The organism is Sneathiella sp. (assembly GCF_036844445.1).
Classification (GTDB): domain Bacteria; phylum Pseudomonadota; class Alphaproteobacteria; order Sneathiellales; family Sneathiellaceae; genus Sneathiella.
The window spans coordinates 1-54,696 of the sequence record NZ_DAIUFV010000009.1 but is presented as its reverse complement, the minus strand read 5'-3'; the positions used below and the strand labels follow the sequence as shown (position 1 = coordinate 54,696).

Genomic DNA, 54,696 nt, shown 5'->3' with positions numbered 1-54,696 from the left:
GCCGGAAAAGGCAATGCAGATCGAAGTTGTGGACACGCCGGCGCTCGACAGTCACGACGTGCTGATTCTGGTTATGGCGGCGGGCGTGAACTACAACGGCGTCTGGGCGGCTCTCGGTGAGCCGATCTCGGTTTTTGATGTGCACAAGCAGCCCTATCACATCGCCGGTTCCGACGCGTCCGGCATTGTCTATGCCGTCGGCAACAAGGTGAAGCGCTTCAAGGTCGGCGATGAAGTTGTCGTTCACTGCAACCAGGATGACGGCGACGATGAGGAGTGTAACGGCGGCGATCCGATGTTCTCTCCCTCGCAGCGGATCTGGGGCTATGAGACGCCGGACGGGTCTTTCGCGCAGTTCGCCCGGGTTCAGGACCGGCAGCTTATGCCGCGCCCGAAACATCTGACGTGGGAGGAAAGCGCCTGCTACACCCTGACGCTTGCAACCGCCTACCGGATGCTGTTCGGTCATCGCCCGCATATCCTGCGGCCGGGTCACAACGTGCTGATCTGGGGCGCCTCGGGTGGCCTCGGCTCCATGGCCATTCAGATCTGCGCGGCCGCCGGCGCCAACGCGATCGGCGTCATTTCCGATGAAAGCAAGCGCGACTTCGTGATGTCTCTTGGCGCGAAGGGCGTTCTCAACCGCAAGGATTTTGACTGCTGGGGTCAGCTTCCCAAGGTCAACGGCGAAGGCTTTGCGGAATATATGAAGAAGACCCGCGAGTTCGGCAAGGCGATCTGGGAGATCACGGGCAAGGGCAATGACGTCGACTTCGTGTTCGAGCATCCCGGTGAGCAGACCTTCCCGGTCTCCTGCAACGTCGTCAAGCGCGGCGGCATGGTCGTTTTCTGCGCCGGCACAACCGGCTTTAACTTGACAATGGACGCGCGTTTTGTCTGGATGCGCCAGAAGCGTATTCAGGGTAGTCATTTCGCCAATCTGAAACAGGCAGCACAGGCCAACAACATGGTGCTGGAGCGGCGGATTGATCCCTGCATGTCGGAAGTCTTCTCCTGGGACGATATTCCGCGCGCGCACACGAAAATGATGAACAACGAACATAAGCCGGGCAATATGGCCGTGCTGGTTTCCGCTAAATATCCGGGTCTGCGGACGTTTGAGGATGCGATTGAGGCCGGTAACGAATAAACGACCATATCCCATAAGGAAGAATAAGAATGAAAACATCTGAACTGGTTGCGACGCCGGGCGCCTTACTTCTCGACGGGCTCGACGGTCTTTGTGAAAAGGCGCTTGCGGCGGCCGAAACTTTCAAGCAGCAGGCGATCATGTCGGTCGCGGATATCACCCGAGACGAGAAGGGCCGGATCAGCGCCGCGCTCGTGGACGCCAATCAGTATGCGACGCATGGTCTCGCCTGGCTTGCAACCTATGTCGAAGCGATGCGCGAAACGCTCAACTGGGCCCGCCACCTTGCGAGCGAAGGCAATTTCGGCGAGCTGGAGCAGTTCATCCTGCAGGCCGGCTTCAGCGAATATCTTGCGCAGATTGCGGGCGGCATTCCGATGTCGCTCGGCGAGATCATTCGCCCGGCCGATCTCGGCCTCGATGACGCGGCGATTGCCAAGTTCAAGACCGCCGAAGTCCGCACGCTGATCGAGGACGGTTATACATCAGCCGTGAAGGACCGTATTGCTGTCCTCGTTGCCGAAGGCATGGATACCGATCACTTCGGCAATCCGGGTCTCGACGAGACCTTCTCGATGATTCGCGACCAGTTCCGCCGCTTCGCTAACGAAGAGGTGATGCCCTATGCCCATGAATGGCATCTGAAGGACGAGCTGATCCCGATGCCGGTGATTCGGAAAATGTCGGAACTCGGCGTTTTCGGGCTGACCGTTCCGGAAAAATATGAAGGCCTCGGACTTGGCAAGATGTCCATGTGCGTCGTTTCCGAAGAACTGTCGCGCGGCTATATCGGCGTCGGCTCGCTCGGCACCCGCTCGGAGATTGCCGCGGAGCTGATCCTTGCCAACGGGACCGAGGAACAGAAGGACAAGTGGCTGGGTCCGATTGCGACGGGCAAGATCTTGCCGACGGCTGTCTTCACCGAACCGAATACCGGCTCCGATCTTGCCTCGCTCCGCACCCGTGCGGTCCGCGACGGTGACGTCTATAAGGTGACCGGTAACAAGACCTGGATCACGCATGCGGCCCGTGCCGACGTGATGACCATGCTGGTCCGCACCAATCCGAACGAGCCGGGCTACAAAGGCCTCTCCATGCTGCTCGCCGAAAAGCCACATATGACGGAAACGGAAGATTTTCCAGCCGAAGGCATGACCGGCGGCGAGATCGAGGTGCTCGGCTATCGCGGTATGAAGGAATATGAGCTCGGCTTCGATAATTTCGAGGTGAAGGCGGAAAACCTGCTCGGCGGCGAGGAGGGTAATGGCTTCAAGCAGCTCATGCAGACCTTCGAGAGCGCCCGCATCCAGACGGCGGCCCGCGCGCTCGGCGTTGCGCAGAATGCGATGGAGCTCGGCCTGCGTTATGCGCTGGACCGTATCCAGTTCTCCCGGCCGATCATCGAATTTCCGCGCGTTGCCGGCAAGCTCGCCTGGATGGCGGTGGAGATCATGATGGCGCGCCAGCTCACCTACGCGTCGGCCCGGGCCAAGGACGAAGGGCGTCGCTGCGACCTTGAAGCCGGTATGGCGAAGCTGCTTGGCGCCCGCGTCGCCTGGAGCACGGCGGACAACGCGCTGCAGATCCATGGCGGCAACGGCTTTGCGCTCGAATATCCGATCAGCCGTGTGCTGTGCGATGCGCGTATCCTCAACATTTTTGAGGGCGCCGGTGAAATCCAGGCGCAGGTCATCGCCCGCCGTCTGCTCGAAGGGGCCAACTGACGGGGGTTATCATGGAACAGAGGCTGTCGCTCATAACGCTCGGGGTTCGCGACCTTGGGCGGAGCACGGCCTTCTATGAAGCACTCGGCTGGAAGCGATCCCTGAGGGACGCTTCCGGCGTTTCCTTCTTCCAATGCGGCGGCATTGTCTTTTCGCTGTTTCCGCGCACCGAGCTTGCAAAAGATGCAGGCGTTGCGGAGGAGGGGAGCGGCTTCACGGGCATCGCCCTTGCCTACAACACGCGGAGCAGGGACGAGGTCGATGCGCTTCTGATGGACGTTCGCGGGCTAGGTGCGGAGATTGTCAAGCTGGCGGCGGAGACCTTCTGGGGCGGCTATGCCGGTTATTTTCGCGACCTTGACGGTCATCTTTGGGAAGTTGCCTGGAACCCCGGGTTCGAGATAACGGCGGACGGCGCGATAATCCTGCCGGACGGCTAGGCCGCTTCGCGCTTTTCCATCTTCCCCGTATATTCAAATCCGAGCACGGCCGCGATGGACGCGCCGAACAGCACGATGCCCCAGCTGACATAAAGCCAGATGAGAAATAGCGGGAACGCCGCCATCGCGCCGTAGATCACCTCGTATGAGGGGAAATACTGCAGGTAAAGTTTGAACAGCGTTTTCCCGAGCAGGAAAAGCACCGTTGCCGTCCCTGCGCCGATAAAGGCGTGCAGCCATTTCACCTCGCATGCCGGCACAATCCGGTAGAGGAGGAACAGGATGAGGAACGGCAGCAATATCGGCATGGTGAAGCTGACGAATTCCAGCGCCCCCGACAGGCGAAAGCCGGTCGCCTCCTCGCTGATCGCGATCAGCCAGTTGACGAGGGTAAGACTGCTGCCGAGCGCGATGGGGCCGATCAGCGTGATGACGATATAGGTCATGAGCCGGCGGAGCGGATTGCGCGTCGCGGCGACCTTCCATATCTGCGCAAAAATCTCCTCGATGCTCGCCATCAGCATCAGCGCGGTGATCGCGATACCGGCGAGGCCGAAATAGGTGAGCTGACCGGCATTGAGCGTAAAGCTGTGCATGGCGGCGTCGATTGCCTCGAATTTGGACGGCAGCAGATTGTCGACCAGCAGCCGCGTCAGCTTTTCCCGCAGATGGTGAAACGCCGGGATAGCCGTGAAAAAGGCGAAGGCGATGGCGGCGATCGGGACGATTGCAAGCAGTGTCTGATAACTGAGTGCCGTCGCCATGCGCAGGCAGTTCTGCTCCTTGAAATGGCGCCAGATCCGGACGAGAAAATTGATCAGAAATATGTCCTGCACCTGAAAGTCCTGTTACTTTCTCCCGTCCGGAAATTTGCGGCTGGCGAGGTCGCCGCCGAGGCCCCAGTCCTCTTTCGCGACATTCTGGATAATCACGTTGACGCTTGCTTCACTGCAGCCCGTGATCTCAACCATCGCATCGGTGATCCTGCGCACCAGCCGCTGCTTGGTCTCTGCATCGCGCCCTTCAAACATCTCAACCCGAACAATCGGCATTTCAGATCCTTCCCTGCATTCAGACAATATTACGCTCTTTCAGCGCGTTTCCAGTCACCAGCCGTTCAAAGCCGAGCCGCGAGAGGTCAAGGCTGCGAAATTCCCCGTGGATTATCAGCTCGGCAATGGCCCGCCCGACCGCCGGAGACTGCTGCAGCCCGTGGCCGGAAAATCCGTTGGCGAAATAAAAATTGCCGATCTCCGGATGGGCGCCGAGAACGGCGTTCTGATCGAGCAAATTATAGGCATAATGTCCGGCCCAGGCGCGTTCCATGCGGATTGCCTCGAAAGCGGGAACGCGATGGGCGAGGATCGGCCAGATATGCTCTTCGAACCAGCCGTAGTCGATCTCGAAATCGGTGCAATCCGGATCATCCTCGGCCGCGGGCGAACAGCCGGCGATAAACTGCCTGCCTTCGGGGCGGAAGTGGACGCCGCTCGGATCAATGACCAGCGGACAGCCGCTGATCGGTTCGCGGCAGCTGAAGGAATAGGCGTAGCGCTTGCGTGGCCGCACCGGGAGATCGACGCCGATCCAGCCGGCGACCGTCGCCGCGTCCGGACCCGCGGCGTTGACGACGCGCCCCGCAGCAATCGCCGAGCCATCGCCAAGGCGGACCGATGTTACGCTGTTGCCGTCCCGCTCAAGGCCGATGGCGGCAACCGCGCGATATTCCGCGCCGAGAGAGATTGCCTTTTTGCGAAACGCCTGATTGAGGCTGTAGGCGTCGAGCCAGCCTTCTCCGCTGAGACCGAGCGAGCCGCCGGCAAGATCGCTGACATTGAGCCACGGATATCCGCGTGCAAGATCGTCGGTATCGAGCAGGGCGACATTCACGCCAAGCCCACGCTGGATTGCATTGTTCGCGTAAAGTGTCGGAATATGTGGCTCCTGGGCGAGGAAAAGATACCCGCGCTCCTCGAAATTGACGCTCACCGGATCGCCGTCGACGCCGAGATAGCGTGTGATATCGGCAAGAAATTCCTCGGTGAATTTCGAGATCAGGATATTCTCCGGCGTCGAGAATTGCTGGCGGACGCCGCCCCATGAGCGGGCAGTCGAGCCGAATTCATAGGTCGGATCTTTTTCCAGCACCGTCACGCTGCCCGTGAAGCCCGGAGAGGCTTTCAGGAAATAGGCGATAGAGGAGCCGATGACGCCGCCGCCAATTATTACAATATCGCGGGTTGCTTCCATGAATTTTCCTGTCCATATAAGCTAGGGGATATAGCGTTGTCTGCCATATCCTTATATGCTAGATCGGACAGGTTATGATCAACTATTTCATTCTTGCGGCTCTTATCGCGACAGCGGCCGTTCTCCTCTTTGGAGTTCTGACCATGGCGCGCGGGGGCGAGTTTAACCGCCGTCATAGCAACAAGCTGATGCGGCTGCGCATCCTGATGCAGGCGATTTGCGTCGCGTTGATCATGCTCGGCTTCTGGCTGGCCGGCGCCTTTGACTAGTCGGGTCACATCCGGAATTTGAAAACGCATGGTAAAAATCGACAAAATTTATACGCGCGGCGGTGACAAGGGGCTGACGTCGCTCGGCGACGGCGCGCGCGTCAGCAAGACAGCCCCGCGGGTCGAGGCCTATGGCGACGTCGATGAAGTCAACGCAGTGATCGGCCTGGTGCGGCTGCATGTGGACGCCGCTGGCGACGTGCTGCTCTCGCGTATCCAGAATGATCTTTTTGATCTCGGGGCGGATCTTTGCACGCCGGAGAAGGAAAATCCGAAATATCCGCCGCTCCGCATCGTCCAGGAACAGGTCGACCGGCTGGAGCAGGAGATTGATCGCCTGAATGCGGAGCTTTCTCCGCTGAAGTCCTTTATCCTGCCCGGCGGCTCGGCGGCGTCCGCATATCTCCATCTTGCGCGTACCGTTTGCCGGCGCGCGGAGCGACGGATGATTGCGCTCGCCGATTCGGAGCCTGTTAATCCGGTTGCAATTGCCTATATCAACCGATTATCGGATTTTCTGTTTGTTTTGGGACGTTTTCTCAACAATAAGGGCAAGGAAGATATTTTATGGGTTCCCGGGGCAAACAGATAGGATACTTGCGAGCGCTTTAGGGTTGAAAAACGCGGCCCGGCTTGCGACAAGATGTACCAATTCGGCGAATTGACAGATAGTCGTTACCTATTTATTGTGCACTGCCGAATTTAAATATTTTACGTTCACAATTTCACGCTGCCGGGAAACGGGTTTCCGTCGGGTGTGAAAATATGACTCCGGGAGTAAACCGACCTATGAAAGTTCTCGTCGCTGTTAAACGTGTCGTGGACTACAACGTTAAGATCCGTGTGAAAGCGGACAAGACAGGTGTAGACCTCGCTAACGTCAAAATGTCCATGAACCCTTTCGACGAAATCGCTGTTGAAGAGGCGCTGCGCCTCCGCGAAGCAGGTGTGGCCACCGAAGTCGTCGCTGTCTCCGTCGGCCCGCAGGCCGCGCAGGAAACCCTGCGGACGGCGCTGGCAATGGGCGCCGATCGCGGGATTCTCGTGAAGACTGACGAAATCGTGGAGCCGCTCGGGGTTGCAAAGCTGATGAAGGCGATTGCCGAAGAAGAAAAGCCGGACCTCATCATCGTCGGCAAGCAGGCAATTGACGACGATTCGAACCAGACCGGCCAGATGCTGGCGGCGCTGCTGGGTTGGGCGCAGGGCACCTTCGCCTCGAAAGTCAGCCTTGAGAATGGCACGGCGCGCGTCACCCGTGAAATTGACGGTGGCCTGCAGACGATCGAACTCAAAATGCCGGCGGTTGTCACGACGGACCTGCGCCTCAACGAGCCGCGCTATGCGTCCCTGCCGAACATCATGAAGGCGAAGAAAAAGCCGATCGATGAGAAGACCCCGGCTGACCTCGGTGTCGATATCGCGCCGCGTCTTAAAACGCTGAAAGTGGAAGAGCCGGCAAAACGCGAAGCCGGTGTGAAAGTGGAATCTGTCGCCGAACTGGTCGACAAGCTGAAAAATGAAGCGGGGGTTATCTGATGACTGTTCTTGTTTTTGCCGATCATGATAATGCTGCGCTTGGCGGCGCAACGCTGAATGCGGTAACGGCTGCAACCAAACTCGGCGGCGATGTACATGTGCTTGTCGCAGGCAGCGGCTGCGCGGCAGTAGCGGATGAAGCGGCGAAGGTCGCGGGCGTCGCCAAGGTTCTGCTGGCCGACGATGCGCTCTATGCGAACAGCCTTGCCGAAAACACGGCCGCACTGATCGTTTCTCTCGCCGGCAGCTATGATGCGATCGTCGCGGCGGCCACTACGGCGGGCAAGAATATCCTGCCGCGCGTTGCCGCGCTTCTCGATGTCGCACAGATTTCCGAAATCACGCAGGTTGTCTCTGCGGACACCTTCGTGCGGCCGATCTATGCCGGTAACGCCATGGCGACCGTGCAGTCGAGCGATGCAAAGAAGGTGATCACCGTGCGCGGGACCAACTTCCCGGCCGCCGACGCGACGGGCGGCTCGGCCACCGTTGAAGCGGTTTCGGCCGCAGCCGATAGCGGTCTTTCCACCTTTGTCGGCGCAGAGCTTTCGAAATCCGAGCGGCCTGAGCTCACCGCCGCCAAAATTGTCATCTCCGGCGGCCGCGGCATGCAGTCGGGCGAGAATTTCGTCCTGCTGGAGCGGGTTGCCGACAAGCTCGGCGCTGCCGTCGGTGCAAGCCGCGCCGCCGTCGATGCGGGCTTCGTTCCCAACGACTACCAGGTCGGTCAGACCGGCAAGGTTGTCGCCCCGCAGCTCTATATCGCGGTCGGTATTTCCGGCGCGATCCAGCATCTGGCCGGCATGAAGGACAGCAAGGTGATCGTCGCGATCAACAAGGACGAGGAAGCGCCAATCTTCCAGATTGCCGACTATGGTCTCGTTGCCGATCTGTTCAAGGTACTGCCCGAGTTGGAAGCAGCCCTGTAATGCAGGTACGGGTCAGGTTTTGGCGGTATGATCGCGCTCACCTTTATGGCTGGAAATAGGCAATGATAAAAAAAGTAAGTGTGATTGGCGCAGGACGCATGGGCAACGGAATTGCCCATGTCATGGCGCTCGCAGATATCGACGTTTACCTGAACGATATCTCCGAGGAGCAGCTCAAAACTGCGATGGAGACGATCGAATACAACCTCAAGCGTCAGGTCGGTCGCGGCGCCCTGACCGAGGCGGACGTTGCCAAGGCCCTGACCCGTATCAACCCTGTTCAGGACGACACGCATCTTGGTGAAGTGGACCTGGTCATTGAGGCGGCGACCGAGAATGAGGAGATCAAGAAACAGATCCTCTCCAATCTCGGTCAAAAGCTGAAACCGGAAGCGATTATCGCGACCAACACCTCGTCCATTTCGGTCACCCGCCTTGCGGCGGTAACCGATCGGCCCGAAAAATTCATCGGGATGCATTTCATGAACCCGGTGCCGGTGATGCAGCTTGTCGAGCTGATCCGCGGCATCGCGACGAACGAAGAGACGTTCGAGACCATCCGCGAGCTGACCCTTCGGCTCAACAAGACACCGACCCCGGCGGAAGACTTCCCCGCCTTTATCGTCAACCGCATTCTCCTCCCGATGATCAACGAAGCGATCTACACGCTCTATGAGGGCGTCGGATCGGTGCGCGCGATCGATACGGCGATGCGGCTTGGCGCCAATCATCCGATGGGTCCGCTGCAGCTTGCCGACTTTATCGGGCTCGATGTCTGTCTCGCTATCATGCAGGTGCTCTATGAGGGTCTGGCCGATACGAAATACCGTCCCTGTCCGCTCCTCGTCAAATATGTCGAGGCCGGCTGGCTCGGGCAGAAATCGGGACGCGGCTTTTATGACTACACCGGCGATGAGCCGATACCGACACGGTAAGATCGTGATTTTGAGAAAAGGCCCGATTTTCCGGGTCTTTTTTTATGCCTTTTTCATGAGGCCAAAAAAAATCCCGACGGGCGCGCCTTCGGGATCTTTCTTGTTTATGTGCGAAAGGTCGATCAGGCGACTTCGAAAAGGCCTGCCGCGCCCATGCCGCCGCCGATGCACATGGTGATGACGACATATTTCACGCCGCGGCGCTTGCCTTCAATCAGCGCATGGCCGGTCATGCGGGCGCCCGACATGCCGTAAGGGTGCCCAATGGAGATCGCGCCGCCATTCACGTTCAGCAGCTCGTTCGGGATGCCAAGCTTGTCGCGGCAGTAAAGAACCTGGACCGCAAAGGCTTCGTTCAGCTCCCAAAGGCCGATGTCGTCCATCTTGAGGTTATGCCGCTCCAGCAGCTTCGGAATCGCGAAGACCGGGCCGATGCCCATCTCGTCCGGCTCACAGCCGGCGACAACAAGGCCGCGATAGATGCCGAGCGGCTCGATATTGCGCTTCTCGGCGAGCTTGCTGTCCATAACGACGCAGGCCGATGCGCCGTCGGAAAGCTGGCTCGCATTGCCGGCGGTTACAAAGCAGTCCTCGCCGAGAACCGGCTTCAGGCTGGAAAGCCCTTCCAGCGTCGTGCTCGGGCGGTTACCTTCGTCCTGCTTGAGGGTGACTTCCTCATACATCACCTGGCCGGTTTCCTTATTCTCGATCGCCTTGGTCGTCGTCATCGGGACGATTTCCTGATCGAAGCGGCCGGCTTCCTGCCCGGCGGCGGTGCGCATCTGACTCTGATAGCTGTATTCGTCCATCGCCTCGCGCGTGATGCCGTAGCGGGTCGCGACGGTTTCCGCCGTTTTCAGCATCGGATCGTAAATGGCGGGCTTGTTGGCCAGCAGCCAGTCGCTCTGCGAGCGGTAGCGGTTCGCATGTTCATTCTGGACAAGGCTGATGCTTTCCATGCCGCCGGCGACCATGACCGGCACGCGATCGACGAGGATGCGCTGCGCGGCCATCGAGATGGCCTGCAGGCCGGACGAGCAGAAGCGGTTCACGGTCGTTCCCGATGAGGTGATCGGCAGACCGGCGGTGAGCAGCGCCTGGCGGGCGATATTGCCGCCCATCGCCCCTTCGGGGTTGGCGACGCCCATGATCACATCCTCCACCTCGGCCGGATCGATGCCGGCCCGTGCGACCGCATGTTTGATGACATGGCCGCCGAGATCGGCGCCATGGGTATTGTTGAAGGCACCGCGATAGGCTTTGCCGATAGGTGTTCTTGCAGTGGATACGATAACGGCGTCTGCCATAGGTTTTCTCCTGTTACTTTTGTTTATGCGCCATGCCTGCATTATGGCGCGAAAATAAACCGAATTCTAGTGGGGCGGCGGATCAAAAGCGAGGCCGCGCGATAATCGGGAGCCTAGAGGATTTCCAGTACCTGCTCCGGCGGGCGACCGACACGGGCTTTGCCGTTTGCGAAAACGATCGGGCGCTCGATAAGTTTCGGGTGGTCGACCATCGCCTGAACAAGCGCATCATCGCTGAGAGACGCATCGGCGAGATTGAGGTCTTTATATTCCGCCTCGCCCTTTCGCATCAGATCGCGGGGTTTCATGTCGAGGAGCGCCAGAATCTCCTTGAGGCGCTTTGCGTCCGGCGGGGTCACGAGATATTCAATAACAACCGGCTCGATCCCCTTTTCCTGCAGGAGGGCGAGCGTCTGGCGGGATTTGCTGCAGCGCGGATTGTGGTAAATTTCAACAGACATTGTCTCAAAACTCCCTTGATTGCGGGTATATTGTCGCAAAGCCCCGCCAGTGTCCAGTCTCGCCGCGAGCGGCGCGGGGACAGCGGGCGGGGCGCGCATTGCTTGCACAGAGTTCTTGCGCAGTCTGCAATGATTGCCTATGTATCCGCCATGACATCTCCTCTTTTAACCCGGCGTGACCCGGGCAATTCGGGCATGCTGCCCCGCCTTGCCAACAAGATCGGCTTCGTCAACTGGCGCGGCTTCCTCACGTTGCTGTGGAAGGAAATTCATCGTTTTCTGAAGGTGCCGCTGCAGACCATCTTCGCGCCGATGATGACGTCTGTCCTCTTTCTTGCAATCTTCACGCTCGCCTTCGGCGGAAGCGGGCGGTATATCGGTGCGGTGAGCTTTGACGTCTTTCTCGCGCCGGGACTGATCATGATGGCGGTGATCCAGAACGCTTTTGCGAACACCTCCTCCTCGATCCTGATCTCGAAGGTGCAGGGGAATATCGTCGATATCCTGATGCCGCCGCTCTCCCCGACCGAGCTTACCCTTGCTTATGTGCTTGCGGGCGTTGCCCGCGGCGCGTGCGTCGCGCTTGTCGTTGCGGTGGCAGTCTGGCCGTTCGTCGATTTATCGGTGCATTCCTGGCCGGTGATTATCTATTACGTTTTTGCGGCCGGATTGATGCTTTCGCTTCTTGGCATCGCCGCCGGGATCATCTCCGACAAGTTCGACCATATGGCGGCGGTCACGAACTTCATCATCATGCCGCTTTCCTTCCTTTCAGGCACATTTTACTCGATCGAGCGTCTGACCGGCATCTGGTACCAGATCAGCCATCTCAACCCGTTTTTCTATATGATTGACGGCTTCCGCTACGGCTTTATCGGCACCTCCGACAGCGTCGTCTGGGTTGGCGCCCTTCTGATCGCGGCGGTTGATATTGCGCTTTATATCTTCGTTTGGGCGCTGATAAAAAGCGGATATCGCCTGAAAGCCTGAAAATATCAGCAAATATGCAAGAGATTGATTGACAGAAACCGGTCTGCTGTCAATACTTCCGCGCTTTCTGGTATCGGAAATTGGCGATTGCGCCGCTTTGTTTTTCGTGGAGAAAGCACATGATTCCCGCCTTGTTATCGAATTATGCTCCGGCCGACCTTTCCTTTGAAAAAGGCGAGGGGATGTATCTTTTCGGGAATGACGGCCGACGATACCTCGATTTTGCGGCCGGCATTGCGGTAAGCGCCCTCGGGCATGCGCATCCGCGCCTCGTTGCTGCGCTGGTTGAGCAGGCGAACAAGGTCTGGCATGTGTCGAACCTGTTCCGTATTCCGGGTCAGGAGGCGCTTGCGAAAAAGTTGGTCGATGCGACTTTTGCCGATGCCGCCTATTTCTGCAATTCCGGTCTTGAGGCGAATGAAGCTGCCATCAAGATGGTGCGGAAATATTTCAGCACCAACGGACAGCCGGAAAAATACCGCATCATCACCTTTGAGAATTCCTTTCACGGGCGCTCGCTCGCGACCATCGCGGCGGCCGGGCAGGCGAAGCTGCTGGACGGTTTCGGCCCTGTCGTCGACGGGTTCGATCATGTGCCGGTCGGGGATATCGAAAAGGTGAAAGCGGCGATCACCCCGCAAACCGCTGCGATTATGATCGAGCCCGTACTCGGTGAAGGCGGTATTCAGGTGGTTGAGCCGGAATTCATGCGCGCCCTTCGCAAACTCTGCGATGAGCATGACCTGCTGCTCGTACTCGATGAAATCCAGACCGGAATGGGCCGGACGGGCAAGCTCTTCGCCTATGAGCATTCAGGCATCACGCCGGATATTCTGACGGCCGCCAAGGCGCTCGGCGGCGGTTTCCCGGTCGGCGCGTGCCTTGCTGTTGAGAAGGTGGCAAAGACGATGACCGTTGGCAGCCACGGGTCCACCTATGGCGGCAATCCGCTTGCGATGGCGGTGGCCGGTGCAGTAGTCGATGTGATGACCGAAGAGGGCTTTCTCGATCATGTCGCCGAGATGGGCAATCATCTCAAGCAGGGGCTCGCCGGCATCATTGACCGTCACCCGGATATAGTCGAGGAAGTTCGCGGCATCGGGCTGCATATCGGCCTTAAATGCAAGGTCGAGAATACGGTGCTGCACAACAAGCTGCTGGAGCATGGAGTTCTCACCGCCAAGGGCGGCGATAACGTCATTCGCCTCCTGCCGCCGCTGATTGTCGAAGATGCGGAGATTTCAGAGTTTATCGATCGGCTGGATGCCGCCTGCACGGAGCTTGAAAATGACTGAGGCGTTGCATTTTCTGGACCTGCACGAAGTGTCGCGCGCAGATCTGCGGCGCATTATCGATGACGGCATTGCCCTTAAGGCCGCCCGCAAAGGGCTGCCGCGGGGCACGGTCGATCCCGAGGCGCCACTTGCCGGCCATACGTTGGCGGCGATTTTCGAGTTTCCCTCGACGCGCACGCGGGTCTCTTTCGACATGGCGATGCGCCAGCTCGGTGGCCATACCATCGTTCTCAACAGCGCGGATATGCAGCTCGGCCGCGGCGAGACCATCGCCGATACGGCGCGCGTACTCTCGCGCTATGTCGATGCGATCATGATCCGCACGGACAAGCATGCGAAACTGCTGGAGCTGGCGGAGAATGCGACGGTTCCGATCATCAACGGCCTGACCAACGACAGCCATCCCTGCCAGCTGATGGCCGATGTCATGACCTTCGAGGAGCATCGCGGGCCGATCCGCGACAAGGTCGTTGCCTGGTGCGGCGATGGCAACAATATGGTCACCTCCTGGATCCATGCCGCCGGGCAGTTCGATTTCGAGTTTCGCGTTGCCTGCCCCGACGAACTGGCGCCGGATCCGCGCGTGCTCGACTGGGCGAAGGAGACCGGCGCGCGGGTTCACGTCACCCGCGATGCGGCCGAGGCGGTCGCGGGCGCGCATTGCGTGGTTGCCGACACCTGGGTCTCGATGGGCGATGATGTCGCCAATCGCCATAATCTGCTCGCGCCCTATCAGATTGACGCGGCCTTGATGGCACGCGCATCGGGTGACGCCATCTTTATGCATTGCCTTCCCGCCCACCGCGGCGAGGAGGCGACAGCGGAGGTCATGGACGGTCCGCAGTCGGTCATTTTTGATGAGGCGGAGAACCGGCTGCATGCGCAAAAAGCGATTTTGCGCTGGTGCCTGCAAGGCTAGTCTTTCGCCTGCAACGTGAAGGAAAGCAGATGGCCGAACCGGGTCAGAAAATCATTACCGATAATCTTATCCAGCCGTTTCAGATGGCGAAATCGGGCGTGCGCGGCCGTGTCGTGCGCATGGGCAGCGTCGTGGACGCCATTCTCGATCGGCACGGCTATCCGGATGCGGTCGCCCGCTTTCTCGGCGAAGCGATTGTGCTTGCCGCGATGCTTGGCGGCGCGCTGAAGTTCGACGGGATCTTCACGGTGCAGACCAAGGGTGACGGCGCCATCACCATGATCGCGGCCGATATGACCACGCCCGGCAATATGCGCGGCTATGCCTCGTTCGATCCCGCGCGGCTGGAAGAACTCGTCGCAGGCGATATCGCCCCGACCGTCAGCAGCTATCTCGGCAGCGGCTATATCGCCTTTACGATTGATGCCGGTTCGGACCGCAAGCGTTACCAGGGAATTGTCGAATTGCAGGGCGACAGTCTTGCGGAATGTATGGAAAATTATTTCGACAAGTCCGAGCAAATTGAGACGCAACTGCGCGTGGCCGTCGAAAAGGTTGGCGGGAAATGGCGCGCGGGCGGCCTGATGATCCAGCGCCTGCCCGAAGAAAGCGCGGCGGAAATCAGCCAGGATTTTCACAATGAAGACTGGCGAAATGCGGAGGCGCTGGTCAACACGGTGACTGCCGACGAGTTGACGAGCAATGTTCTGAAATCGCCCGAGCTGTTGTATCGCCTGTTTCACGAGGAGGGTGTCTGGCTCTATGATCCGCAGGAGCTTGCCGATCACTGCAACTGCAGCGCCGAGCGAGTCGTGGCGACGCTCCGCACCTTCGCGCAAAGCGATCTGGCGGAGATGGCCATCGATGGTGTCATAACGGTCGACTGCCAGTTCTGTTCCAGCAAGTATCATATCCGCCCCGAGGATCTCTCGTGACATCGAGTTGATCGAGCTGTTGACAAGGAGAGGGTTGAATTTCCTTTATACCCCGTAATACAGTATGGCGGGTTTCCCTTCGTGAAAAGGTTTAGCGACATGGCAGGCATCAAGCGGTTTCTGATTGCGGTTTCCCTTTTGATGACAGGCGTTCTCGCCGGGTGCGTGCAGGCACCGCCGCAGCCCTCCTATCCGGATATTACCTTTCAGCATCTCCGCCCGATTTACCTCGATGTCGGGGAAATCCGGATCGTTGACGAATTCCGCGCCCCCTTGCAGCGGCCGCATGTCGAGCATGAACTGCCGGTTTCCATCAATCACGCCATTCGCAACTGGGTGAGCGATCGCCTCAAAACGACCGGCAACAGCGCGGCGGTTGCGATTGTCACGATCCGCGATGCGAGCGCGCTCGAAAAGGAACTCGACAAGGCAGCCGGGCTGCGCGGGCTGGTGACCAAAAGCCAGTCGGAGCTCTATGAATTTCACGCCCTCGTTGAAGTCAAAGTAAACGAAATTTCCGGCGCCTATGCCGTTGCGACTGCCGAGGTGACGCGCAGCAAGTCCGTTCCTGAAGGGATTACGCTGAACGAGCGGGAGAAGATGTATTACACGCAAGTAAACGCCCTGATGCAGGCATTCGATCAGGAAATGGAGAAAAATATCCGCGCCTATATGGGGACATATCTCCGTTAATGAGTGAACGCGCCGTCCCATTGTGGCGGCGGCGCGTTTCCCGCTTGTCGGCGCGCGCATTTTGACCTAGCCTCAGCCAGCTAAATCAAACGATTGATCCGGTAGCATGACCGACGCTCAAAAATCTGCCTCAGACAGGATGCTGGACGTTGCGGGCCGCCTCTTCGCGACGCGCGGCTTTGGCGCCGTGTCGACGCGCGAAATCGCCAAGGCGGCGGCGGTCAACCTGTCCGCCATTTCCTATCATTTCGACAGCAAGGAAGGACTTTACCGGGCGGTTTTCGAAAAGCTGGTCCGCGACCTGAAGCCGCTTCGGATGGATCTTGCCCTGCTCTTGGAGCAGCGGCTCGCCTCCGCTGGCGGCGACCGCAGGGACTATGCCGATATGATGGAGAAGTTCGTCGCCCGCCTTGTTGATGATGCGCTTTCCGATGACGGGCGCTGGCGGACACGGCTGATCCTGCGGGAGCTGGACATTCCGGGCGAGGGATTTCACATCCTCATGGACGGGCATATCAATGTGATCGCGGATCTTCTCGCGATCCTCGTTGCGCGCCTGCAGGGCGGGGCGGCGGGTCAGGCAGCAGCGCGTCTTGATGCGGCGCTTCTCCTTCTTCTCTGTCTGCAGCAGGCGGGCGGGGTGGAGCTGATAAAAGCGCGCGTGGGCTGGCAGGAGTTTGCGGCCGCGGAGCGAGAGAAGACCAGGGAGCGGGTCACAAAGCTGGTTATCACTGCGCTCGGGCTGGCCTGAGCCCCGCCTCAGCGGAGCCAGAAGCGGCGCGAGAAAAGCACCAGAACAGTAAACAGCTCCAGCCGGCCGAGCAGCATGGCGATTGCCATGATCCACTTTGCCGGATCCGACAGCGAGCGGAAGTTACCCGACGGGCCGACAATGTCGCCAAGTCCCGGCCCGACGTTGGTAATCGCCGCGGCGGCGCTCGATATGGCGGTGATGAAGTCAACACCGGTCAGGCTGATGCCGATGGCCGTCAATCCGAATAGCGCAAAGAAGAGAAAAATAAAGCTCGCGACCGAGGTAATGGCTTCCTCCGGCAGGGCGCGGCCGTTATAGCGCGGCACGACAATGCCGTTCGGGCGGACGAGCTGGATCAATCGGCAGCGCAGGGTTTCAACGACGATCTGGATGCGAAAGATCTTGATGCTGCACGACGCCGATCCGGCGCAGCCCCCAGTGAACATGAGAAAGAAGAAGGCGGCGACGCTGAACCCTCCCCACTGGCTGTAATCGACAGTCGCGTAGCCGGTTCCTGTAATGACTGACGTGACGCTGAAGGTCGCATGGCGCAGGGCGTCGAAGAAGGGGATGCGGCTGTGCAGCAGTTGCCAGCAGACGAGAAGCGCAATGCCCGTGAGGATGAGCGAGAGAAACCAGCGGATCTGGCTGTCCATCAGGAAATCGCCGGGGTTGCCCTTCAAAAAATGCAGATACATCAGGAACGGCATCGCCCCCATGATCATAAAGACGACCATGATGCTCTCGACGAGCGGATTGTTGAAATGTCCTGCCGACTGGTCGGCGGTGGAAAAACCGCCGGTCGAGAGCGTCGTCATCGCATGGTTGACGGCATCGAACAGGCTCATGCCGGCCCCCCAGAGGGCGAGCGCGCAAATTATACTGAGCGTGAGATAGATGAAGGCGATTGCCTTCACGATGTTGGCGACGCGCGGCAGCATTTTCTCCGATGTGGCGTCCGATGCCTCCATCCGGAAAAGCTGCATGCCGCCGACGCGAAGCAGCGGCAGGATGGAAATCGCCATGACGATAATCCCGATCCCGCCGAACCATTGCAGCAGCGAACGCCAGATCAGCACGCCGGGCGGCAGGGTCTCGAGATCGATGAGAATTGTCGCGCCCGTGGTCGTCAGTCCGGACATCGCCTCGAAAAAGGCATCCGTGAGCGACAGGTCGAGCGTGCCGAAGGTGAGCGGAAGCGCCGCCGCTGCGGGAAGCACGATCCAGGCCGCGGTCGTCAAGACAAAGGCCTGACGTCGGTCGAGCATCAGCCCGCTGCCGCGGTTCGAGAGAAACAGTCCGCCGCCAATAAAGAACAGAACCACCGCGGAGATAAGAAACATCTGCCAGTCGGGATGACCGACGCCGAGATCGACGGCGGCCGGGACCAGCATCGTTACGCCCGTGAAAACGAGCAGGAGGCCGATAATTGTCAGGATCAGACGAAAGTCGGTCACGGCCCGATTGGCCTTCAGCCTTTATCGATGAAAGAGAGCAGTTCGCGCCGGGTGATGTCGGAGCGGCGAAAGACCCCCAGCATGGTGCTGGTGATCATTGTGACACCATCCTTATGTACGCCCCGCGTTGTCATGCATTGATGGGCACTTTCAATAATGACGGCGACGCCCTTCGGCTGCAGGGCGCGCTCGATCGTCTCGGCGATCTGCCGGGTCAGCTTCTCCTGGATTTGCAGCCGTTTGGCATAGGCATCGACAACGCGGGCAAGTTTCGAGATGCCGACGACACGGTTGCTCGGCATATAGGCGACATGGGCAACCCCGATAATCGGCACCATGTGATGCTCGCAATAGCTTTCGACCCGGATGTCTTTCAGAACGACCATCTCGTCATATCCGTTTACCTCTTCGAAGGTGCGGGCGAGATAGGCATCGGGGTCTTCATTGTAGCCGGCGAAAAACTCAAGGTAGGAGCGGACGACCCGGTCGGGGGTTCCGCGCAAGCCCTCCCGCGTCGGATCATCGCCCGCCCAGCGGATCAGCGTGCGCACCGCATCTTCGGCCTGCTCCTTGGTCGGACGGTCCTTGGCCGGAGCGCCGGGGTGAGAATGTTTGGTCATGGTACCTGATTCCTAACTTGTGATGTGCGCGGCGGATCAGTGAAGGGATGAAATCGCCCCGGGGCTGTCCAGCGAGAAGGCGGGGATATCAACGGAGAAAAGGTTGCCCGATTCTTCTTCCATGTCATAGCTGCCAACCATGATGCCGGACGGCGTCGAGAGCGGCGTGCCGCTGGTATACTCATAAGACTCGCCCGGCGCAAGGACAGGCTGTTCCCCGACCACGCCCTCGCCGTCAACGGTTTCCGAGCGGCCTGTGGCATCGGTGATCCGCCAGTGACGATAGCGGAGCGTCACCGTGCTGGATCCCTTGTTTTCGATCCGAACCTGGTAGGCCCAGACATAAAGATTGTCTGCTGGCCGGGAGCGATCCTGAAGAAAGATCGGCGTCACCGACACCTCTATATTCTCTGTGATCTTGCTGTAAAGGCCAGATACCGTCATGTTACTTTCCTTGCGCGACCTGCCCGATGAGCCCGGCTCCCCCTGAATATCGCGCCAAGGGGCAAATTTGTCCAGTAAATCGGACAGGTCGCTGCCGCAACCGATCGCGGCTCGTCAGCCGGCGATCGGCCCGAGCGCTTCTCCAAGATCGTCAATCAGGTCGGCCGCATCCTCAAGCCCGACCGAGAGACGGAGCATGCTTTCGCTGATGCCGAGCCGTTCCTTCGTCGCGAGATCGACGCTCGAATGGGTCGTCGTCATCGGATGGGTGATGAGGGATTTTGCATCGCCGAGGTTGTTGCTGATGTCGATCAGCGACAGCCGATTGAGCGCGGCGAAAGTTTCCGCCCGGCCACCCTCGATTTCAAACGCGATGAGCGAGCCGCCGCGGGACATCTGCGCGCGCGCCAGCGCATGCTGCGGATGGCTTTCAAGGCCCGGATAAATCACTTTCCTGACCGCCGGATGGGCGGCGAGAAAATCGGCGATCTTTTCCGCATTGTCGCAATGTTTCTGGACGCGCAGGTCAAGCGTTTCGATACCTTTAAACAGGTTCCATGCATTGAAGGGGCTCAGCGCCGGACCCGTATGCTTGAGGTATGGGGCGAGCGTCTCTTCGATGAATTCCTCGGCGCCAAGAATGATGCCGCCAAGACATCGGCCCTGCCCGTCAATATGCTTCGTCGCGGAATAGACGACGATGTCGGCGCCAAGGTTAAGCGGATGCTGCAGCACCGGCGTTGCAAACACATTGTCGACGATCACCTTCGCGCCAACTTTGTGCGCGATCTCGGAAATGGCGGCGATATCCATCACCTCAAGGCACGGATTAGACGGCGTCTCAAGAAAAACGCACGCGGTTTTGTCGGTGACGGCGTTCTTCCACTGGTCGATATCGGTCCCGTCGATCAGCGTCGTATGGATGCCAAAGCGCGGCAGGATTGTCTCGATGATATAGAGGCAGGACCCAAACAGCGCGCGCGGCGCGACGACATGATCGCCGGCTTTCAGCAGCGACATCAGCGCCCCGTTGACCGCCGCCATTCCGCTCGCCGTCGCGCGGGCCGATTCGGCCCCCTCCTCGAGAAGGATCATGCGGTTCTCGAACATCGACAGCGTCGGGTTGGCGTAGCGCGAGTAGATATAGCCCTGATTGTCACCCGTGAAGCGGCCGGCCGCCTGCTCGGCGCTGTCATAAACGAAGCCGGAATTCAGAAAAATGGCTTCGCTCGTCTCGTTAAACTGCGATCGTTTCGTTCCGCCGCGCACCAGTTTTGTGGCGGTCCGATATTTTTTGACGCAAGGCGTCGTCCTTTCATCTTTTGTCATGTCATTACCCTCGAGGCACAAAAAAACCCCGACCAATAGATCAGGGTTCCCGTGAGCCCCGACCTTTTAGCGTTTTCTTTAACGTGGCCGCAAGCCGGTCGGCACAAATCACCACGGGAAAAATGATTATCGCCAGCTTTTGCCGCTGTCAAGAAATTCTGTTGTTCTAATGAAAGGAGAATATCAACCTGTGGCGCGGCGCTTCAAATACATCGTCCCGCGCGAGTCCGGGCGGTGAAAAAGAGAGGGCGCGCGCCTTTCAATACTCTTGACGGTGCGCCCGCTTTGGTGCACTTAAGAGGCGTCGCGGGTGTAGCTCAATGGTAGAGCAGGAGCTTCCCAAGCTTAAGACGAGGGTTCGATTCCCTTCACCCGCTCCAATGATCCGACGTTTCTATTCTTTCCCAACCATATTCTCGGGGCGGACCCAGTCATCGAACTGTTCGGCGGTGAGCAGGCCAAGGGCAAGCGCCGCTTCCTTCAGGCTGCTGTTGTCGGCATGGGCCTTCTTGGCGATTTTGGCCGCGTTATCATAGCCGATATGCGGATTGAGCGCCGTCACCAGCATCAGCGACTGCGCCATCAACTCATCGATCCGCGTCCGGTTCGCCTCGATCCCGACAACGCAATTGTCGGTGAAACTCAGAAGCGCATCGCCGAGCAGGCGAATGGATTGCAGGACGTTGTAGATCATCACGGGCTTGAAGGCATTGAGCTCGAAATGGCCGTTGGATCCGGCAACGGTGACGGTGACGTGATTGCCCATGACCTGCGCCGCGACCTGCGTGATGGCCTCGCTCTGCGTCGGGTTGACCTTTCCCGGCATGATCGATGAGCCGGGTTCATTCGCCGGCAGGATCAGCTCGCCAAGGCCGCTGCGCGGGCCGCTTGCAAGGAAACGGATGTCGTTGGCGATTTTCATCAGGCTCGTCGCAAGGACGTTGAGCGTTCCTGATAGTTCCACCAGCGCATCATGGGCGGCGATCGCTTCAAACTTGTTCTCGGCGCTGGTGAACGGCAGGCCGGTCAGCCGGGTGATGTTGGTGATGAATGTTTCCGCGAAACCGGGCGCAGCGTTGAGACCGGTCCCGACGGCGGTGCCCCCTTGCGCAAGTTCCAGCAGGCGGGGCAGACAGTCTCTCACCCGCGCCATGCCAAGCTCAACCTGCCGGGCGTAGCCCGAGAATTCCTGTCCGAGGGTGATCGGGACGGCGTCCTGCGTGTGGGTTCGGCCAATCTTCACGATATCATCGAACGCGGTGACCTTGTCCTGCAACGCCTGGTGCAGATGGTTGAGGGCGGGCAGCAAATGATGGCTTGTCTGCTCCGCCGCGGCGATGGACATGGCGGTCGGAAAGCTGTCGTTGGAGCTTTGTCCCATATTGACGTGATCATTGGGATGGACAGGGCTCTTGCTGCCGCGCGGGCTGCCAAGAATTTCGTTGGCGCGGTTGGCGATCACCTCATTGGCGTTCATGTTGCTTTGTGTGCCCGATCCCGTCTGCCAGATGACGAGCGGAAAATGATCGAGAAGGTCGCCGTTGATCACCTCATCGGCGGCCATGATGATGGCGTCCGCGAGACGGGACTCGTGATTGCCGAGCATCTGGTTGCTGAGCGCTGCCGCCTTCTTTTGCAGGCCGAGGGCGCGAATCAGCGGGGCAGGGAGCGTCTCGCCGCCGATCCTGAAATTCTCAAGCGAGCGTTCCGTCTGCGCGCCCCAGTAGCGATCGGCCGGCACAGCGATTTCACCCATGGTATCCGTTTCAATGCGGGTTTCGGACATGCTTCGTCTCCTTCATTGCGGCGCCCCGGGGAATGAAATGGGTCTATGTCGTGCTATAGAGCACGACGAAATGCAGCAGAAGATAGAGGGCAATCGCGATCAGGAAGAGATTGATCGTCCGGTCAGCGGCCTTGCCCATCTCTTTCAGCTTTCTCGCAAACAGGATACGCGCAATGAAGAGGACCGCAAAGGCGATAGAGAGAATTTTTAAGATCATTCCGCCGCCGCAGACGCCGGGCGGTCAGGCGCCGCCGCCGGGGTATCGCTCGGGACATAAACAGAAATGTCGTCTCCTCCTCGTGATTTCGCCTCATACATCTGATTGTCGGCGATATCGACCAGCGCCGTCCAATCCGCGACACTCACGCTCTGGCGATCGACGATGCCGAAACTTGCCGTTACCATCTTGCCGTCCGGCCGCAGTCCGAGGCCGATATTGCGCAGGCGCCGCATGGACTTCATCGCCCCCGCAGCATCGGTATTGGGAAGAAGTACCACAAATTCCTCACCGCCCCAACGGATAACGACATCCGATCCGCGTGCATTCCGACGAATATTGGTCGCGGCATTGGCGAGCACCCGGTCCCCCGCTTCATGGCCATAGCGGTCGTTGATGGATTTAAAATTGTCGATGTCGATAAAGACGAGGGAGAAAGGCGTGTTCTGGCGCTTGGAAATGCGGAACTGGACATCGATGATTTCCTCGCCGCTGTTGCGGCTGTAAACGCCGGTCAGCGTGTCGATCGAGGCGTGATCGATGAGAAGAGACATGTAGAGCTGCTGGCTGATGGCGCCGAACGCGGCGAGCAGGCCGGCTGCCGAAAGGGTGAGAAGAATACCGACGCGCTGGCCCTGATCGGCGCTTTCCGGCATGAGAACAAGGATCAGCATCTGAACAACGAACAGGAGGGCAAGGAGCAGGACGCTTTCTTTGACAGTCAGCGGAAATGTCGCAATGCAGGCGATGATAAGAAATGGGAAGAGGGCATAGCCGGCCGCGGCGAGACTTGTCGCCCCGAGGATGTTCATGGTGCCGAGAAGCGGCTGGTACATGGCCTGGAACGCGAGCAGAATGGCAAAGAAAATGCCAATCGCACGGTACGCGTCGCGGAGGCTCTCGCCCTTCGAGATCCCGAAATAAAGCGCGAGGAACAACACCGCGATCAGGCCCCGTGTGATGCCGAGAATTTGTGCCGCCTCGCTATCGAACGTCAGCATGTCGAGCAGATAGCCGAGCGGAAATGCGAAGGCCGAGACGAGGCTCAGAAAGCGCACCCGTGAGAGAATGACGCGGGCGCGGCGGCGCTTGAGCAGCGGCGAGTGGCTGCGGGTCGAGAAAAGTCGATCGAGCCCTTCCAGCGACAGCGCCTGACGCCCGCCGCCCGAAAAGACGTTATAAATGAATACCAGCATAGGATGCCCCCTCCCATCGTCTTCTTCATACCAAATAATACGGGTAATGAATAATGCTTTTACGCGGGAGGAGGCGGTTGTCAGAAGTTAGCGCGGCCGCTTGATGAAGGCGGTCATCATGCGCGCGGGTTCGTCGCTCTCATAAGCGCGCGCGAAAGCGTCGATGCCGAGCTGGATACCATCCTCGAGCGAGTTATTCTCCCAGTCATTGCAGAGCTGCTTCTGGATTGCCATGGCGTTGCGGCCGCCTTCGAGAATTTCCTCGATGGCGGTCTCGACCGTGGCATCGAGCGCCTCGTCATCGCAGAGCCGCTGCACGAGACCTGCGGTGTAAGCCTCTTCCGCGCTGATGCTGCGGGCGCTGAGAACAAGATCGCGGGCAAGGTTGAGCCCGAGGATGCGGGGCAGCAGCGCCGCTTCGACGACCGAGGGGATGCCGACGCGGACTTCCGGCATCGCGAAGGAGGCGGACCTCCGGGCAACGACGATATCGCAGGCCGCTGCAAGCTCCATCCCGGCGCCGAGGCAGAAGCCGTTGACCCGCGCGATAACCGGGGCGTGGAAGAAGCGCGCCTTGCGGCAGGTCATATGGACGCTGGTGATGAATTTGCGCGCCGATGCCGGATCAAGGCCGGCCATCTCGGTAATATCGGCGCCGCCGATAAAGCTTTTCTCGCCTGCGCCCGTAATGACCAGCACGGCGATATCCTTGTCGGTGCTCAGGCGATCGATCGCCTCGCCGAACTGTTCGATGACGGTGCTGTTGAGGATATTCAGCTTCCGCTGGTTGTCGATCGTCAGCCGCGCGACTTTACCGTGCGTTCTTTCTTCCAATTCGGTCAGAATGAAGTTGGCCATTGTCTTCTCCAAGATTACTATTACGTTATGACTAAAAGGATGGCCCTTTATGGCAGGAAGAATTGATGCCGTCATCCTCCACGTGATCTTTGGAACGAAAAGATGTTTATTCAGACAAAACCAGTTGAAAACTCGACAGAGCTTGAGTTCTTTCCCGCCGACAAGGTGTATGCGGGCGGCCCCTTGCAGGTTCCGGCCGAGACGGCGGCGGAGGTCTCTCCGCTTGCGGCGCGGCTTTATGCTGTCGACGGGGTGACCTCGGTGACCCTGCACGAGGAAAGCGTTGTTGTCGGCAAGTCGGACGACAAAGACTGGACGTCACTGCGCACGGAGATCTTCGGTGCGCTCGTCGCCCATTTTCAAAGCGGCGATCCCGCGGTGGTTGCGAAGAGCGACGCTGCCGGTGAATTTGATGCGGAAATCATCGCGCAGGTGAAGGATCTTCTCGCGACCCGTATTGTTCCGGCGGTGACCCAGTCCGGCGGTGATGTTGCGTTTCACAGCTTCAAGGACGGCAAGCTTTACCTGAAGTTCCAGGGCTCCGCCTTCTCGATGCTGACCGGCATCCAGAATATGCTGCGCCATTACATCCCCGAAATTACGGCCGTTCTCGACTATCGCGAGAGCCTGCCGAAGCCCGGTCTGAAAACACCCGAGGCGGCGGCGATTCAGAAGCTGCTGGAGGAGCGGATCAACCCCTCCATCGCGGCGCATGGCGGGCGCATCACGCTGGTCGATCTACAGGATAACCGGGCCTTTGTCCGGCTCGATGGCGGGTGTCAGGGCTGCGGCATGGCCGATGTGACTTTGAAGCAGGGCGTCGCGGTCGAGATCCAGAATCTCGTTCCGTCGATCACCGAGGTGCTGGACATTACCGATCACGCGGACGGCACCAACCCTTATTATCAGCCGCGCTAGACGCGCCTCTCACTGATCGAGACGGAAAATGGTGACCGGATCGGCCCGGCCGCGCAGCTGGCAGTCGCCGATCCTGTTGGCGATCATGCCGGCGGCGTGGCAGGTGGTCTCGGTCATCAGGACGGTGACGTCGCTCGTCTCGCTCGGAGGCAGGTTCTTGCCATACTGCTCCATGCGCTGGGCGGTGTTCACGGTATCGCCGACGACGGTGTAGTTGAGCCGCCCCGGGGATCCGATATTACCAACAACCAGCGGCCCCGTGTGCAGCCCGATCCGCATGCGGATTTTCTCAAGCCCCGCCGCGACGCGCTCGTGGTTATGCGCTTCAACCGCGCGTTTGATGGCGAGCGCGGCCTGGCAGGCGCGGGCGGCGTGATCGGGCACATTCTCGGGTGCGCCCCAGAAGGCCATCACCGCATCGCCAATGAATTTGTCGACAGTGCCGCCCTCCTTCTCGATGCAGGCGGTGACGAGTTGGAAATGCGCATTCAGGAAATTCGCGACATCTTCGGAATCCATCTGCTCGGCCTGCGGGGTGAAGCCGACGATATCGGTGAACATGACAGTGACGATGCGCTGTTCGGAGCGCGCCTCGCCGCTCTCCATAAGCCGGCGGACGAGCGCCTTCGGCACATAGGTCTCGAACCATTTGAGGCCGAGGACCATCCGGTTATAGGCGCGGTTTGCTTCATCCATTTCCTTGAAGCGGCTCCTGGGCAGCGCGGTCATATTGCTGAAATCAAGCTCCGAGATGCGGCGTGAGGCGGCCGAGAGGGCATGGATGGGCTTTGCAATCCGCCGTCCGATAAGAATGGCCAGCAAGACGCCGATCAGCATGATGGCAAGGCCCGAGATGCCGGCGTAGATGAGCCGCTGAAAGCCTGCGGAGACGTCATCATTCAGCACCCAGTAACCGATGACGAACGGCTGCTCGGCATAGCCCTCGAGATTGCGGTAGACAAAGATATACTGCCGCCCGCCATGATCGAGTGAGAGGGTGTCGAAATTATTCTGCGCCGTGCCGGGGCCGAAGTCGCGCGCCGTCCCCGACCAGATGTTTTTCAGAACCGGATCGGAAATGTCTTCAAGCCGGGGGACGACATTCTCAACGCTGAGGCCATACGGCCGCGGCGCGCCGCCCTGTTCGGTCAGGACACGGTCACGCCCGTAGAGGATGAAGCGTTTGCCGTTGGTCAGGACCGGCGCGGCCTCCATCCGCTCGGCGATGGCGGCAACCGAGATCGTCGCGATGATCGCGCCGATGAAGGCGCCATCGCGAATGACCGGCTCGCGGAAGTTGACAACCGCGTGATTGAGCGTCGGGACATAGGTGAGCTGGCCCCAGCTTCCGTCCGCCTGCTGCGACAGTTCCTCGATGCCGAGGACGGCGATCGGGTCGTGACTCTCATCGGCGGTGAAAACCGTGTAGGCCGCGCGGTTGGCGGAGGTGACCTGCATATCGGCGGTGACATAGGAGAGCGACGCGATTTGTGGCGTCCCCGCCATGGCGCCGATCAGATAATCGGCAAGCTCTGCGCTGTCCTCGACATCGAGAATGCCGTGCTGGACCAGATCGGCGAGGTAATGGGCCTGCTGGGCGGCGGGATCGAGCATTTCGCGAAGATCGCTTTCCGCCGCCTGCATGGCCGCCCCGGCCTTGTCGAGCAGCAGATCGCGGGTCGTCGCAATCCCTGAGAGCAGGCTGATGCCGAGAACAATGATGACCGTCACCGCGAGGAGCGCGCCAAAGCTGATGGCGAGCACAGTTGCGATGGACACCGATTTCCTTTGCTTTTCGGGTGGCGTTGCTATGGGCGGCTCCTGATTTCCCTGATGCTCAAATGCAGATAGCATGAGTCCCCGATTGATTCAAAGCCTAAGCGATCCGCCGAGTGGACAAACTGCGGCAAAGCAGTCATACTCGCGCGATGAATCTGGTTGTCGCATTCGAGGGAATTCTTTTTATCTGCTGCCTGATTTCACTCAATCTGGCACGGCAGGCATTTTTTCCCGCCAGCCTGTTCTGGGCGTTCGGCGCGGTGGCCGTTGGCGTGATGGCGCTGCTTGGCGGGCTGAAATACGCAGGATATGCCGCTCTTGACGGCCACTTCACCATGGCTCGGCATTTTGCCCAGTCGATCGGGCTTACTGCTTTTGCACTTGGCGCCGTTGCCGGGCTTTTCGCGTCTTTCTTTTCCCGCTTCTACTGGCCGATCCTGCTGCTTGTTCTGGCCGGGCTTTCCGTCGCGCTAACGCTTGGCTACTGGCGCTTTCCACAGAATTTACAGCTTGCACTGATGGGGATCATCCTGCTGGTCGGCATTATCCGGCTGTTTTCCTCAAGCCTGCTCGCCGTTTATCTGTTGCTATCGGTTGCCTGTCTTGTCGCGGCCCAACATGCGGTACGCTGGCTGGCGGTCAATACGGGCCTTGAGGAAATCAGTGTTCAACTTGTGCTGCTGTCGATCGCGGTGGTATCGTTTGGTCTCGCGGCGTCGCGTGATGAGTGGGATTAGCGCCCGGCAATCTGCAAGAGAATAGTTGTACGGGAGCGAGGCGGATTGCACCGGGGAAATGCAGGATTGTTGAAAAGGATAAAAATGGTTGAGACGACGTCAAAAGCAGGCGCGGAACTGTTTGTTGTTTTCGGCGGCAAGGTCGCCGACACCCGCGGCCGGGACTTCACCAATCTTGACGGGATGGACGTGCGGGGGTTCTTTGACAATTACCCCGACGCCCTCGCCGCATGGCGCGCCGCCAGCCAGATGAAGGTAGATGACGCCTTTACCAAATATGTAATCGTCCGCCTCTGGTAGGGAGCCAGGCGGACCGCGCCAGACGCGGCGTAAAGCGCATCCGCCCGGGTGCACCAGCTTACGGCGATAAAGGACCAGGGAGGGAGATCAGTGCGCAATTTCTATCAAGGCGGCCGGTCCGTCACCTACGGCCTTAACGGCGCCATTGCGACGTCTAATATTCACGCCTCGCAGGCCGGTCTTGGCATTCTGAAGGCTGGCGGCACCGCGATGGATGCCGCCATAGCCGCCTGCGCCGTTCAGTGCGTCATTGATCCCATGCAGACGGGGATCGGCGGCGATTGCTTTGCGCTCGTCGCAAGGAACGGCAGCGGCGAGATCAAGGGGTTGAATGGCTCGGGCCGGGCCCCGGCGGCCCTGACGGCGGACTATCTGAGGGCGCAGGGGATTGATAAAATATCGCCGACGAGTGTGCATTCCGTGACCCTTCCGGGCGCCATCGATGCCTGGATACGCCTCCATGAGGAATATGGCCGCATGGATTTTGCCGATATTCTTGCGCCCGCCATCGATTACGCCGAAAACGGCTTTACAGTGTCGCAGCGTACCTCTATCGACTGGCAGCAGGCCGTTTTCAAGGTTGAGAATAACGAGGCGGCGCGCACTCTCTTCCTGCAAAACGGCAAAGCGCCGAAGGCGGGGAGCATCTGGCGGCTGCCGGCGCTTGGCGCAACCTTGCGCGCTGTGGCGAAAGGCGGCAGGGCCGCTTTTTATGAGGGACCGCTTGCCGAGCAGATGACGGAGACACTCCGCGCGGCGGGCGGGCTGCATGAGTTGAGCGATTTCGCGGCGACCGTTGCCGATGATGTAACGCCCATCCGGACGGACTATCAGGGTTACGACGTGCACCAGATCCCGCCAAATGGGCAGGGGATCACAACGCTCATCATGTTCAACATCCTGAAACGTCTCGGACTTGACGGGCTGGACCCATTTGGTGCAAAGCGCCTGCATTTTGAGGCGGAGGCGGCGCGTCTCGCCTATCTTGCGCGCAACAAATATGTGGGCGATCCGGACCAGGCGGAGATCCCGGTCGACAGGCTTCTCTCCGACGCCTTTGCGGACCGTCTCTGCAGCTACATCGAGATCGGGAAAGCGGGCGATCCCACAGGCGCGGGCGCGCTCGACAGCAACCGGGATACGATTTATCTCTCCGTTGTGGACAAGGATCGCAATGTCGTCTCCTTTATCAACTCTCTCTATCAGTCGTTTGGGTCCGGTATCGCCTGTGCGAAAACGGGTGTCGTCTTTCAGAACCGCGGCTTTGGTTTTGTCGTTGATCCCGGGCATCCGAACTCCGTCGCGCCCGGCAAGCGTCCGCTGCATACGATCATCCCCGGCATGGTCACAAAGGATGGCCGGGCGGCCATTACCTACGGCGTGATGGGCGGCGGGTTCCAGCCGGTCGGCCATGTGCGCCTGCTGACGAATATCTGGAACTACGGCATGGATGTACAGGAAGCGATCGACTGCCCGCGCGCCTTTTACAATGCGGGGGTTCTCGAAGTTGAAGCGGGTATTTCGGCGTCGGTCCGAAGTGAGCTTGCGGCGATGGGCTATACCCTCGCCGACACGGCAATGCCGCTCGGCGGCGCGCAAATCATTTCCATTGACCCGGAGACGGGCGTGCTCGCGGCCGGATCAGAATCGCGCAAAGATGGCTGTGCGCTCGCCTACTAGACCGGTTCCTTATTCCTCTTTGCGAAGGTGATGGGTCGCCAGTTCGCGGGCCTCATCGAAGCTCGCGGTGACATGGTACTTGCCATTGCTCTTCCCGTTTTCCATCCGGGACAGCTTCTGCACGATCGCGGGCGCGGCTTCCGACAGAATGACGATCCGGCCCTTGGCGCGGCTGCGGCGGATAAAATCGGCGAGCGCCGTTGCCCCGGTCGCATCCACCATCGGAACCTTGCCCATGCGGAGAATAATGATCTCCGTTTTGGTGTTGATCCGCTCAAGGACATCGGTCAGCAGCGAGACGGTGCCGAAAAAGAACGGGCCGGTTATATCATAAACTTCGATCCCTTTTGCGACGCCCCGGCCGGGCGCATAGGCCTCGCGATGGGGGTCCGTAAGATCGTCCCGATCCTCCTCGATGAGCGAGATGTCGGTTGCAATCTCCACAACATTCGCCATGCGGTACATAAAGAACAGCGCGGCCATGATGACGCCGACCTCGATTGCGACGGTAAGGTCGACGAGGATCGTCAGCAGGAATGTTGTCAGCAGGATCAGCTTTTCGCCGAGCGAGGCGCGAAGCAGGCTCCGGAACCTCTCGACCTCGCTCATATTCCACGCGACGATGACAAGGACCGCGGCAAGGCAGGCAAGCGGAACGTAAATCGCCAGCGGTGCGAAGAGCAGCATGATCAGCAGCAGAAAGACCGCATGCAGCATTCCCGCGACAGGGCTGCGGGCGCTGGACTTGATGCTGGTCGCCGTGCGGGCGATGGCGCCCGTCGCCGGCATCCCGCCGAAGAAGCCGGAGGCCATGTTGGCGACGCCCTGGGCGACGAGTTCGCAGTTGGAGCGATGCCGCCGGCCCGTCATGCCATCGGCAACGACCGCCGAGAGCAGCGATTCCACGCCGGCGAGAAAGGCGATGGTGAGTGCGCTCGGCAGGAGACCCGGGATCTCCCGCCATTCGATATCGGGTAGCGCCGGCGACGGCAGGAAGTTCGGCAGCTCGCCAAACTGTGAGCCGATGGTTGTGACCGGCAGGTGAAGCAGCGTCGCCGCGCCCGCCCCGACAATCAGGGCGACGAGAAAACCTGGTACCTTTGGCGCGTAGGTGCGCAGCACAATGATGAGCGCGAGCGTGCCCGCGGCGAGAGAGAGCGTAATAAGATCGATATTCTGAATATTCGTGAGGTAAGCGAGCCACTGGCCCGGAACCTCGGCGGGCAGATCCGTGATCCCGAAGCCGAAGAAGGCATCAAGCTGGCTCGAGAAGATGATGACGGCAATCCCGGCCGTAAAACCGGTGACGACCGGCTGCGGGATATATTTGATAAGCGTGCCAAGCCGCATAAACCCGGCGATCAGCAGGATAAACCCCGCCATAATGGTGGCGACGATCAGGCCGTCATAGCCATGATTGCGGATAACGTCGAAGACAACGACGACGAAGGCGCCGGTCGGGCCGCCGATCTGAAACCGGCTGCCGCCAAGCGCCGAGATGAGAAACCCGGCGACGATCGCCGTGATCAGCCCCTTGTCGGGCGTCGCGCCCGACGCGATGGCGAGCGCCATGGCGAGCGGCAGGGCGACAATCGCGACGGTCAGTCCGGCAACGGTATCGTGACGAAAGTCCGCCGCCGTATATCCCTCGCGAAGGATGGTATAGAGTTTGGGAACAAAAAGATGCCAGGCAGTGGCTCCGGAGTCTTTTACGGGCAATCGACTTTGCTCTGTCATTTATGACACATCTCTTTTATTGCGCACGTCCAGCAAATTTTTCTTCACCTGCGCAAGCAGCGACAGAAGCTGTTCCTGCTCTGCTGGCGGAATCCCGTAAAGCGCTTCTGCGCGAACATCCTCAGCGACCTGTTCGAGGTCAGCGAGAATGGGCTGCGCGGAATCGGTAAAATAAATCCGATACACACGGCGGTCAGCGGGATCGCGGCGGCGCTCGACAAATCCGCGCTGCTCCAGCCGGTCGATCAACCGTCCGACCGTCGATTTATCAAGCTCCAGATAGTCGGCAAGTTCCGTCTGACGCATCCCCTCACGCCGGTCAAGGACGCCAAGTGCCAGCCATTTGGCACGCGTCAGGTTATAAGGCTCCACCCGCCGGTCGATATGTGTGCGCAAGAGATGCGCGACCTCATGCACCAGAATTCCAAGAGTATCTTCATCTTTGCTCAGCATGGCATCTATATAGTTGGTATGCCTACTATTGACAAGACAACAAAAAAGGCCGCGACAGGAGCGCGGCCTTTTGAGGTAGGACAGATAGGCTTGTGTCAGGCGCGGGCGATGGACTTTCCGGTGGATCCTAGTTCCGCGCAGGCCTGCTGGACGCGCTCGGCCATGGATTTTTCACACTCACGCAGCCAGGCGCGCGGGTCGTAATGCTTCTTGAACGGCGTGCCGTCTTCGGGGTCGATCTGGTACTTGAACGCTTTTGGATGCGCATTCACGTAATCCCCGGCGGGCTTCGAGAAAGCGAACTGGGTGTCGGTATCGACGTTCATTTTGAAAACGCCGTAGCTCACTGCTTCGGCAATTTCCTCCGGGCTCGAGCCGGAGCCGCCGTGGAAGACGAAATCAAGCGGCCGATCCGGCGTGCCGTGGACTTTCTGTACATGCTCCTGCGAGGCTTTGAGGATTTCCGGCCGAAGATGCACATTGCCGGGCTTGTAGACGCCATGCACATTGCCAAACGCCGCCGCGACAGAGAAATGGCCAAGCGGGGAGAGACGCTCGTAGGCCGCAAGAACTTCCGACGGCTGGGTGTAGAGTTTGCTGTTATCGACCTGATCGATATCGCTGCCGATCCCGTCTTCTTCGCCGCCCGTGACGCCGAGCTCGATCTCAAGGCTCATATCGATTTTGGCGAGCCGCTTCAGGATGCGCTCACACTCAGCGAGATTCTCCTCGAGCGGCTCTTCGGAAAGATCGAGCATGTGGGAGCTGAAAAGCGGTCGGCCGGTCGCTTTATATTCCGCCTCGCTCGCCGCGATCAGGCTTTCGACCCACGGGATCAGCTTCTTGTCGGCATGGTCGGTGTGCAGCACGACGCAGATGCCGTATTCTTTCGCGATGGTATGCGCGTGGCGGGCCGCGGAAATGGCGCCAAGAACCCGGGCCTTCGCCGCGTCCCTGATCCCTTTGCCCGCAAAAAACTGCGCGCCGCCGTTGGACAGCTGGATAATGATGTCGGATTTGCTAAGCATTGCGCCTTCAAGCGCGGCATTGAGCGTGTTGGTGCTGCTGACGTTGATCGCCGGCAGGGCGAACCCTTCCACCTTGCAGTTGCTGACCAGGGTCAGATAGTCGCTTCCCGTCACCACACCGGGCGTCAGCTTTTTGGTTTCCGCGTGCACGTGTTGTTTTCCTTTGCTCTGCTGGTTGCGTAAAGGCCGGAAGGTAGAGAGGAATTATTTAAATTTCTTTACATGCGCTCCGGCACGTCGATGCCAAGAATGCCGAGGACCTGCTCCATCTGGCGCAGCGTGATGGCGCAGAGGCGAAGGCGGGAAGCGCGCACATCCGCATCCGTTTCCGAGAGCACGGGGCATTCGTGATAGAACGCGTTGAATTCCTGGCTGAGGGTATAGACATGATCGCAGAGGATGTTGGGGGCGTGCTTTTCCGCCGCGCCCGCGATGGCTTCGGGCAGGGCGGCGATCGCAAGCATCAGGTTTCGCTCGGCATCCGTGCCCGCAACAAGGCGTCCTTCGACAAGGCCCTGCTCGGCCGCCTTGCGCAGCATCGACTTGATCCGGACGGCGGCATACATCTGATAGGGGCCGGTGCGGCCTTCAAACTTCGTGAACCGTTCCAGATCGAAGATGTAGCTCGACATCCGTGCGTTCGAAAGATCGGCATATTTGATGGCGGCGAGGCCGACTTTGGCGGCAATGTCCTCGAGTTCCGCCGCATCGAGACGATCGGACATGCCGGCCGTCTCTTCAACAACGCGGCGGGCTTCCGCGATGGCGTCCTCAATCAGGCTTCTGAGGCGAACGACACCGCCCTCGCGGGTCTTGAGCGGCTTGCCGTCCTTGCCGTTGACCGTGCCGAAGCCGATATGCTCGAGATGGCACTCGGGCGGAATGCTGCCGCATTTGCGGGCGGCGCGGAACACCTGCTCGAAATGCAGGCTCTGGCGCGCATCGACAATGTAGAGAATGCCGTCGGGATTATGCTGATCGCGGCGCATCTCGATGGTGGCAAGATCGGTGGTGCCATACATGACCGCGCCGTCGGATTTTTCAAGAATAAGCGGCGGCATTTCCTTTTTGTCGGTTGCTTCCGAAACCGTGACGACCATCGCGCCGTCGGAAAGCTCGGCATACCCTTCCTGCTTCAGGCGGGCGAGCATGACCGGGATATGTTCGTTGGTGTCCGCTTCGCCGTTCCATTCCGTGAACGTCGCGCCGAGTAATTCAAAATCGGTGCGCGCCTCGCGGATCGATACATCACGCATATGCTGCCAGAGTGCACGGTAGCCGCGCCGGCCCTGCTGCAGCTCAAACGTCGCGATGCGGGCGCTTTCGAGAAACCCGGGATCTTCCTTGCTGCGGGTTGACGCCTCAGGATAAAGCTCCTGCAATTCTGCGACTGTGACCGGCGACGTCTCGGGATAGGGGCCGGCAAAGTCGGGATCGAAATAGGGGAGAGCCGGGTCGCGCCGCTCGATCTCCTTGATCAGCAGGCCCATCGGCAGGCCCCAGTCGCCAAAATGCACATCGCTGATCACGTCATCGCCGAGAAATACGCGCAGACGGCGAAGGCTCTCCCCGATGATGGTGGAGCGAAGATGCCCGACATGCATGGCCTTCGCGACATTCGGCCCGCCATAGTCGAGGATCAGCTTTTGCGGAGCGCGGCCGTTGCGGCAGCCAAACCAGTCGTCCTCGGCGATATCGCCGATATGGCCCGTCAGAAAGTCATCCGTAAGGCTGAGATTGATGAAGCCGGGCCCGGCAAGGGTGAGCGCGGAGAAAAGTCCGGTTTTCTCCAGCTCCGAGATGACCTCGGCGCCAATCTCCCGCGGGTTGCGGCCGGCCTGTTTGGCGGCGGCAAGCGCCCCGTTACACTGAAACTGCCCGAGGTCGCGCCGCTGCGACACTGTTGCCTTGCCGTAGGAGCGTTCAAGGCCGATGGCGGCAAAGGCCTCGCCGATTAGGTTGCTGAGTTGGGAAAGAAGGGAGTTTGTCACAGGTTTTTCCGGGCCGATATCATTTTGTCACTTGTTGAGGCAACATCCCGATCCTAGGTGTAGCGCATTCAGGGCTCTGTCTAATGGAAAATCCGGATTGGGCCAAGTGAATTGGCAATGCAGCGCCGAAAAACACCCGAACGAAGACCGGGCACGAATATTTCTTACTTTGTCTTGACAGCGCAACGCCCCTTTATTACATCCTTGGCGCAGATGTTAGCACTCTCATCGTGTGAGTGCTAACAAATCTCAAGTCACTAATAAACCCAGGATGAGGGAGATATCTATGAATTTTCGTCCATTGCATGATCGTGTGTTGGTCAAGCGCGTCGAAGCCGAAGAGAAAACGGCGGGCGGGATCATTCTCGTCGACAGCGCACAGGAAAAACCCTCTCAGGGGAGCGTTCTTGCCGTTGGCAAAGGCGCCATTGCAGAAGATGGCAGCGTTCGCCCGCTCGATGTGAAGGTTGGCGACAAGGTTGTCTTCGGCAAATGGTCCGGAACCGAAATCAAGGTCGACGGGGAAGATCTCCTGATCATGAAAGAATCAGACATTATGGGCATTCTGTCCTAACCCGCACATTTGTGATTGAGGAAAATAGACATGGCAAAAGAAGTCAAATTTAATTCAGAAGCGCGCCGCCGTATGCTGAAGGGCGTGAATACTCTCGCAGACGCCGTAAAAGTCACCCTCGGCCCGAAAGGCCGCAACGTGGTTATCGACAAATCCTTTGGCGCCCCCCGTATCACCAAGGACGGGGTGAGCGTAGCCAAGGAAATCGAGCTTGAGGACAAGTTTGAAAACATGGGCGCGCAGATGGTCAAGGAAGTTGCTTCCAAGACCAACGACATCGCCGGTGACGGCACCACGACCGCGACGGTTCTGGCGCAGTCCATCATCCAGGAAGGCCTGAAGGCAGTTGCCGCCGCGATGAACCCGATGGATCTGAAGCGCGGTATCGACCTTGCTGTGACCACGGCTATCGCCTCCATCAAGGAAATGGCGAAGCCCGTCTCCAGCCAGGACGAGATTGCCCAGGTCGGCACCATTTCCGCCAACGGCGAAACCGAAATCGGCAGCATCATCTCCGAAGCCATGCAGCGCGTCGGCAACGAAGGCGTTATTACGGTTGAGGAAGCCAAGGGCCTCCAGACCGAGCTCGACGTTGTTGAGGGCATGCAGTTCGACCGCGGTTACCTGTCTCCCTACTTCGTAACCAACGCGGAAAAGATGCTCGCAGAGCTCGACAACCCCTACATCCTCCTCCACGAAAAGAAGCTGACCAACCTGCAGCCGATGCTGCCGCTGCTTGAAGCGGTTGTCCAGACCAGCAAACCCCTCCTGATCATCGCAGAAGACATCGAAGGCGAAGCGCTCGCAACGCTCGTTGTCAACAAGCTCCGTGGCGGTCTGAAGGTTGCTGCTGTCAAGGCGCCGGGCTTCGGTGATCGTCGCAAGGCGATGCTCGAAGACATTGCGATCCTGACCGGCGGCCAGGTCATCTCGGATGAGCTTGGCATCAAGCTCGAAAGCGTCGGCATCGACATGCTGGGTACGGCGAAGTCGGTTTCCATCTCCAAGGAGGAAACGACGATTATCGATGGTGCGGGCGACAAGGCCGACATCGAGGCCCGCTGCAACCAGATCCGCAAGCAGGCGGAGGAAACCAGCTCCGACTATGACCGCGAGAAACTGCAGGAGCGTCTTGCGAAGCTCGCAGGCGGTGTTGCCGTGATCAAGGTCGGCGGCGCGACGGAAGTCGAAGTGAAGGAGCGCAAGGACCGCGTCGATGACGCTCTCCATGCAACCCGCGCAGCCGTTGAAGAAGGTATCGTTGCAGGTGGCGGTGTCGCCCTCCTCTATGCGAGCCGTGCTCTCGACGGGCTGAAGGGCGCCAACGAAGACCAGAACGTCGGCATCAAGATCATTCGCCGCGCGCTGCAGGCTCCGTGCCGCCAGATCGCGGAGAACGCCGGTGTTGACGGTGCGGTTGTCGTCGGCAAGCTGCTCGATCAGGAAAGCCGGACCTTCGGCTTCAACGCCCAGACCGGTGAATACACCGAAATGCCGGCTGCCGGCGTTATCGACCCGGCCAAGGTTGTCCGCGCAGCTCTCGAAGACGCGGCCTCCATCGCCGGTCTGCTGATCACCACGGAAGCGATGGTCGCCGACCTGCCGGCCAAGGACAGCGGCCCGGCAATGCCCGATATGGGCGGTATGGGCGGCATGGGCGGCATGGGCTTTTAAGCCGGCTACTCACGCTTGCGAAAATCGGGGCCGTCCTTCGGGACGGCCCTTTTTTATTGCATAAGTTGTGATGGCCTGTTTGGTCAGGCCTTCTCAAAGAGGTGGATGAAGTTGTTCGCGGGCATGGGGCGGGCGAGGAGATGATGGAGCCCGCGGCCCGCGGCTTCGCGCATTACGTCGCGAATGTCGCGCACCCCGTAAGCCGGATTTTGTGACTTGAGCCAGCGGTCAAACTCTTCATTGCTCGCGGCGGTGTGCGCGCCGTTGAACATGAACGGGCCATAGAGTATGAGGCGCCCGCCCGGCGGCAGGATGCGTCCTGCGCCCGCCATCAGGCCGAGCGTCACCTCCCAGGGCGAGATATGGATCATGTTGGCGTTGAAAATCGCGGCGACCGGGCGGTTCTCATAAGAAGACGCTTCGACAGGCCAGTGCGACGCCGTCGCGTCCAGATGGAGCGGCGACAGGAGGTTGTCGGCGGGAGAGTGCGCGATCCAGTCGGTGACGCTCTCGATCTGTATCGGGTCGACATTGCTCGGCTGCCAGAGAAGCGGTTTCAGCCGCGGCGCCAGATAGATCGCATGTTCACCGCTGCCGCTGGCGATTTCAAGAACGGTTCCCTGCTTCGGCAGCCACGCTTGCAATGCCTTCAGGATCGGCTCGCGGTTGCGCTCCGTCGCCGGGGCGAATTGCCGCCGGTCAGTCATCTTTGCTGTCGCGGGACGGGCGCGGCTTGTTCCGCTCCGAGCTGAAGCCCTGCTCGAAAAACGCGGCGCGCTTGTCCTCGGGCAGGAACTTCGCCATATCCACCATCGCGGTCTGCAGGAATGTTTCTATGCGCATCTGCGCCTCGATCATTTCCGCATAGGTTTCATTGATCGCGGGAATATCCAGTGTGGATGCGGTAAACAGCTCTTTCAGCTTGTTGCGATCCTCACGAAATTCCCGGAAATACGGGCGAAGGGTCTCCCGCCGCTCTTTCCAGAACTCCCTCAGCCGCTCGCGCTCCTGATCATCAAGAACGGTGACCGCAGTGCGATGATCAAAATGCAGCCGGTTCGATGTATGACGCTTGCCCTCGTGACCGGCCCACTGCGCCGCGATAAAGCCGCCGATGACGAGGTTGACAGCGAGCGATGCAATCAGCGCAAGAGCAAGAACTTTATTTCTAGATATTCTCATAGTCATTTTCCAGATCAAGCAGGCTGCTGCCACTGAAGACAAGGGCGTTCAGGCTGTCCTCCTCCGGGCTGGAGAGGATGTCCGGGCTGGCGAAGCCCAGCAGGATGCCAAGGCAGGCGGCCATGGCCATTCCCGCCGCGGGCTGCCATAGTGATCCGAACGGCCAGAGGCTTTTCAGGAAAGAGCCCCGATTGACGTCCTCCGCGCTTCTCAGAACCCGGCCAAGCAGCGCCGCGGATGCCGGCGGGATGCGCGACTCCTGTTGCAGCAGCAGATCGAACTTTGTTTCCTGACGCAGCAGGCTGCGCGCCACGGCCGACGTTTCAAGCAGCCGCTGCATCATCGGCAGATCGGCCGCAGGCCACGCCTCTTCCCGTGCGCCGTACGTCTCGACGACACTCTTGAAGCGCTCCAGTTCCGCACTCAGCTTTTCCTTCATCGTTCCACTCCATCCAACATGCGTCGCGCCGGTAACAGAAGTTCTTTCAGCCTGCGCCGCCCGCGGGCCAGCAGGGATTCGAGCGCATCTACTGAAATATCCATGATTTCCGCCGCTTCTATATTTCCACATTCCTCAAAATGTACCAGTGAAATAGCAATGCGCTGGCGGGCCGGGAGCTTCTGAAGCGCTTCGGTAACCTTATCGCCGAGTTGCTCGCGGATCTTCTGCTCCACAACGGACGGCGTCGGATCAGCCGTATCGGGGACCTCTTCATCGCTGTAACGCCTTTGCTTGCGCAAATAATCGACACATAAATTATGCGTGACGCGATGCAGCCAGGTTCCGATGCGGGCCTTCGCCTGCCATTTCGGGGCCTGTTTCCACAGCCGGATGAAAGCCTCCTGCGCCATATCCTCGGCGAGGCCGACATCACCCAGGATCCGCAGGGCCAGCCGATATGCGCTGTTCAGATAGAGATCGACAACGATGCGACTGGCCGAGGCGCTTCCTCCGGCGACAGCCTGCATAAGCTCAGCATCTTTTTCGATCTCGCCCAGATTATGCATCATCACCCGATGGTTCCATGGAAGAGCAACCCGCCACGTGCCATTTCTGACATTATACGGGCGGGGAGAGAGATTCCGTCGCAGAAAAGCGAGAGGGCGCGGAAAGACGTGGAAAGTGCAACCTTATGCGGTTTCCTTGGCGTCGCTCGTGGCGGCCTTGTCTTTGGCTTTGTCTTTTTCGATCTCGTTCAGCAGGTTGCCTTGCTCGCCGGTGATTTTCTTGAGCGACCCGCCGATTTCTCCGCCCGGCTCAATCTCGATTTCGCCGTAGCTGATATCGCCGCTGACGCGACCGCTCTTGCGCACGACAAGACGCTTGCGCGCCAGCATGGTGCCGTCAAACTGGCCGGAAATATCGGCCGTATCAATATCGACCGTGCCGTTGAAAATGCCGCTCTGGCTGATTTCGATTTCCTTGCTGGTCATCGAGGCTTCGACCTTGCCTTCGACGATCAGCCGGTCGCAGGATGTGATTTCGCCCTTCAGGTGAATGTCGGCGCCGACATGAAGCTTGCTGCCTTCTTTCTTCTCGTCCGTCGCCATGCCATAAGCGGGCTTGGGGCGGATATTGTTGTCCAGACCAAAACTTCTCGTGCCACCAGTTGTCGTCATCGGTTTTACCCTGCTTTCCAGTTTTTGTTCAGGAGTAGATTGAGCGTCCTTGCTGTTTTCAGGTGTATCCGTCAATTTCGGTTTTCTTTGAAACATATTTTTCACAATCTCACTCATTCTAAATATGCCGGAGTTGGCCATAAGATAATGTTCTGTATGCGTTGGTTTTTTGTCAAAAGTGTGGCATTTGTCGCCGGCCCGCTGCCACTGGGCGGCATCAAGCCTAGCATATCCGGGCGGTAAAGAGGGAATATTTCGAAATGACAATGCACGCGCGAAAATTAATTGGCCTCGTTGCCCTTCTCCTGATGCTGGCGCTCTATTGCGGGGCGTGCGTGTTCATCGCTGTGCAGTTTCTGCCACAAAACCGGATCGTGGAACTGATCTTCTATCCGGTTGCCGGCGTACTCTGGATCTTTCCGGCCATACGGATCATCCGCTGGATGCAGGCGCCGCCGGAGGGTGAATAACGCAAAAAAAGCCGGACCGAGAGGGGGGATCGATCCGGCTTCATATTGCCGTTCAATGGGAGAGGGGGACTATCCCACGATCAGCAAAAGGTCAATAGCGTCTGTACTAGGCTATACCGTGCTATTTGGTGTTTTTTTTGCTCATTTCCAGTGATCTTAATCACTCTTTCTTGAGCAAGTCTGTTACCAGGTCAATGTAATCAATCTGACTGTCTTCGGGCGTCTGCATTCAGCGCGCCCGAGCGAGGTTTGAGCAGGAACCTCATCATTATTATATTGTATATAATGAATGTGACTCTTTTGCGGCAAACGTCATATTTTTTACTGGCGAAGATTGCCGATACGCTCAGTCGCGAGAATGAGGCCTGTAATATTGTCAGGTGTAGACAGCCGATGATCTCCGTTCTTGATGAGCGAGACGGTGACGTCTTCGCTGACAAGCGCCTCCTGGATCTGCAGCGCGGTTTGCCACGGCACGCTGTCGTCCTGCATCCCCTGCAGCAGATGCACGGGGCAGGTTACGTCGATCGGCCCGTTGAGCAGGTAGTTGCGCGGTCCGTCGTCAAGCAGCTTGCGGGTGATGATATAAGGCTCGTCCGAATACTCCGACGGCTCTGCCCAGAATCCATCCTTCTCGATCGCGGCGCGCCCCTCGGGCGGCATATCCTCCCACATCCGCGCGGTGAAATCGGGCGCGGCGGCGATGCCGACAAAGCCGGCGATCCGCTCGGGGCGCAGCAGCGCCATGCGAAGCCCGATCCAGCCGCCCATGGAGGATCCGACAATGATCTGCGGCCCGGCCGTGCAGTTATCCAAAATGGCGAGGGCATCGTCCGTCCAGCGGCTGATCGTCCCGTCGGTAAAGCTGCCGGTCGAGCGGCCGTGTCCCATATAGTCGAACCGGGTATAGCTTCTGTGGAGCGAGGTCATGGCCTTTTCAAGCGCAAGCGCCTTTGTCCCTTCCATATCCGACATGAAGCCGGGACAAAATATTACACCCGGCGAGAAACCCGGGGTATGATAATAGGCGAGGGATTGACCGTCAGGCCGGGGAAGCATACTAGGTGTGTCAGGTGCAGCCATATTAATTTCAGTTATGTTGATGATGCAGTGAATGAACAAAATCAGTCCCGACCATAGCACTTCTTCGCCGAAAGTCGAAAGGCGTCTTCCGACCGTGTTGCAGATCCTGCCAAGCCTGCATGGCGGTGGCGTCGAACGCGGGACGATTGAAATGGCATCGGCGCTGAAGGAGAATGGCTGGACGCCCATCGTCGCCTCCTCCGGCGGTATCATGACGCATGAGCTGAAACGCATCGGCGTACGGCACATCACGCTACCCGCAGAGAGCAAGAACCCCTATGAGATGTGGCGCAATGTCGGGCGGCTGGTCGCGATTATCCGCGAATATGGCGTCGATATTCTGCATGCGAGAAGCCGGGCCCCCGCCTGGAGCTCGTATTTTGCGGCGCGGCGGACGGGAGCGCATTTCGTCACGACGTTCCACGCGGCCTATACGCGCGGCGGCCGGCTTAAAAACGGCTACAACGCGATCATGACGAAAGGCGAGCGGGTGATCGCCATCTCCGACTTCATCGCCGAACATATCCGGGCAAATTATGACGTTGCGCCGGAGAAGATCGTCACCATTCCGCGTGGGGTGGACTGCCGCAAGTTCAATCCGGCCGCCATCCATGCGGAGCGGATCATCGATATGGCCCGCTCGTGGGACATGACTGACGGCGTGCCCGTTATCATGCTGCCGGGGCGCCTGACGCGGCTGAAAGGGCATGCCACCTTTATCGAGGCGCTGGCGCAGATCCGTGATCAGGAGTTTGTCGCCTTTCTGGTCGGCAGCACCGAGGGGCGCGATTCCTATTGCGAGGAGCTGAACGCGCTAATCAGATCGCGCGGGCTTGAGGGGCGCGTCCAGATCAAGGGCCATTGCGAGGATATGGCGGTCGCACTGATGCTCTCTGATGTGGTGGTCTCCGCGACCACCGTACCGGAGGGCTTCGGCCGCGTCGCGGTCGAGGCGCAGGCGATGGGGCGCCCGGTGATTGCGACGGCGCATGGCGGATCGATGGAAACCGTCCTCGACGGGGAGACCGGCTGGCTGGTGCCGGCGCGCGATGTCGATGCGATGGCTGCGGCGCTCAGCCAGGCGATTGCCCTGCCGACGGAGACGCGCGAAGCCGTGGCGCTTCGGGCCCGCGCCCATGTCATGAGCCATTTTTCTGTCGATCGTATGTGCGATGCGACGATTGCGCTCTATCGCGACGTTCTCGGTGAACAGGCCGGGGTGCGCTGAAACGTCACTAATTGGCGGCGGCACCTGTCTATTGCTTGACATGGACCGTCAGTTTTCTAAAGTCCCGGCATGATCGTCGATCCAGGACAGGGTGTTGTTCGGGGCCGATCATGGAATGGATGGATTCAATGGCAAATGGACAAGTGGAAATAACGCTTCCTGACGGCAGCACGCGGGTTTTTGACCGCCCGGTTTCGGGTGAGGAACTGGCAAAGGATATCGGACCCGGCCTTGCGAAGGCCGCGCTCGCGCTCCGCATCGACGGCAAAATGAAGGACCTGAAAACGGTCCTTGACCGGAATGTCGCGGTCGAGATCGTGACCGCGCGCGACGACGACGATGAAGTTCTGGAGCTGCTGCGTCACGACGCCGCCCATGTGATGGCGGAGGCGGTGAAGGAGCTTTATCCCGATACCCAGGTGACGATCGGTCCCGCCATTGAAGACGGCTTCTATTACGATTTCGCCCGCAAGGAACCCTTTACGCCGGAAGATCTGGAAAAGATCGAACAGCGGATGCATGAGATTGTCGATCGCGATGAGGAAATCATCCGCGAGGAGTGGCAGCGCGATGAGGCAGTTGCCTTCTTCAAGAAGGAAGGCGAGCACTACAAGGCGGAGATCATCGACGCCATTCCGGCGGACCAGCCCATCGGCATCTATCGCCAGGGCGAGTTTCAGGATCTTTGCCGCGGACCGCATCTGCCCTCGACGAAAAAGCTCGGCCATGCCTTCAAGCTGATGAAGCTCGCGGGCGCCTACTGGCGTGGCGATTCGCGCAACGAGATGCTGCAGCGGATCTACGGCACGGCGTGGCGAAGCGAGAAGGAACTGCAGGCCTATCTGCACCGGCTGGAAGAGGCGGAGCGGCGCGATCATCGCAAGATCGGCCGCGAAATGGATCTTTTCCACATGCAGGAAGAGGCCGTCGGCATGGTGTTCTGGCATGAAAAGGGCTGGACGCTCTATCGCACGCTTGAGCGCTATCTGCGGCACCGGCTGGAAGAGGCGGGCTACAAGGAAGTCAAGACCCCCCAGCTTGTCGATCGCAAGCTCTGGGAAGCCTCCGGCCACTGGGAAAAATTCGGCGAGCATATGTATACCGCGCAGTCGGAAGAGCGCACGCTTGCGCTCAAGCCGATGAACTGCCCCTGCCATGTGCAGATTTTCAATCAGGGCATCACCAGCTACCGCGATCTGCCGCTCCGTATGGCGGAGTTCGGCTCCTGCCACCGTTACGAGCCCTCGGGCGCGCTGCATGGCATTATGCGGGTGCGCGGCTTCACGCAGGATGATGCGCATATCTTCTGCACGGAAGAGCAGATCCTGTCGGAGACCGAAATCTTCTGCGAACTCCTGCTCTCGGTCTACAAGGATTTCGGCTTCGAGAAGGTGAAGGTGAAATTCTCCGATCGTCCGGCCGTCCGCGCCGGGGACGACAGCATCTGGGACAAGGCGGAAGGCGCGCTCCGCGAGGCGATCGAAGCGACGGGGATCTCCTATACCATGAACCCCGGCGAAGGCGCCTTCTACGGGCCGAAGCTTGAGTTCGTGCTGACCGACGCCATCGGCCGGGACTGGCAGTGCGGCACGCTGCAGGTCGATTTCGTGCTGCCCGAGCGGCTCGGCGCGACCTATATCGGCGAGGACGGTGCGCGGCATCGTCCGGTCATGCTGCACCGGGCGATTTTCGGATCGATGGAGCGTTTTATCGGCATTCTGATTGAGGAATTTGCTGGCCGCTTTCCGCTCTGGCTTGCGCCCGAGCAGGTGGTCGTCGCGACGATCACCGATGATGCCGATGACTATGCGCGCGAGGTGCTGGCGGCGCTGAAGAAAAGCGGCCTTCGGGCGAGCCTTGATCTCAGGAACGAAAAAATTAACTACAAGGTCAGGGAGCACAGCCTCGCCAAGGTGCCAGTGCTGCTGGTCGCAGGGCGTCGCGAAGCGGAGGAGAAAACCATCTCCGTCCGCCGTCTCGGCGAGAAGCACCAGAAAGTCCTTCCGCTTGATGAAGCGATTGCCGCTCTTGCGCTTGAAGCCAGGGTGCCGGGACAATGATTTGTTCCGGCTCCGTGAAAGAAGCTGTGGCAACAATGCGTTAAAATATATAGAATAGAGTGTCGCAACTCTCCCGGCGGGAGAGGATCCGGATCAATTTTAAAGGAGAAAGTACATAGCCCGCCCACCCAGAAATGCGGTCCCGACGAAAGAGGGGCCCCGTACAAACGAAGATATTAATGCCTCCAGCGTCCGTCTGATCAATGAAGATGGTAATAACATCGGGCTGGTGTCCATTCAGGCGGCCATGGGGCTGGCTGAAGAAGCAGGGCTCGATCTCGTCGAAGTATCGCCCGGTGAGACGCCGGTCTGCAAGCTGATGGATTTCGGGCGCGCCCGGTTCGAAGCGCAGAAAAAAGCGGCGGTTGCCCGCAAAAAACAGAAGACCATCGATATCAAGGAAATAAAGATGCGTCCGAACATTGATCAGCACGACTATGCGGTCAAGATGCGGGCGGTGCATAAATTCCTCGATTCCGGCGACAAGGTCAAAATCACGATGCGCTTTCGTGGCCGCGAAATGGCCCATCAGGAGCTCGGCATGAAGCTGCTGAACAAGGTTCGCGACGAGACGGAAGAGCTTGCAAAGGTCGAGCAGCATCCGAAGATGGAAGGCCGCCAGATGACGATGGTCATCGCCCCCACAAAATAACGTATAGTCAGCGCGAACGTCACACGGCCTGCGCCCGGTCCCCGGACCGCGCAGGCCATTTTTATGCGCGCGGCGCCCCGCCCATAGCCCCTTGCGTAAAATTTGATCGAAGTCATGGATTGCGGGCGCATGAGCGCCTAATTTTCTTCCCGGTTCTTTCAACTGATTCGAACTGATGAAGAGGTGTCAAATGACTAACAAGGTACCAGTGACGCGCAACTCTGATTGGTGGACAGATATTTTCGAACCATTCCGTTCCTTTGGCTATCGGGTTCAGGACTTCTTTTCGCCGACGGTCGAGGCTGGCGCGAGCGATGATTCTTTCGAAATCACGGTCGAGCTGCCCGGCGTGAAGGAAAAGGATGTGGACATCACCCTTGATAACAACATGCTGACCATCAAGGGCGAAAAGCATTCGAAGAAGGAAGAGAAGGACGAAACGAGATATTTCTCGGAAAGAACCTATGGCTCCTTCCAGAGAACCTTCCGTCTGCCGGCAGAGGTCAAGGCCGATGAAATCAAGGCGCATTTCGAGGATGGCGTTCTGCACATCAAGATCCCGAAGCTGAAGGCTTCTTCAGGCAAGGCGACGAAGATTCCGATCGGCAAGAAAAGCTGAGAGGGCGGCGGGCCCAGCCCCCGGGCTGAATGATATCCACTCACCTCAATGCGGGGAGTGTCCCGCCCCGCATCCCTCCTGCGGCGGCTTTTTCTCAGTCAGCGAGATGACCGAGAAGGGGGCCGCCGCATCGTTCGGGTTAACCCAAACCTCCGCCGCATCGACCAGCGCGAAATCCCCGGTTGAATTGAGGCGCCAGAGCTTCGGCGCGGCTGCGCCGCCAAACGCCTTGTCGAGGCAATAGGGGTTGGTGTCGCCATGCACGAGAAGAACCGGCCGGGCGAACTTCGCGGCAAGATGGCGCAATTTAAGGCGAAAGGCGGCAAAGGCATCGCACCCCTCGCGCCGGTGCGGGCCGCACGGCATATCGGATTGATGCTGCGTCACATCCGCCTGCGCGCCGATGACGATGGCGCCCGCCCCGATCTTTTCAGCCTCAGTGAAGGCGGCCTCCAGCCAGAGAAGATTGGCCCTGTCCCGCGCATCAACCAGAGCGAGGGCGAGCTCCTCGTCATCCAGCAGAATCTCTTTGCGGCCATTGTCCGTCGAGACCATATGCAGCGTCAGAAAGACGACGCCGCCGTAGTGCCAGCGCATATTTTCCGGAAAGAGTGGCTGGCGCGCGAAGCGCCATTCGGCCGGCAGGTCGGGCGGCGCGGCGAAGAAGATGTTGCGGAGGAAATCCAGACGCTCAAGCTCTGATGCCGGCTCGGGAATATCGGCGCGGTCGCAGTCGGTCCAGTCATTGTCGCCCGGCGAATAAAAGACGCGGCCCGGGTGGAGCGCCATGATCTCATCGCGCCGGCGGCTGAAGAGCACGTCCGAGCAGCTGCTCTCGCCGCTTTTGAAATCACCGAGAAAGAGGACGAAGGGCGCATCGCTTGCCCGGATCGCGGGCGCGGCCCGCTCGCGAAGCTGCACCTCCTCCGCCGCCGTATAGGGAACGTCGGAGAGGACAAGGAAGGCGAAGCCCTCTGCAGCGACGGCGCCCGGCAGGAAGGTCAGGATGGCAAAAAGCAGCGAGAGCGACCTAAGATGGGCAGGCAGGCGGCGGGGTGAGAGAGCGCGGGTCATTAATACATCCTTTGCAATGGCGGGGCGGCGATGCGTCCGGCCGCCTTGCAAGACGGCGGAAAATGCTGTTTGTGACGACGGGATAAAAAGCCGTCGAAGGGGCTTGAATTTGCCGAGCGGCGATTGTATAACCCACGCTTCGCTGAGCGTTCCGGCCAATTTGGGGCTGCCGAGTCTGCTCAATTGCTTCAACACAGTTTCAAAGGAAGCCAGAAATGCCCAAACTGAAAACCAAGAGCAGCGTCAAAAAGCGCTTCTCTCTCACCGCCACCGGCAAAGTCCGGGCGAGCCAGGCTGGCAAGCAGCATGGAATGATCAAGCGGACCAACAAGCAGATCCGCAATCAGCGCGGCACGACGATCCTGTCGGATCAGGATGCGCGTATCGTCAAGAAATTTCTGCCGTACGGCTAAGGAGAGAGAGCAATGGCACGTGTTAAACGCGGCGTAACGACGCACGCCCGCCACAGAAAAGTCATCAAGGCTGCCAAAGGCTACTATGGCCGCCGCAAGAACACCTTCCGTACAGCGGTACAGGCCGTCGAAAAGGCCGGTCAGTACGCCTATCGCGACCGTCGCACCAAGAAGCGCAACTTCCGCGCGCTGTGGATCCAGCGTATCAACGCGGCGACGCGCGAGCAGGGCATGACCTACGGCAACTTTATGCACGGCCTCCGGCTGGCGGGCATCGACCTGGACCGCAAGGTTCTGGCTGACATTGCCGTCCGCGAACCTGAGGCCTTCAAAGCTCTGGTCGAAGCAGCCCAGAAGGCTGTCGCCAGCGCCTGATTCTCCGGGCCCTCGAAAACCTAGACATTTTCGTAGACCACTTTATTAAAAGGGGGCCCATTGCGCGGCCCCTTTTTCTATTTGCGAGATGTGATGCAGGATATTGAGAAACTAGAACAGGATTTGCTCGCCGAGATCGCCGGTGTCGCCGATCTCGACGCCCTCGAATCGCTCCGGGTCGCCGCGCTTGGCAAGAAGGGCAGCGTCAGCCTGATGATGCGCGGCCTCGGCCAGATGGCGCCGGAAGAGCGTCAGCAGGTGGCGCCGAAGCTGAACCGCCTGAAAAACACGGTGAGCGCCGCGCTTGACGCGGCGAAAGCTGCGCTTCTGGACGCCGCCCTCAATGCGCGCCTCGCCGGCGAGCGGATCGATATCACTCTTCCGGTGCGACCCGAAATGACCGGGCGCATCCACCCGATCAGCCAGGTGATCGACGAGATTACCGAGATTTTTGCAGGCATGGGATTCGATATTGCGGAAGGTCCGGATATCGACGACGATTTTCACAACTTCACGGCGCTCAACATCCCGCCCGAGCATCCGGCGCGACAGATGCATGACACCTTCTATCTGCCGGAAAAGGCGGATGGGTCACGCCAGCTCCTCCGCACCCATACCTCGACGGTGCAGATCCGCACCATGCAGGCGAAGCAGCCGCCGCACCGCATCATCGTTCCCGGCCGCACCTTCCGCTGCGATTCGGACCAGACACACACGCCGATGTTCCACCAGATCGAAGGGCTGGTCATCGACAAGACAAGTCACATGGGGCATCTCAAAGGCGTTCTTGCGGAATTCTGCAAGGCGTTCTTTGAAGTCGAGAACGTCACCATGCGCTTTCGCCCGTCCTACTTCCCCTTCACCGAGCCGTCGGCGGAGATGGATATCCGCTGCACCTTCGCGGGCGACCATATCAAGGTCGGCGAGGGCGAGGACTGGCTCGAAATTCTTGGCTGCGGCATGGTCAACCCGCGCGTTCTCGAACATTGCGGGCTGGATCCGGCCGAATATCAGGGCTTTGCCTGGGGCATGGGGATCGATCGCATTGCAATGCTGAAATACGGCATCCCCGACCTTCGCGCCTTTTTCGATTCCGATTTGCGCTGGCTTAAACATTACGGATTTGTGCCCCTGGATGTCCCGACGCTGGGGGGAGGGTTGTCCCGATGAAATTCACGGTATCCTGGCTGAAAGAGCATCTTGACTATAACGCGACGCTTGACGAACTCTCTGAGCGCCTGACCTCTATCGGCCTCGAGGTCGAGGAGATTACCGACCGCGCCAGCGAGCTTGCCGCCTTCAAGGTGGCGCATGTCATCGAGGCGGTGCAGCACCCGGACGCCGACCGGCTCCGCGTCTGCAAGGTCGACACGGGCGAGGGCGTGGTGCAGGTCGTCTGCGGCGCGCCGAACGCGCGCACCGGGATGAAAGGCGTCTTTGCCCCCTCCGGCTCCTATGTGCCCGGCACCGATCTCTGGCTGAAGCCGAGCAAGATCCGCGGCGTCGAGAGCAACGGCATGCTGGTCTCGGAGCGGGAAATGGGCCTCTCCGATGAGCATGACGGGATTATCGAGTTGCCGGCGGAGACGCCGATCGGGGTTCCGTTTGCGACAGTTGCCGGGCTTGATGATCCGGTCGTTGAAATCGCCATTACCCCCAATCATCAGGACGCGCTCGGCGTTTACGGCATCGCCCGCGATCTCGCCGCGAGCGGCTTCGGCACGTTAAAACCGCTCGACACCTCGCAAGTCGCCGGCACTTTTGAAAGCCCGATCAATGTGGCGCTGAATTTCGACAATGTCGATCCGCTGCCCTGCTCGCAGTTTATCGGCCGCTATATCCGCGGCGTGAAAAACGGGCCGAGCCCGAAATGGCTGCAGGACAAACTCAGGGTCATAGGCCTTCGCCCGATCTCGGCGCTGGTCGATATCACCAACTATATGTCCTATGGCTTTGCCCGCCCGCTGCATGTGTTCGATGCGGACAAGGTGAACGGCAATATTCAGGCCCGGCTCGCAAAAGAGGGGGAGAAACTTCTCGCGCTCGATGGTGAAGAATATGAGTTGTCGGCCGATATCTGCGTGATCGCGGACGAGACGCGGGCGCTCGGCATCGGCGGTGTGATGGGCGGCGAAGAATCCGGCTGTTCGGAGACGACAACCAACGTCTTTATCGAAGCGGCCCTCTTTGATCCGATCCGCATCGCGACGGCGGGGCGGAAACTCGGTATCCAGTCGGATGCCCGTTACCGCTTCGAGCGCGGGGTTGATCCGGCCTTTGTTGCGGCGTCGATGGAAATCACGACGCGCCTTGTGATGGAGCTTTGCGACGGCGAGCCGTCGCATGTCGTCGTCGCGGGCGACGGGCCGGACTGGCGTAAATCGGTGACGCTTCGCAAAGCCCGCGTCAAGGAACTCGGCGGCGTCGAGGTGCCGGAAGCGGAGATGCTTGCCATTCTGGACCGGCTCGGCTTTGCCCCGAAGGATATGGGCGACACCATTCGGACGGATGTGCCGTCTTGGCGCATGGATGTGGACGGCGAGGCCGATCTGGTTGAGGAAATCCTCCGCATCCATGGCTATGATAATATTCCCGCCGTCCCCCTGCCGATGACGTCGGTGGTGGCAAAGCCTGCGGTAAACGCAAAGCAGCGCCGGGTGCGGATTGCCAAGCGAGCGTTGGCTGCGCGCGGGATGATGGAGGCGGTCACCTTCTCCTTCCTGCCGCGGGCGCATGGCGATCTTTTTGGCGGCGTGCCCGATGAGCTCGTCCTCGTCAACCCCATCAGCGCCGATCTCAATGCTATGCGGCCTTCCCTGCTGCCCAATCTGATTGCGGCTGCGGGCCGGAACCAGTCGCGCGGCTTTGCCGACTTCTCCCTCTTCGAGGTGGCCTCGGAATATCATTCCGATCAGCCGGACGGGCAGGTTGCGGTCGCGGGCGGCATTCGCGTCGGCGCCACCTCCCCTCGTCACTGGGCAGGCGGTGCACGGAAGTTCGACGCCTATGATGCGAAGGCGGATGTTTACGCGCTGCTGGAAGCCATCGGTGCGCCGGTCGATGCCGCGCAAGTTGTGGAAGGCGCCCCCGACTGGTATCACCCGGGACGCTCGGGCAACATCCAGCTTGGCCCGAAGAACCGGCTTGCCTCTTTCGGCGAACTTCACCCGCGGATCCTGAATGCGATGAAGGTGAAGGGGCCCATCGTCGGCTTCGAGATTTATCTCGACAATATCCCCTTCCCGAAGGCGCGGGAGACGGCGCGCCCGCCGCTTGTGGTCTCCGACTATCAGGCGGTTGAGCGGGACTTTGCGTTTGAAGTTGATGCGGATGTCTCCGCCGAAAGCATCATGCGCGCGGTTCGGAGCAGTGATAAAAAGCTGATCACTGACGTTTCGATTTTCGACATCTATCAGGGCGAGCGGATCAGTGAGGGCAAGAAATCCGTCGCCCTCTCCTTCCGCCTGCAGCCAACCGACAAGACCCTGACGGAGGAGGAGATTGACACGGTGGCCGCGAAAGTAATCGAGAATGTAAAGAAGGCGACGGGCGGCAGCCTCCGCCACTGAGATGCGCCATCTGCGTGAGAGGGGAGCCGGCTTCGGCTCCCTCATTTCTTTCTGGAGAGAATAAAAATGACAAAGGATATACCGGAAGGCTTTACCGAATTCGCGGGCGCGATGGGCTTTGTCGAGCTCAGCGGCCCGCTGCTGGTGAAATATGCGGAAGACGGCGCCCGTCTCGGGCTCCGGGTTACGGAAAAGCACTGCAACCCCGCGAACATCTGCCACGGCGGGATGCTGATGACATTTGCCGATATGCAGCTTGGCGTCGGGGCGCGGTCGGCCACGGGGGCGCAGAATTTTCTGCCGACCGTTCATATGTCCTGTGATTTCGTTGCCCCGGTGCCGAACGGCGCGTGGCTTGAAGGCGAGACGCGGGTGATCCGCCAGACACGGTCGATGATTTTTGCCACCTGCACCCTGACGGCGGACGGCGAGATGGCGTTCAGCGCGTCCGGCATCATGAAAATCTCGGCCCGCAACAAGACCTTTGCCAAGGTCTCCCTGCCGCCGCTAAAATAGCAATTGAATTCGTCCATAAAACTGTTACTTGGATGAGCGGAAAACCATATTTAAAGCACCTAAATGACCGATCTCAGTAAAATCCGGAATTTCTCCATTATCGCCCATATCGACCATGGGAAATCGACGCTTGCGGATCGCCTGATCCAGATGTGCGGCGGCTTGGACGATCGCGAAATGCAGCAGCAGGTGCTCGACAGTATGGATATCGAGCGCGAACGCGGCATCACGATCAAGGCGCAGACCGTCCGGTTGCTCTACACGGCGAAGGACGGCGAAACCTATACGCTCAACCTGATTGATACGCCGGGTCATGTCGACTTCGCATATGAGGTCAACCGTTCGCTGTCGGCCTGCGAAGGTTCGGTGCTGGTCGTTGACGCGAGCCAGGGCGTCGAAGCGCAGACCCTCGCCAACGTCTATCAGGCGATCGAGGTCAATCATGAGATCCTGCCGGTTCTGAACAAGGTCGATCTGCCGGCCGCCGATGTCGACCGGGTGGTGGAGCAGATTGAGGAAGTCATCGGCATCGACGCGAGCGGCGCAATCCCGATTTCGGCGAAGACGGGGATGGGCATCAATGACGTGCTGGAAGCCATCGTCGAGCATATTCCAGCGCCGACGGGTGACCGTACGGCGCCGCTTCAGGCACTGCTGATCGACAGCTGGTATGACGCCTATCTCGGCGTCGTGGTGCTGTTCCGGGTGCGTCAGGGGGTCATCAGGAAGGGTCAGAAGATCCGCATGATGGAGACCGGGGCGAGCTATCTTGTTGATCGTGTCGGCGTCTTTACCCCGAAGGGCCTGCTGGTAGACGAGCTCGGCCCCGGTGAAATCGGTTTTATGACCGCCGCCATCAAACAGGTTGCCGACACCAAGGTGGGGGACACCATCACGGATGATCGCAAGCCCGCGGCAACGCCGCTTCCGGGCTTCAAGCCTAACCAGCCGGTGGTGTTCTGCGGCCTCTTCCCGATCGATGCCGCCGATTTCACCGAGCTGAAAGCAAGCCTTGGCAAGCTCCGCCTCAACGACGCGAGCTTCTCCTTTGAAGCGGAAACCTCCGCCGCGCTTGGCTTCGGCTTTCGCTGCGGCTTCCTCGGCCTGCTGCATCTCGAGATCATCCAGGAGCGGCTTGAGCGCGAGTTTGATCTCGATCTGATCACGACAGCGCCGTCGGTCGTCTATCGCCTGCATATGCGCAACGGCAGCATGATGGAGCTGCACAATCCCGCCGATATGCCGGACGTCACGCATATCGACCATATCGAGGAGCCGTGGATCAAGGCAACCATCATGGTGCCGGATGAATATCTCGGCCATGTTCTGAAGCTGTGCGAAGACAAGCGCGGCGTACAGACCGACCTCACTTACGCCGGAAACCGCGCGATGGTCGTCTACCGGCTGCCGCTCAACGAAGTGGTGTTCGACTTTTATGATCGCCTGAAATCGGTGACGCGCGGCTATGCGAGCTTCGATTACGAGATCGACAGCTATCAGGAGAGTGATCTCGTCAAGATGACGATCCTCGTGAACGGTGAGCCCGTCGATGCGCTGGCGATGATCGTGCATCGCGATCAGGCGGAGTCGCGCGGCCGACAGCTCTGCGAGCGGCTGAAAGACCTCATCCCGCGCCAGCTTTTCAAGATCGCGCTGCAGGCGGCGATCGGCGGCAAGGTTGTGGCGCGCGAGACCATTTCAGCGCTCCGCAAGGACGTGACGGCGAAATGCTACGGCGGCGACATCACGCGCAAGAAGAAGCTGCTCGAAAAGCAGAAGCGGGGCAAGAAGCGCATGCGCTCCGTCGGTAACGTGGAAATTCCGCAGGAAGCCTTCCTCGCCGCCCTCAAGATGGGCGATGACTGAGGCGCGGGCTATCTGGTAAAGGCCGACGTCTCTTTCGGCTTTTTCTTGCGAAACAGCAGCAGGAAGAGGATCCCTGCCGCAAAAAACGTCAGCGCGGCGGGCCAGAGAAGAAACGAGACAAGCACTGGATCCCAGAGCTCGGGGAAGATATAGCGCTGGATGACGGCCTGCGTGAGATTGAGGCTGCCGACATCGAGTTTGAACCACAATTCGCCGAGCCGCAGGGCGCGCCAGCTTTGGCTGTCCAGGAACTGCAACAGGTCGTAGCCAAGCAGCGCGGCCGAAACGCCCACAAAAAGCCAGCCTATAAGACGCCCGAGGATCATCTGTCCCTCCAGATGGAGAAAGGGACGCGCATCTTACGCGGAAAATGCCGGAAATCAAAGTTTCCGATAGGCTATTGCAGGCGGATGTATGGACGCATTTATTTCGCGAACACGGGTTTGAAGTCTTGCATTCTCGTTGCTCTCAAGTATATTCCCCGCGCGCCCTGCAAACATCGGGCGCCTGCGGAGGGGTGGCCGAGTGGTTGAAGGCGCACGCCTGGAAAGTGTGTATACGGGGAACCGTATCGGGGGTTCGAATCCCCCTCCCTCCGCCA

57 protein-coding genes, 2 tRNA genes and 1 riboswitch (1 of these 60 only partly in view) are annotated in these 54,696 nt (G+C 59.4%); of the genes, 33 read left to right on the top strand and 26 right to left on the bottom strand.

What is annotated here, in order from left to right:
- The 3 genes in view from ccrA to V7Z56_RS15040 are tightly spaced (at most 29 nt apart) and all read left to right on the top strand, a layout consistent with a single transcriptional unit that may run on beyond the window.
- On the top strand, window positions 1-1,150 hold the 3' portion of the coding sequence (gene ccrA, locus V7Z56_RS15050) for a crotonyl-CoA carboxylase/reductase (protein ID WP_334130372.1). It extends 155 nt beyond the left edge of the window; the window shows 1,150 of its 1,305 coding nt (coding positions 156-1,305); its start codon lies off the left edge, out of view; its stop codon occupies window positions 1,148-1,150.
- 29 nt (window positions 1,151-1,179) lie between these two features.
- The gene (locus V7Z56_RS15045) at window positions 1,180-2,874 is read left to right on the top strand and encodes an acyl-CoA dehydrogenase family protein (RefSeq protein WP_334130371.1); all 1,695 of its coding nucleotides are present in this window, start codon (window positions 1,180-1,182) and stop codon (window positions 2,872-2,874) included.
- Window positions 2,875-2,885: 11 nt separating this feature from the next.
- A complete protein-coding gene (locus V7Z56_RS15040; RefSeq protein ID WP_334130370.1) occupies window positions 2,886-3,314 on the top strand; it encodes a VOC family protein in 429 nt (142 codons plus the stop codon).
- Here the strand turns inward: V7Z56_RS15040 and V7Z56_RS15035 are convergent.
- Genes V7Z56_RS15035 through V7Z56_RS15025 form a run of 3 tightly spaced genes read right to left on the bottom strand, consistent with a single transcriptional unit; the run spans window position 3,311 to window position 5,564 of the window.
- Complete coding sequence (locus V7Z56_RS15035) at window positions 3,311-4,150, bottom strand: YihY family inner membrane protein (protein ID WP_334130369.1); 840 nt, start codon at window positions 4,148-4,150, stop codon at window positions 3,311-3,313. The two genes, V7Z56_RS15040 and V7Z56_RS15035, sit on opposite strands and share 4 nt — an antisense overlap.
- A gap of 12 nt (window positions 4,151-4,162) precedes the next feature.
- A complete protein-coding gene (locus V7Z56_RS15030) occupies window positions 4,163-4,366 on the bottom strand; it encodes a 2-hydroxymuconate tautomerase (RefSeq protein WP_334130367.1) in 204 nt (67 codons plus the stop codon).
- 19 nt (window positions 4,367-4,385) lie between these two features.
- Window positions 4,386-5,564, bottom strand: a complete 1,179-nt coding sequence (locus V7Z56_RS15025) for an NAD(P)/FAD-dependent oxidoreductase (RefSeq protein WP_334130366.1) — start codon at window positions 5,562-5,564, stop codon at window positions 4,386-4,388.
- A gap of 74 nt (window positions 5,565-5,638) precedes the next feature.
- On the opposite strand from V7Z56_RS15025, the gene V7Z56_RS15020 reads away from it, so the two are divergent.
- The 5 genes from V7Z56_RS15020 (at window position 5,639) to V7Z56_RS15000 (ending at window position 9,236) form a co-directional block, all read left to right on the top strand.
- Entirely contained in the window at window positions 5,639-5,833 is a 195-nt protein-coding gene (locus V7Z56_RS15020) for a twin transmembrane helix small protein (RefSeq protein ID WP_334130365.1), read from the top strand.
- 28 nt (window positions 5,834-5,861) lie between these two features.
- A complete protein-coding gene (locus V7Z56_RS15015) occupies window positions 5,862-6,425 on the top strand; it encodes a cob(I)yrinic acid a,c-diamide adenosyltransferase (protein WP_334130364.1) in 564 nt (187 codons plus the stop codon).
- Between the two features lie 197 nt (window positions 6,426-6,622).
- Complete coding sequence (locus V7Z56_RS15010; RefSeq protein WP_334130363.1) at window positions 6,623-7,372, top strand: electron transfer flavoprotein subunit beta/FixA family protein; 750 nt, start codon at window positions 6,623-6,625, stop codon at window positions 7,370-7,372.
- Window positions 7,372-8,301, top strand: coding sequence for an electron transfer flavoprotein subunit alpha/FixB family protein (locus tag V7Z56_RS15005; RefSeq protein WP_334130361.1), 930 nt, complete (start codon window positions 7,372-7,374; stop codon window positions 8,299-8,301). The genes V7Z56_RS15010 and V7Z56_RS15005 overlap by 1 nt, the downstream gene beginning before the upstream one ends.
- A 62-nt stretch (window positions 8,302-8,363) precedes the next feature.
- A complete protein-coding gene (locus tag V7Z56_RS15000; protein WP_334130360.1) occupies window positions 8,364-9,236 on the top strand; it encodes a 3-hydroxybutyryl-CoA dehydrogenase in 873 nt (290 codons plus the stop codon).
- 122 nt (window positions 9,237-9,358) lie between these two features.
- Here V7Z56_RS15000 and V7Z56_RS14995 read toward each other — a convergent pair whose 3' ends face one another.
- Complete coding sequence (locus V7Z56_RS14995) at window positions 9,359-10,543, bottom strand: acetyl-CoA C-acyltransferase (protein ID WP_334130359.1); 1,185 nt, start codon at window positions 10,541-10,543, stop codon at window positions 9,359-9,361.
- Between the two features lie 113 nt (window positions 10,544-10,656).
- Entirely contained in the window at window positions 10,657-11,004 is a 348-nt protein-coding gene (arsC, locus tag V7Z56_RS14990) for an arsenate reductase (glutaredoxin) (protein WP_334130358.1), read from the bottom strand.
- Between the two features lie 195 nt (window positions 11,005-11,199).
- Between arsC and V7Z56_RS14985 the strand changes: the two genes are divergently transcribed.
- The 6 genes from V7Z56_RS14985 to V7Z56_RS14960 all read left to right on the top strand — a co-directional run bounded on the left by V7Z56_RS14985 (window position 11,200) and on the right by V7Z56_RS14960 (window position 16,587).
- Window positions 11,200-11,994, top strand: coding sequence for an ABC transporter permease (locus V7Z56_RS14985; protein ID WP_334130356.1), 795 nt, complete (start codon window positions 11,200-11,202; stop codon window positions 11,992-11,994).
- A gap of 119 nt (window positions 11,995-12,113) precedes the next feature.
- Window positions 12,114-13,289 carry an aspartate aminotransferase family protein gene (locus V7Z56_RS14980; RefSeq protein WP_334130355.1) on the top strand — a complete coding sequence of 392 codons (1,176 nt, stop codon included), beginning with the start codon at window positions 12,114-12,116 and terminating at the stop codon, window positions 13,287-13,289.
- Complete coding sequence (gene argF / locus V7Z56_RS14975) at window positions 13,282-14,208, top strand: ornithine carbamoyltransferase (protein ID WP_334130354.1); 927 nt, start codon at window positions 13,282-13,284, stop codon at window positions 14,206-14,208. Before V7Z56_RS14980 ends, argF begins: the two co-directional genes overlap by 8 nt.
- Before the next feature lie 29 nt (window positions 14,209-14,237).
- Entirely contained in the window at window positions 14,238-15,143 is a 906-nt protein-coding gene (gene hslO, locus V7Z56_RS14970; RefSeq protein ID WP_334130353.1) for an Hsp33 family molecular chaperone HslO, read from the top strand.
- A 99-nt stretch (window positions 15,144-15,242) separates the two neighbouring features.
- Window positions 15,243-15,836, top strand: coding sequence for a hypothetical protein (locus V7Z56_RS14965; RefSeq protein ID WP_334130352.1), 594 nt, complete (start codon window positions 15,243-15,245; stop codon window positions 15,834-15,836).
- Window positions 15,837-15,942: 106 nt separating this feature from the next.
- On the top strand, window positions 15,943-16,587 hold the full coding sequence (locus tag V7Z56_RS14960) for a TetR/AcrR family transcriptional regulator (RefSeq protein ID WP_334130351.1): 645 nt from the start codon (window positions 15,943-15,945) through the stop codon (window positions 16,585-16,587).
- Between the two features lie 8 nt (window positions 16,588-16,595).
- On the opposite strand, the gene V7Z56_RS14955 is transcribed toward V7Z56_RS14960, so the two are convergent.
- The 4 genes from V7Z56_RS14955 to metZ form a co-directional block, all read right to left on the bottom strand.
- Entirely contained in the window at window positions 16,596-18,047 is a 1,452-nt protein-coding gene (locus V7Z56_RS14955; RefSeq protein ID WP_334130349.1) for a TrkH family potassium uptake protein, read from the bottom strand.
- A gap of 14 nt (window positions 18,048-18,061) precedes the next feature.
- Window positions 18,062-18,667, bottom strand: a complete 606-nt coding sequence (gene folE / locus V7Z56_RS14950; RefSeq protein ID WP_334130348.1) for a GTP cyclohydrolase I FolE — start codon at window positions 18,665-18,667, stop codon at window positions 18,062-18,064.
- Between the two features lie 36 nt (window positions 18,668-18,703).
- On the bottom strand, window positions 18,704-19,111 hold the full coding sequence (gene apaG, locus V7Z56_RS14945) for a Co2+/Mg2+ efflux protein ApaG (protein ID WP_334130347.1): 408 nt from the start codon (window positions 19,109-19,111) through the stop codon (window positions 18,704-18,706).
- A 114-nt stretch (window positions 19,112-19,225) separates the two neighbouring features.
- Entirely contained in the window at window positions 19,226-20,440 is a 1,215-nt protein-coding gene (gene metZ, locus V7Z56_RS14940; protein WP_334130345.1) for an O-succinylhomoserine sulfhydrylase, read from the bottom strand.
- Window positions 20,441-20,486: 46 nt separating this feature from the next.
- Window positions 20,487-20,565, bottom strand: a riboswitch (SAM riboswitch).
- A gap of 181 nt (window positions 20,566-20,746) precedes the next feature.
- Here metZ and V7Z56_RS14935 point away from each other — a divergent pair.
- Window positions 20,747-20,820, top strand: a tRNA-Gly gene (locus V7Z56_RS14935).
- Between the two features lie 14 nt (window positions 20,821-20,834).
- Here V7Z56_RS14935 and fumC read toward each other — a convergent pair.
- From fumC to V7Z56_RS14915, 4 genes are all read right to left on the bottom strand, one after another.
- Window positions 20,835-22,226, bottom strand: coding sequence for a class II fumarate hydratase (gene fumC, locus V7Z56_RS14930; protein WP_334130344.1), 1,392 nt, complete (start codon window positions 22,224-22,226; stop codon window positions 20,835-20,837).
- Window positions 22,227-22,269: 43 nt separating this feature from the next.
- Entirely contained in the window at window positions 22,270-22,443 is a 174-nt protein-coding gene (locus V7Z56_RS14925; protein ID WP_334130343.1) for a hypothetical protein, read from the bottom strand.
- Window positions 22,440-23,639, bottom strand: coding sequence for a GGDEF domain-containing protein (locus tag V7Z56_RS14920; protein WP_334130342.1), 1,200 nt, complete (start codon window positions 23,637-23,639; stop codon window positions 22,440-22,442). The genes V7Z56_RS14925 and V7Z56_RS14920 overlap by 4 nt, the downstream gene beginning before the upstream one ends.
- A gap of 87 nt (window positions 23,640-23,726) precedes the next feature.
- A complete protein-coding gene (locus tag V7Z56_RS14915; RefSeq protein WP_334130341.1) occupies window positions 23,727-24,497 on the bottom strand; it encodes an enoyl-CoA hydratase in 771 nt (256 codons plus the stop codon).
- Window positions 24,498-24,599: 102 nt separating this feature from the next.
- Between V7Z56_RS14915 and V7Z56_RS14910 the strand changes: the two genes are divergently transcribed.
- Window positions 24,600-25,415: a NifU family protein gene (locus V7Z56_RS14910; protein WP_334130340.1), complete on the top strand. Its 816-nt coding sequence runs from the start codon at window positions 24,600-24,602 to the stop codon at window positions 25,413-25,415.
- Window positions 25,416-25,424: 9 nt separating this feature from the next.
- On the opposite strand, the gene V7Z56_RS14905 is transcribed toward V7Z56_RS14910, so the two are convergent.
- Window positions 25,425-27,194: an adenylate/guanylate cyclase domain-containing protein gene (locus V7Z56_RS14905; RefSeq protein ID WP_334130339.1), complete on the bottom strand. Its 1,770-nt coding sequence runs from the start codon at window positions 27,192-27,194 to the stop codon at window positions 25,425-25,427.
- A 149-nt stretch (window positions 27,195-27,343) separates the two neighbouring features.
- Between V7Z56_RS14905 and V7Z56_RS14900 the strand changes: the two genes are divergently transcribed.
- The 3 genes from V7Z56_RS14900 (at window position 27,344) to ggt (ending at window position 29,911) form a co-directional block, all read left to right on the top strand.
- Window positions 27,344-27,931, top strand: coding sequence for a hypothetical protein (locus tag V7Z56_RS14900; RefSeq protein ID WP_334130338.1), 588 nt, complete (start codon window positions 27,344-27,346; stop codon window positions 27,929-27,931).
- 84 nt (window positions 27,932-28,015) lie between these two features.
- Window positions 28,016-28,231 carry a DUF4170 domain-containing protein gene (locus V7Z56_RS14895; protein WP_334130336.1) on the top strand — a complete coding sequence of 72 codons (216 nt, stop codon included), beginning with the start codon at window positions 28,016-28,018 and terminating at the stop codon, window positions 28,229-28,231.
- Window positions 28,232-28,321: 90 nt separating this feature from the next.
- Window positions 28,322-29,911 (top strand): gamma-glutamyltransferase, encoded by a 1,590-nt coding sequence (gene ggt / locus V7Z56_RS14890; RefSeq protein WP_334130335.1) that lies wholly within the window; start codon window positions 28,322-28,324, stop codon window positions 29,909-29,911.
- 9 nt (window positions 29,912-29,920) lie between these two features.
- Here ggt and V7Z56_RS14885 read toward each other — a convergent pair whose 3' ends face one another.
- The 4 genes from V7Z56_RS14885 to argS form a co-directional block, all read right to left on the bottom strand.
- On the bottom strand, window positions 29,921-31,648 hold the full coding sequence (locus V7Z56_RS14885; protein WP_334130334.1) for a SulP family inorganic anion transporter: 1,728 nt from the start codon (window positions 31,646-31,648) through the stop codon (window positions 29,921-29,923).
- Complete coding sequence (locus V7Z56_RS14880; RefSeq protein WP_334130333.1) at window positions 31,649-32,101, bottom strand: MarR family winged helix-turn-helix transcriptional regulator; 453 nt, start codon at window positions 32,099-32,101, stop codon at window positions 31,649-31,651.
- A gap of 95 nt (window positions 32,102-32,196) precedes the next feature.
- On the bottom strand, window positions 32,197-33,279 hold the full coding sequence (fbaA, locus tag V7Z56_RS14875; RefSeq protein ID WP_334130332.1) for a class II fructose-bisphosphate aldolase: 1,083 nt from the start codon (window positions 33,277-33,279) through the stop codon (window positions 32,197-32,199).
- A 68-nt stretch (window positions 33,280-33,347) separates the two neighbouring features.
- Window positions 33,348-35,120: an arginine--tRNA ligase gene (argS, locus tag V7Z56_RS14870; protein ID WP_334130331.1), complete on the bottom strand. Its 1,773-nt coding sequence runs from the start codon at window positions 35,118-35,120 to the stop codon at window positions 33,348-33,350.
- A 286-nt stretch (window positions 35,121-35,406) separates the two neighbouring features.
- Between argS and groES the strand changes: the two genes are divergently transcribed.
- The gene (gene groES / locus V7Z56_RS14865) at window positions 35,407-35,694 is read left to right on the top strand and encodes a co-chaperone GroES (RefSeq protein WP_334130330.1); all 288 of its coding nucleotides are present in this window, start codon (window positions 35,407-35,409) and stop codon (window positions 35,692-35,694) included.
- 30 nt (window positions 35,695-35,724) lie between these two features.
- Complete coding sequence (gene groL / locus V7Z56_RS14860) at window positions 35,725-37,368, top strand: chaperonin GroEL (protein ID WP_334130329.1); 1,644 nt, start codon at window positions 35,725-35,727, stop codon at window positions 37,366-37,368.
- A gap of 83 nt (window positions 37,369-37,451) precedes the next feature.
- Here groL and V7Z56_RS14855 read toward each other — a convergent pair whose 3' ends face one another.
- The 5 genes from V7Z56_RS14855 to V7Z56_RS14835 form a co-directional block, all read right to left on the bottom strand.
- A complete protein-coding gene (locus tag V7Z56_RS14855; RefSeq protein ID WP_334130328.1) occupies window positions 37,452-38,075 on the bottom strand; it encodes a DUF938 domain-containing protein in 624 nt (207 codons plus the stop codon).
- Entirely contained in the window at window positions 38,068-38,550 is a 483-nt protein-coding gene (locus tag V7Z56_RS14850) for a periplasmic heavy metal sensor (protein WP_334130326.1), read from the bottom strand. Before V7Z56_RS14850 ends, V7Z56_RS14855 begins: the two co-directional genes overlap by 8 nt.
- The gene (locus V7Z56_RS14845; protein WP_334130325.1) at window positions 38,537-38,989 is read right to left on the bottom strand and encodes a hypothetical protein; all 453 of its coding nucleotides are present in this window, start codon (window positions 38,987-38,989) and stop codon (window positions 38,537-38,539) included. Before V7Z56_RS14845 ends, V7Z56_RS14850 begins: the two co-directional genes overlap by 14 nt.
- Window positions 38,986-39,561: an RNA polymerase sigma factor gene (locus V7Z56_RS14840; protein ID WP_334130324.1), complete on the bottom strand. Its 576-nt coding sequence runs from the start codon at window positions 39,559-39,561 to the stop codon at window positions 38,986-38,988. The genes V7Z56_RS14845 and V7Z56_RS14840 overlap by 4 nt, the downstream gene beginning before the upstream one ends.
- A gap of 120 nt (window positions 39,562-39,681) precedes the next feature.
- A complete protein-coding gene (locus V7Z56_RS14835; protein ID WP_334130323.1) occupies window positions 39,682-40,287 on the bottom strand; it encodes a bactofilin family protein in 606 nt (201 codons plus the stop codon).
- 143 nt (window positions 40,288-40,430) lie between these two features.
- On the opposite strand from V7Z56_RS14835, the gene V7Z56_RS14830 reads away from it, so the two are divergent.
- Window positions 40,431-40,640 (top strand): DUF2842 domain-containing protein, encoded by a 210-nt coding sequence (locus tag V7Z56_RS14830; protein WP_334130322.1) that lies wholly within the window; start codon window positions 40,431-40,433, stop codon window positions 40,638-40,640.
- A 321-nt stretch (window positions 40,641-40,961) separates the two neighbouring features.
- Here V7Z56_RS14830 and V7Z56_RS14825 read toward each other — a convergent pair whose 3' ends face one another.
- Window positions 40,962-41,699, bottom strand: a complete 738-nt coding sequence (locus V7Z56_RS14825; RefSeq protein WP_334130451.1) for an alpha/beta fold hydrolase — start codon at window positions 41,697-41,699, stop codon at window positions 40,962-40,964.
- 55 nt (window positions 41,700-41,754) lie between these two features.
- Here V7Z56_RS14825 and V7Z56_RS14820 point away from each other — a divergent pair, with 55 nt between their 5' ends.
- The 4 genes from V7Z56_RS14820 to V7Z56_RS14805 all read left to right on the top strand — a co-directional run bounded on the left by V7Z56_RS14820 (window position 41,755) and on the right by V7Z56_RS14805 (window position 46,282).
- Window positions 41,755-42,951: a glycosyltransferase family 4 protein gene (locus tag V7Z56_RS14820; RefSeq protein WP_334130320.1), complete on the top strand. Its 1,197-nt coding sequence runs from the start codon at window positions 41,755-41,757 to the stop codon at window positions 42,949-42,951.
- A 128-nt stretch (window positions 42,952-43,079) separates the two neighbouring features.
- Entirely contained in the window at window positions 43,080-45,011 is a 1,932-nt protein-coding gene (gene thrS / locus V7Z56_RS14815) for a threonine--tRNA ligase (protein ID WP_334130319.1), read from the top strand.
- A gap of 115 nt (window positions 45,012-45,126) precedes the next feature.
- Window positions 45,127-45,663, top strand: coding sequence for a translation initiation factor IF-3 (gene infC / locus V7Z56_RS14810; RefSeq protein ID WP_334130450.1), 537 nt, complete (start codon window positions 45,127-45,129; stop codon window positions 45,661-45,663).
- Between the two features lie 190 nt (window positions 45,664-45,853).
- A complete protein-coding gene (locus V7Z56_RS14805) occupies window positions 45,854-46,282 on the top strand; it encodes an Hsp20/alpha crystallin family protein (RefSeq protein ID WP_334130318.1) in 429 nt (142 codons plus the stop codon).
- Window positions 46,283-46,327: 45 nt separating this feature from the next.
- Here V7Z56_RS14805 and V7Z56_RS14800 read toward each other — a convergent pair whose 3' ends face one another.
- Window positions 46,328-47,356 carry a hypothetical protein gene (locus V7Z56_RS14800; RefSeq protein WP_334130316.1) on the bottom strand — a complete coding sequence of 343 codons (1,029 nt, stop codon included), beginning with the start codon at window positions 47,354-47,356 and terminating at the stop codon, window positions 46,328-46,330.
- Between the two features lie 215 nt (window positions 47,357-47,571).
- Here V7Z56_RS14800 and rpmI point away from each other — a divergent pair, with 215 nt between their 5' ends.
- From rpmI to lepA, 6 genes are all read left to right on the top strand, one after another.
- Window positions 47,572-47,769, top strand: a complete 198-nt coding sequence (rpmI, locus tag V7Z56_RS14795; protein ID WP_334130315.1) for a 50S ribosomal protein L35 — start codon at window positions 47,572-47,574, stop codon at window positions 47,767-47,769.
- A gap of 12 nt (window positions 47,770-47,781) precedes the next feature.
- Window positions 47,782-48,144 (top strand): 50S ribosomal protein L20, encoded by a 363-nt coding sequence (gene rplT, locus V7Z56_RS14790; protein WP_334130313.1) that lies wholly within the window; start codon window positions 47,782-47,784, stop codon window positions 48,142-48,144.
- Between the two features lie 93 nt (window positions 48,145-48,237).
- Entirely contained in the window at window positions 48,238-49,314 is a 1,077-nt protein-coding gene (gene pheS / locus V7Z56_RS14785) for a phenylalanine--tRNA ligase subunit alpha (RefSeq protein ID WP_334130312.1), read from the top strand.
- Window positions 49,311-51,713, top strand: coding sequence for a phenylalanine--tRNA ligase subunit beta (gene pheT / locus V7Z56_RS14780; protein WP_334130311.1), 2,403 nt, complete (start codon window positions 49,311-49,313; stop codon window positions 51,711-51,713). The genes pheS and pheT overlap by 4 nt, the downstream gene beginning before the upstream one ends.
- 66 nt (window positions 51,714-51,779) lie before the next feature.
- Window positions 51,780-52,229, top strand: coding sequence for a PaaI family thioesterase (locus tag V7Z56_RS14775; protein ID WP_334130309.1), 450 nt, complete (start codon window positions 51,780-51,782; stop codon window positions 52,227-52,229).
- A gap of 63 nt (window positions 52,230-52,292) precedes the next feature.
- Window positions 52,293-54,095 carry a translation elongation factor 4 gene (gene lepA, locus V7Z56_RS14770; RefSeq protein ID WP_334130308.1) on the top strand — a complete coding sequence of 601 codons (1,803 nt, stop codon included), beginning with the start codon at window positions 52,293-52,295 and terminating at the stop codon, window positions 54,093-54,095.
- An 8-nt stretch (window positions 54,096-54,103) separates the two neighbouring features.
- Here the strand turns inward: lepA and V7Z56_RS14765 are convergent, their stop codons facing one another.
- Window positions 54,104-54,421, bottom strand: coding sequence for a hypothetical protein (locus V7Z56_RS14765; RefSeq protein WP_334130307.1), 318 nt, complete (start codon window positions 54,419-54,421; stop codon window positions 54,104-54,106).
- 185 nt (window positions 54,422-54,606) lie between these two features.
- Here V7Z56_RS14765 and V7Z56_RS14760 point away from each other — a divergent pair.
- Window positions 54,607-54,696 (top strand) — tRNA-Ser (locus tag V7Z56_RS14760).

What these genes read in the sequence shown, in the direction of transcription:
- V7Z56_RS15045 (WP_334130371.1), top strand. Translation starts at nt 1,180, where the DNA reads ATGAAAACATCTGAACTGGTTGCGACGCCGGGCGCCTTACTTCTCGAC.
- V7Z56_RS15040 (WP_334130370.1), top strand. Translation starts at nt 2,886, where the DNA reads ATGGAACAGAGGCTGTCGCTCATAACGCTCGGGGTTCGCGACCTTGGG.
- V7Z56_RS15030 (WP_334130367.1), bottom strand. Translation starts at nt 4,366, where the DNA reads ATGCCGATTGTTCGGGTTGAGATGTTTGAAGGGCGCGATGCAGAGACC.
- V7Z56_RS15025 (WP_334130366.1), bottom strand. Translation starts at nt 5,564, where the DNA reads ATGGAAGCAACCCGCGATATTGTAATAATTGGCGGCGGCGTCATCGGC.
- V7Z56_RS15020 (WP_334130365.1), top strand. Translation starts at nt 5,639, where the DNA reads ATGATCAACTATTTCATTCTTGCGGCTCTTATCGCGACAGCGGCCGTT.
- V7Z56_RS15015 (WP_334130364.1), top strand. Translation starts at nt 5,862, where the DNA reads ATGGTAAAAATCGACAAAATTTATACGCGCGGCGGTGACAAGGGGCTG.
- V7Z56_RS15010 (WP_334130363.1), top strand. Translation starts at nt 6,623, where the DNA reads ATGAAAGTTCTCGTCGCTGTTAAACGTGTCGTGGACTACAACGTTAAG.
- V7Z56_RS15005 (WP_334130361.1), top strand. Translation starts at nt 7,372, where the DNA reads ATGACTGTTCTTGTTTTTGCCGATCATGATAATGCTGCGCTTGGCGGC.
- V7Z56_RS15000 (WP_334130360.1), top strand. Translation starts at nt 8,364, where the DNA reads ATGATAAAAAAAGTAAGTGTGATTGGCGCAGGACGCATGGGCAACGGA.
- V7Z56_RS14995 (WP_334130359.1), bottom strand. Translation starts at nt 10,543, where the DNA reads ATGGCAGACGCCGTTATCGTATCCACTGCAAGAACACCTATCGGCAAA.
- arsC (WP_334130358.1), bottom strand. Translation starts at nt 11,004, where the DNA reads ATGTCTGTTGAAATTTACCACAATCCGCGCTGCAGCAAATCCCGCCAG.
- V7Z56_RS14985 (WP_334130356.1), top strand. Translation starts at nt 11,200, where the DNA reads ATGCTGCCCCGCCTTGCCAACAAGATCGGCTTCGTCAACTGGCGCGGC.
- V7Z56_RS14980 (WP_334130355.1), top strand. Translation starts at nt 12,114, where the DNA reads ATGATTCCCGCCTTGTTATCGAATTATGCTCCGGCCGACCTTTCCTTT.
- argF (WP_334130354.1), top strand. Translation starts at nt 13,282, where the DNA reads ATGACTGAGGCGTTGCATTTTCTGGACCTGCACGAAGTGTCGCGCGCA.
- hslO (WP_334130353.1), top strand. Translation starts at nt 14,238, where the DNA reads ATGGCCGAACCGGGTCAGAAAATCATTACCGATAATCTTATCCAGCCG.
- V7Z56_RS14965 (WP_334130352.1), top strand. Translation starts at nt 15,243, where the DNA reads ATGGCAGGCATCAAGCGGTTTCTGATTGCGGTTTCCCTTTTGATGACA.
- V7Z56_RS14960 (WP_334130351.1), top strand. Translation starts at nt 15,943, where the DNA reads ATGACCGACGCTCAAAAATCTGCCTCAGACAGGATGCTGGACGTTGCG.
- folE (WP_334130348.1), bottom strand. Translation starts at nt 18,667, where the DNA reads ATGACCAAACATTCTCACCCCGGCGCTCCGGCCAAGGACCGTCCGACC.
- apaG (WP_334130347.1), bottom strand. Translation starts at nt 19,111, where the DNA reads ATGACGGTATCTGGCCTTTACAGCAAGATCACAGAGAATATAGAGGTG.
- metZ (WP_334130345.1), bottom strand. Translation starts at nt 20,440, where the DNA reads ATGACAAAAGATGAAAGGACGACGCCTTGCGTCAAAAAATATCGGACC.
- fumC (WP_334130344.1), bottom strand. Translation starts at nt 22,226, where the DNA reads ATGTCCGAAACCCGCATTGAAACGGATACCATGGGTGAAATCGCTGTG.
- V7Z56_RS14925 (WP_334130343.1), bottom strand. Translation starts at nt 22,443, where the DNA reads ATGATCTTAAAAATTCTCTCTATCGCCTTTGCGGTCCTCTTCATTGCG.
- V7Z56_RS14920 (WP_334130342.1), bottom strand. Translation starts at nt 23,639, where the DNA reads ATGCTGGTATTCATTTATAACGTCTTTTCGGGCGGCGGGCGTCAGGCG.
- V7Z56_RS14915 (WP_334130341.1), bottom strand. Translation starts at nt 24,497, where the DNA reads ATGGCCAACTTCATTCTGACCGAATTGGAAGAAAGAACGCACGGTAAA.
- V7Z56_RS14910 (WP_334130340.1), top strand. Translation starts at nt 24,600, where the DNA reads ATGTTTATTCAGACAAAACCAGTTGAAAACTCGACAGAGCTTGAGTTC.
- V7Z56_RS14900 (WP_334130338.1), top strand. Translation starts at nt 27,344, where the DNA reads ATGAATCTGGTTGTCGCATTCGAGGGAATTCTTTTTATCTGCTGCCTG.
- V7Z56_RS14895 (WP_334130336.1), top strand. Translation starts at nt 28,016, where the DNA reads ATGGTTGAGACGACGTCAAAAGCAGGCGCGGAACTGTTTGTTGTTTTC.
- V7Z56_RS14885 (WP_334130334.1), bottom strand. Translation starts at nt 31,648, where the DNA reads ATGACAGAGCAAAGTCGATTGCCCGTAAAAGACTCCGGAGCCACTGCC.
- V7Z56_RS14880 (WP_334130333.1), bottom strand. Translation starts at nt 32,101, where the DNA reads ATGCTGAGCAAAGATGAAGATACTCTTGGAATTCTGGTGCATGAGGTC.
- groES (WP_334130330.1), top strand. Translation starts at nt 35,407, where the DNA reads ATGAATTTTCGTCCATTGCATGATCGTGTGTTGGTCAAGCGCGTCGAA.
- groL (WP_334130329.1), top strand. Translation starts at nt 35,725, where the DNA reads ATGGCAAAAGAAGTCAAATTTAATTCAGAAGCGCGCCGCCGTATGCTG.
- V7Z56_RS14855 (WP_334130328.1), bottom strand. Translation starts at nt 38,075, where the DNA reads ATGACTGACCGGCGGCAATTCGCCCCGGCGACGGAGCGCAACCGCGAG.
- V7Z56_RS14850 (WP_334130326.1), bottom strand. Translation starts at nt 38,550, where the DNA reads ATGAGAATATCTAGAAATAAAGTTCTTGCTCTTGCGCTGATTGCATCG.
- V7Z56_RS14845 (WP_334130325.1), bottom strand. Translation starts at nt 38,989, where the DNA reads ATGAAGGAAAAGCTGAGTGCGGAACTGGAGCGCTTCAAGAGTGTCGTC.
- V7Z56_RS14840 (WP_334130324.1), bottom strand. Translation starts at nt 39,561, where the DNA reads ATGATGCATAATCTGGGCGAGATCGAAAAAGATGCTGAGCTTATGCAG.
- V7Z56_RS14835 (WP_334130323.1), bottom strand. Translation starts at nt 40,287, where the DNA reads ATGAGTGAGATTGTGAAAAATATGTTTCAAAGAAAACCGAAATTGACG.
- V7Z56_RS14830 (WP_334130322.1), top strand. Translation starts at nt 40,431, where the DNA reads ATGACAATGCACGCGCGAAAATTAATTGGCCTCGTTGCCCTTCTCCTG.
- V7Z56_RS14825 (WP_334130451.1), bottom strand. Translation starts at nt 41,699, where the DNA reads ATGCTTCCCCGGCCTGACGGTCAATCCCTCGCCTATTATCATACCCCG.
- V7Z56_RS14820 (WP_334130320.1), top strand. Translation starts at nt 41,755, where the DNA reads ATGAACAAAATCAGTCCCGACCATAGCACTTCTTCGCCGAAAGTCGAA.
- thrS (WP_334130319.1), top strand. Translation starts at nt 43,080, where the DNA reads ATGGCAAATGGACAAGTGGAAATAACGCTTCCTGACGGCAGCACGCGG.
- V7Z56_RS14805 (WP_334130318.1), top strand. Translation starts at nt 45,854, where the DNA reads ATGACTAACAAGGTACCAGTGACGCGCAACTCTGATTGGTGGACAGAT.
- V7Z56_RS14800 (WP_334130316.1), bottom strand. Translation starts at nt 47,356, where the DNA reads ATGACCCGCGCTCTCTCACCCCGCCGCCTGCCTGCCCATCTTAGGTCG.
- rpmI (WP_334130315.1), top strand. Translation starts at nt 47,572, where the DNA reads ATGCCCAAACTGAAAACCAAGAGCAGCGTCAAAAAGCGCTTCTCTCTC.
- rplT (WP_334130313.1), top strand. Translation starts at nt 47,782, where the DNA reads ATGGCACGTGTTAAACGCGGCGTAACGACGCACGCCCGCCACAGAAAA.
- pheS (WP_334130312.1), top strand. Translation starts at nt 48,238, where the DNA reads ATGCAGGATATTGAGAAACTAGAACAGGATTTGCTCGCCGAGATCGCC.
- pheT (WP_334130311.1), top strand. Translation starts at nt 49,311, where the DNA reads ATGAAATTCACGGTATCCTGGCTGAAAGAGCATCTTGACTATAACGCG.
- V7Z56_RS14775 (WP_334130309.1), top strand. Translation starts at nt 51,780, where the DNA reads ATGACAAAGGATATACCGGAAGGCTTTACCGAATTCGCGGGCGCGATG.
- lepA (WP_334130308.1), top strand. Translation starts at nt 52,293, where the DNA reads ATGACCGATCTCAGTAAAATCCGGAATTTCTCCATTATCGCCCATATC.
- V7Z56_RS14765 (WP_334130307.1), bottom strand. Translation starts at nt 54,421, where the DNA reads ATGATCCTCGGGCGTCTTATAGGCTGGCTTTTTGTGGGCGTTTCGGCC.